Genomic DNA, 56,752 nt, shown 5'->3' on the forward strand with positions numbered 1-56,752 from the left:
CACATGCCTATGCGATTACGATTCATAAAGCCCAAGGGTCAGAATTCCCGATCGTCTTAATGCCGGTCTTTTTCACCGGCGCCTTCAAGCATTCCCGTAATCTCATCTATACGGCGGTGACGCGGGCGAAAGCGAGCTTACTGTTATTCGGCGATCCACGTGCTTTTTATAAAGCCTCTCAAGAAGAAGAACCGCGCCGGCGGACCCGACTCATCGAACGACTGGGCGGTATGACAAACACTTGACGCGATGCGTGAGATAGGTAATAATCACGATAGATGAATGGACGCAAAACGTTGATGGAAGTTAAGTAAGTCGAATGCTTCATGTACCAGAGAGAGATGGATGTGCTGGAACCATCTCCATGAAGAGTCGATTGAAGCTCCTTCCGGAGTCGGGTGCAAACACTTGCGGGTAATCTCCGTTAACGGATTTTTCGAGGTAAAGATGCAGTTTGGTCTTTGCGAACGAGGGTGGTACCACGAAAGCGATGCTTTCGTCCCTTTTCAGGGATGAATGTATCGTTTTTTTTTTGCGTTCCGGACAAATTAATTCATGGGGGTATTTTCGATGAAACCATTAAAACCGTTGACGGGTGCAGAAATCCGTCAGATGTATCTCGACTTTTTCCAATCCAAAGGGCATGCAATCGAACCGAGTGCATCGCTTGTACCGATTGAAGATCCAACATTACTGTGGATCAATTCAGGTGTTGCGACCTTAAAAAAATACTTTGATGGACGTGTCATTCCAGAAAACCCACGAATCGTCAATGCGCAAAAATCAATCCGGACGAACGATATCGAAAACGTCGGAAAAACAGCACGGCACCATACATTTTTTGAAATGCTCGGAAACTTCTCTGTTGGGGATTACTTCCGCGAAGACGCAATCAAATGGGGCTGGGAACTGTTGACGAGTGACGCGTGGTACGGACTCGACCCGGAACGTCTTTCGGTAACGATTCATCCGGAAGATGATGCGGCACGTCAGATTTGGCTCGAACTGGGTGTTCCGGCTGAACGCATCATTCCACTGGAAGACAACTTCTGGGAAATCGGTGAAGGTCCATCTGGTCCGAATACGGAAATCTTCTTTGATCGTGGACCGGCATTCGGTGACGATCCAAACGATTCCGAACTGTACCCGGGCGGTGAAAACGAGCGGTATCTCGAAATTTGGAATATCGTTTTCAGTCAATACAACCATGACGGAAACGGGAATTATACTGAATTGCCACGGAAAAACATCGATACAGGAATGGGTCTCGAACGGATGGCAAGTGTCATGCAAGATGTGCCGACGAACTTCGACACGGACTTGTTCATGCCGATCATCCATAAAACGGAGGAACTCAGCGGCAAAACGTATCGTGAAGATTCAAAGCTCGATGTCGCGTTCAAAGTCATTGCCGACCACATTCGGACGGTTGCCTTTGCAATCGGTGATGGTGCCTTGCCGTCAAACGAAGGACGCGGTTATGTCTTACGTCGCTTGCTTCGTCGCGCTGTTCGCTATGCGAAGATGCTCGGTATCGAACGTCCGTTCATGTACGAACTCGTTGATACAGTCGGAAACGTCATGGTGGACTTCTATCCGCAAGTCCCGGAAAAGGCTGATTTCATCAAACGTGTCATTAAAAATGAAGAGGAACGATTCCACGAAACGTTACATGACGGCTTGGCGATCTTGAACACCGTCGCGCAAACAGCGAAAAACAACGGGGAACAGATCATCAGTGGAGAAGATGCGTTCCGTCTGTATGACACATACGGTTTCCCGCTCGAATTGACAGTCGAATATGCAGAAGATCATCAGATGTCTGTTGACGAAGAAGGATTCAAACGGGCGATGGACGAGCAACGTAAACGTGCCCGTGCTGCCCGTGAAGACGGCGGTTCGATGCAACAACAGTCGGAAGTATTGGCAACGTTGACAGTCCCAAGCCGATTCATCGGGTATACGGACCTTAAGACGGATGCAAAAATCGTTGCTTTGTTGCATGATGGAGAACGAGTAACGGAAGTCGCGGCGGGAGAAGAGGCACAAGTCATTCTCGACGTCACACCGTTTTATGCGGAAAGCGGCGGAGAAGTAGCCGATACGGGAACGATCGTCGGTACGGACTTTGTACTTGACGTCAAAGATGTTCAGAAGGCACCAAACGGTCAAAACCTGCATACGGTGATCGTCCGGACCGGAATCGTCTTGGCAGACGCAACCGTGCAGGCAGCAGTCGAAGAAACATCACGAAAAGCCATTACGAAAAACCATACGGCGACACACTTACTGCATAAGGCACTTAAGGATACGCTCGGCACACACGTTAACCAGGCCGGTTCACTTGTCTCGGCAGACCGTCTCCGCTTTGACTTCTCGCATTTTGGAGCAGTGACGGCAGAAGAATTGGTTCAAATTGAGCAAGATGTCAACCAAGCCATCTGGGCTTCGCTCGCTGTTGAAATCGAAGAGATGAACATTGCTGATGCGAAAGCAAAAGGTGCGATGGCGTTGTTCGGTGAAAAATACGGTGAAACGGTTCGTGTCGTTTCAGCAGGCACCTATTCAATCGAATTGTGCGGCGGAATCCATGTTCAAAACACGGCAGAAATCGGTCTCTTCAAGATTATCTCAGAGTCAGGTATCGGGGCTGGCACACGCCGGATCGAGGCAGTGACAGGTGCAGGTGCGTACCACGTCATGAACGGTCATCTGCAGACGCTCGAGCAGGCGGCACGCATCCTGAAAACAAAAACGACTGAAGTACCGGGACGCATCGAAGCGCTCCAAGTCCAACTCCGCGAGACGGAACGGGCAAACGAGTCGTTGCAAGCGAAGTTGTCCAACATCGAAGCGGCGTCACTCAAAGACGACGTGGAACAAATCAACGGTGTCCAAGTCCTCTCAAAACGCGTGGATGTCTCAGACATGGATGCACTGCGCGGCATGATGGACGAATTGAAGGGAAGCCTCGGTTCAGCAATCATCGTCCTCGGTAGTGCACAAGGCGACAAAGTCAACCTCGTCGCAAGTGTCTCGAAGGATCTGATTGAGCAAGGGTACCATGCCGGTAAACTGATCAAGGAAGTGGCAACACGTTGCGGCGGCGGCGGCGGCGGTCGTCCGGATATGGCGCAGGCCGGCGGAAAAGATGCTACGAAATTGAACGAAGCACTTGCGTTTACTTCACATTACGTGCAATCACTGGCATAATAGAGAAGTAGTGTAAATGAAAGAGGTGACTAACGTGAGTCAGATGGATCAAACGATGAAATTTAATTTTCCAGAAGACGATAGTCAGGCGGCGACACGTGAAGTGTTACTGACGGTCTACCATGCTTTAGAAGAAAAAGGCTATCATCCGATCAACCAGATCGTCGGATATCTTCTTTCCGGGGATCCTGCTTACATTCCTCGTCATAACGATGCACGTAATATGATCCGAAAGATTGAGCGTGACGAACTACTTGAAGAACTCGTGAAATCTTATTTATCGGAGAGTGGAGACAAAAAATGAAGCGTGCGATCGGACTCGATGTCGGCTCAAGGACGATAGGTGTTGCGGTGAGTGATTTGATGGGCTGGACAGCACAAGGAATCGAGACCATCAAATGGACGGAGCCGGAATATCCTGTCGCCTTTAAGCGGCTCGATACAATCATCAAGGAATACGGTGTCGAAATCATCGTCATCGGACATCCGAAAAACATGAACGGTTCGATAGGACCGCGGGCGGAAGCCAGTGAAGCGTTTGCGCGTGAAATCGAGACGCACACCGGTCTTTCGACCGTCCTTGTCGACGAACGGCTGACGACGATGCAGGCAGAACGAATGTTGATTGATGCAGATGTCAGTCGGAAAAAACGTAAACTCGTCATCGATAAGATGGCGGCAGTCATGATCCTGCAATCTTATTTGGATCGGGCAAATCGATAAGGAGGAAATGAGATGTCGGAAGAAAAACGGCAGTATCTCTTTCCTGATGAAGACGGTGGCGAACATCTTTTTGAAGAGTGGTACCGTTATGTCAGTGAACGGACTGGTAAAACCTATCTATTTCTTGAAATGATAGGACACCCCGAAGAGGGAGCAGATGATTTGATCATCTGTGAAATCGATGAATTTGGGGAAGGCGAAGACGATTTCGAGTTGAGCCTGATTGATGAAAACGATGAGCAGACTTGGGATGAACTCGAGGCTGCATTAAAGGAGCGGATGAATGATGCAACAGAATGAACCAACACATTACGTAATTCCCGACGGAGAAGGTAACGAATTTAAATTTGCGGAGCGTTTACGTTACGAAAGCCCACGTTCAAGCAAAACATACATTTTCCTTGAGCCAATCGGCACGGAATACGAAGAAGCAGAAGAAGTCGATATCTTCGTCTACGAATTAGAAGAATATGGCGACGGAGACGACGATTTCAATCTTGTTCCGATTGCAGAAGACGATACGGAAACATGGGATGAAATCGAAGAAGTCTTTAATACATTAGAAGACGAGCTTGACTAAACCGACTCGTGTATAAGGTGATGTCGTGAGAGCAATGCTCTTTCGATGTCACCTTGTTTTAAGAGAAGAAGGAGGAACCGATGGAGAATGAATGGAAGAAAAATGCTGAAATTGAAAAAAAGCGCCGCCGGACATCACGCCGGATTACGCTGATCATCCTTTCAGTATTGTTCACGATTTTCTTAGTAGCAGGAGCAGCCATTTACATCTTTTTAAAGAGTTCACTTGAGCCGGTCGATGAAGAGGCGACGAAGTCCGTCAAAGTCGAAATTCCGCTCGGGGCTGGAACAAGCACGATCTCAAGTATTCTCAAAGACAAAGATTTAATCGCCAATGAAACGATTTTCCGGTATTACGTCCGCTATAAGAATGAATCGTCATTCCAAGCCGGCACGTACACCTTGACGCAAGCGATGACGCCAGATGAGATCATCAACGAGTTAAAAACCGGAACGATCATGAAAGCAGCAGACGTCAAAGTGACGATTCCGGAAGGGATTACGATGGATCGTCAAATTGCAATCATCGCCAAAGCGACAGGATTCAAGGCCGAATCGATCCGGAAATCGTTGACCGATGAAACGTACATCGACAGTTTGATTGAGAAATATCCGATGTTGACGGATGAAGTGACGAAACAAGGTGTCCTTTATTCACTCGAAGGATACTTCTTCCCGGCGACGTATGAATTCGACAAAGGGAAAAGCATCAATCAAATTGCAGAAACGATGTTAGATGAGATGGAAAAGATTTATGATACGAATGCCGATGCTATCAAAAAATCGGGCATGACCTTCCATGAAGTCCTGAGTCTCGGTTCGATGGTCGAGCGGGAAGCCGCAACACCGGACGATCGTCGAGAAATCGCCGGCGTCTTTACGAATCGTCTCAACGATGGGATGAAACTCCAATCGGATCCAACGGTTTGGTATGGAACAGGAGAAAATACAGCACTGACGACATTAAAAGATTTAGAGAACAATTCGAAATACAATACGTATAAATACGAAGGTATTCCGATTGGTCCGATTTCGACAGTCAGCGAAGATTCAATTCTCTCCGTCCTCAACCCGAACAAGACGAAATATGTCTACTTCTTTGCACGACCACCAAGCGATAAAAATCCGCGCGGTCAAATTCTATACGAAGAAACGTATGAAGAACATCAGCGTAACGTCGTCAAGTATAAACCGGAATGGGTCGAATACGAAGCAAGTAAAGAGTAATGAACACCGGGTTGGTCGGAAACGGGATCTTCGTTTCTGGTCAACCTGTTTATGCGGAGAGGAAGTAGTTCCGAATGAATGATTTTACAACGTATGTTGAAGGAATGATTAAACAACGGGATCCGTTGTTGCAAGAGATGGAAGCATACGCCAAAGAACACCATATCCCGATCATCGAATTGACCGGTTCAGAAGTCTTGTTGTCGTTATTGACACTTCAACAGCCGAAACGGATTCTCGAGCTTGGGACCGCCATCGGATACAGTGCGATTCGGATGGCGCGTGCCTTACCGGACGCCCGGATCACGACCGTTGAACGAAATGCCAAACGGTACGCAGAAGCCAAAATGTTCATTGAACGGTCGGATGTCGCGGATCGGATTGACATCGTTTTTGCCGATGCAGTAGAATTAGCCGAAACACTTGACCAGGAGTTTGATGCCGTATTCATTGACGCGGCCAAAGGACAGTATAAAAAATTCTTTAACGGTTATGGGCGATTGGTGCCAATAGGCGGCGTTTTATACACGGATAACCTGTTTTTGCATGGTGACGTCCTCGAGACGGATCCGAAGACCTTTGACCGGAGAAGACGGCGGCTTGTTCGTCTCGTCAAAGAGTTCACAGCGTGGATGATGGAGCAAGATCAATATGATACGACGATTTTCCCACTCGGTGACGGTGTATCCGTCAGTCGGAAAATCAAGTCGGAATGAATGATGGAGGTACGAATTCAATGCAAAAACCGGTTGTAATTGGCGTTGCTGGAGGAACAGGATCAGGTAAAACGACAGTCGCACGTTCACTTGTCGAGGCATTCCCTAGTGAATCCATCGTCATGATTGAACAGGACGCTTACTATAAGGACCAGCGCGAGCTGTCGATGGAAGAACGTTACCAAACGAACTATGATCACCCGTTTGCCTTTGATAATGATCTGCTGATTGAACATATCAAAACGTTACGCGAAAATCAGGCGGTCGAAAAACCGGTCTACGATTATGTCGCACATACACGAGCGGAAGAAACGATTAAACTCGATCCGCGTGACGTCATCATCGTCGAAGGAATTTTAGCGCTTGAAGATGAACGTTTACGGGAATTGATGGATATTAAAGTCTTCGTCGATACGGATGCCGATGTCCGAATCCTTCGCCGCATGCAACGTGATATCAACGAACGTGGACGTTCGATTGACTCCGTCGTCGAGCAGTACACAAAAGTGGTCCGCCCGATGCATTTGCAGTTTTGTGAACCAACGAAACGGTATGCCGACATCATCGTGCCGGAAGGTGGAGAAAATCACGTTGCCATCGATTTACTCGTCACGAAGATTCGTGCGATTCTTGATTACCGGTCGGCACTTGATGAAAGAGGATATTGATTCCAAAAAAGATGTGAATATACTATACTAGTGGAATAAAAAGGAGCGTGACAAAAATGGCAGAAAAACAGTATTATATGACGCTTGAAGGTAAAGCGAATGTTGAAAACGAATTAAACGAACTGAAGTCAGTCCGCCGAAAAGAAGTTGTTGAAAACATTAAGATTGCCCGTTCATTTGGTGACTTGTCGGAAAACGCGGAATATGATTCAGCGAAAGAAGAGCAAGCGATGGTCGAAGGACGGATTGCTCAATTGGAAGAAATGTTACGGAACGTCGCCATCATCTCAGAAGATGAAAAAGACATTTCTGTCGTTGGAATCGGAACGACTGTCACTTTCTTGATTCTTGAAGATGATGAAGAAGAGACGTATACGATTGTCGGTAGTGCGGAAGCCGATCCGTTTACAGGCAAAATTTCGAACGAATCACCAATCGCGAAGAGCCTGTTTGGTCACAGCGTTGGAGAACAAGTTTCAGTGCAAGCGCCGGGTGGCGACTTTGCCGTGAAAATTACATCGATTAAATAATGAATGACAGCAGCCGGAGCAATCCGGTTTTCTGTTTGAATGGGGGAATTCGTGTGCCAATCGCGATTATTGGAGCCATGGAAGAAGAAGTCAACTTACTTCGCAATGAATTATCGGAACGAAAAGATACGGTGATTGCCAACTATCATTTTTATGAAGGATTACTCAACAGCGTGCCTGTCGTCATCCTGAAATCCGGCATCGGAAAAGTCAATGCAGCGATCGGGACGACGCTGTTACTCGATCATTTTAAGCCGAGTGCGGTCATCAATACGGGATCAGCCGGCGGCTTTAAAGCCGGGCTGAAAGTCGGGGATGTCGTCGTCTCAACGGAAGTCCGTCATCATGACGTCGATGTGACGGCTTTTGGTTATGAGTACGGGCAAGTGCCGGGAATGCCTGCTGCCTACACGGCGGATTCGAAACTGGTTGCGACAGCGGAAGCGGTCATCGAACGAATGGACGCGATTCGTGTCGTTCATGGTCTGATTGTGACAGGAGATTCCTTCATCCATGATACGGAACGTTCGAACATCATCAAAACGAACTTCCCGGATGTTGCAGCAGTCGAGATGGAAGCGGCACCGATCGCTCAAGTCTGTCACCAATTTAACGTTCCTTTCGTCGTGACACGTTCGATTTCGGACAGCGCTGACGAAGAAGCTTCTTTATCATTTGATGAATTTTTGGAGATTGCTTCCATCAATTCTGCGAAGATGGTCATGGAAGTTGTCCGGACATTGGCGGATTCAGAAGAATCAGAATGACCCACAAGAAGGTCTCCTGGAAACAGGACCTTCTTTTCTCTTTGACAAAAACCGTTTAACGCTTTATATTAGTACCAGATACTAATTTTAAAGGAGCGTCCATATGAATATCGGAATTATAGGACTGGGGACATCGTTACCCGAACGTCGAATCACAAATGATGATTTAGCAACGACACTCGATACGAATGATGAATGGATTCGAACACGGACAGGCATTGCAGCAAGACGGATTGCGGATGATGCAATCGATGTAACGGACTTAGCAACGGAAGCCGCTCAAAAAGCATTGGCAGATGCCAATCTGACGGCGGACGACATCGGTTTGATTGTCGTCGGAACAGCGACAGGACGTGCTTTTCCATCCACTGCCTGTACCGTTCAGGAACGGCTTGGAGCGTTGGGGGCAACCGCGTTTGATATCAGTGCCGCCTGCAGTGGTTTCATCTTTGCTCTTCAAACTGCCGCCAGCATGATGCCGGCGACTGCATCAAAGTATGCCCTCGTCATCGGAGCAGAAAAGATGTCAAGTATCGTCGACTGGTCAGACCGGTCGACAGCAATCCTGTTTGGTGACGGGGCCGGAGCCGTCGTACTTGGACCAACCGAACAACAAGGGCTGAATGCTTTTGAACTCGGAACAGATGGCCGGGGAGCACATTTATTATTTAAAGAACTGGATGGTCCGATTGAAATGAACGGACGGGAAGTCTTTAAATTTGCGGTCCGAAAACTACCGGATATCGTTGAAAAAGTGATTCGAAAAGCAGACGGGACACTAGCAGAACTTGATTTGCTGATTCCGCATCAAGCGAACTTACGCATCATCGAGGCAGCACGTGAACGGTTAGGGATCGCAGAAGAAAAAGTGATCGTGACGATTGACGAACATGCCAATACATCAGCAGCGTCGATTCCACTCGCACTCGAAGAAGCCCGGAGTCAAGGACGTCTTCAACCGGGGACGACTCTCGTACTGGCTGGATTTGGTGCTGGATTGACATGGGGAGCGGCTTATATTACTTGGACTAAAGGGGAGAACACATAAGATGATGAGAAAACGTGTAGTAGTGACAGGTATGGGCGCATTGACACCAATCGGAAATGACGTCGAGACGTTTTGGAATGCGTTAAAAGCAGGCGAAAACGGAATTCGTCCAATGGAACGGCTTGATATTGATGAATATCCGACCAAAGTGACAGGCGAATTACAGAACTTTGATGTGACGGAATTCATCGAAGCGAAAGAAGCACGGAAGATGGACCGTTTCGTCCATTATTCACTCGTTGCCAGCATGGAAGCAGTCAAGGATGCAGGACTTGATGTCAAAGCCAATGCCAACCGCATAGGCGTCTGGATCGGATCAGGAATCGGTGGAGTCGAGACAATCGAAAAACAGGCAAAAATTTATTTTGAACGTGGTCACCGCCGCGTCAGCCCGTTCTTCATTCCGATGATGATTCCGAATATGGCGAGCGGTCAAGTCTCGATCTACACAGGAGCAAAAGGTCCTAACAACTGTTCCGTCACGGCATGTGCTTCCGGGACAAACGCGATTGGTGAAGCATTACGTGTCATTGAACGAGGTGACGCGGACGTGATGATTGCCGGTGGTGCAGAGGCTCCGATCACAAACCTGGCGTTTGCCGGTTTTTGTGCGAACAAAGCGATGTCGACGAACCATGATCCAAACACGGCAAGCCGTCCCTTCGACGAAGGACGTGACGGGTTCGTCATGGGAGAAGGTGCGGGAATCTTGGTTCTAGAAGAATATGAACACGCGATTGCCCGCGGTGCAACGATTTATGCTGAAGTCAGCGGCTATGGTCTGACGGCAGATGCCTACCATATCACGGCACCGGATCCAGATGGTGACGGAGGAGCGCGCGCAATGGCGATGGCGATTCAAGATGCCGGAATCGATCCGGTTGCGGTCCAGTATATCAATGCCCACGGAACGAGTACGCCGATGAATGATGTTCTTGAAACAAAAGCCATTCATACCGTGTTCGGGGAACATGCTCAAAAATTAGCGATTAACTCGACAAAATCGATGATCGGTCACTTGTTGGGAGCTGCCGGTGGCGTCGAAGCGATCGCAGCCATCAAGTCGCTTCAAGAGCAAACCGTTCATCCGACGATTCATCTGGAGCAGCCGAGCGAAGGGTGCGATCTCGATTACGTGCGTGAAGGCAGCCGGGCATGGGAACTCGAGTATGCTCTCAGCAATTCACTCGGATTTGGTGGTCATAACGCCTCACTGGTCTTTAAACGTTATCAGGCGTAATACCTAAAAAAAGCGATTCAGCGGTTCATTTGACCGTTTGAATCGCTTTTTTTATTTCAAAAAAATATTGAAATCTTAAAATAAAATAGAAAAAAACAATAAATAAATTAAAATCAGTTGTCTTTTTGAAAAAATATTTAGAAAAATCGGATAAAAGGTTTGCAAAATTATCAGAACATTGTAAACTATTTGTAACGAAGGGTTTTGAACGAATAGAAATAACGTTTTTTTTTTCGCTCAAAAACCTCAGATTACTAGCTTTGGAAATTTTAGGGGGGTCATCGTATCATGAAAAAGAAAAGTTTTGCACTCGCTACGTCTGTAGCGCTCGTATCAAGCGCATTCCTCGCGGCTTGTTCGACGACTGATTCAAATGACACATCATCGGGCGATAACAGTTCGGACAAAAAATCAAGTGAGCAAACGCTAAACTTGATCGAAGCATCGGATATTCCGACACTTAACCCAACAACTTCTACGGATGCTGTGTCGTTCAACGTCTTGAACAACACGATGGAAGGTCTTTACCGTTTAGATGAAAAGCAACAGCCAATTCCGGGTATTGCGGAAAGCCACACAGTTTCAGACGACAAGTTGACGTACACGTTCAAATTACGTGATGCGAAATGGTCAGACGGTACAGCGATCACGGCAAAAGACTTCGAGTACGCTTGGAAAGAAGTTCTGAATCCGGACAACGCTTCTCAGTATGCATATGTCTTCTACAACATCGAAGGCGCTGAAGAATATAACACGAAAAAAGGCGAGCGTGATGCGGTTGGCGTCAAGGCTGTCGACGACAAGACATTCGAAGTTAAATTAAAAGCACCTGCTGATTACTTCCTCGGCTTAACTGGATTCGGTCCATTCATGCCGAAATCAGAAGAACTATCGAAGAAAATCGGTAAGGACTTTGGTTCGACTGCTGATAAAGCACTTTACAACGGACCATTCAAATTAACAGAATGGACACGTGAACAAGGCTGGAAAATGGTCAAAAACGATAACTACTGGGATAAAGACAGCGTGAAGCTGAACACGATCAACGTGAAGGTCGTTAAAGAAACGGCTACAGGTGTTAACCTTTACGAAAAAGGAGATATCGATCGTACCGGTCTATCTTCCGAGTTCGTTGCCCAGTTCCAAGATAGCGAAGAGTTCAAAACTAAAGGGGAATCAACAATCTTCTACCTTTACTTGAATACAAAAGTCAAAGCATTGAACAATGAAAAAATCCGTCGTGCAATCGACATGGGTTACAATAAAAAAGGAATCACAGACGTCATCTTGGCGAACGGTTCGATTCCGGCGAACTTCCTAGTACCAAAAGATTTCGCGAAGGATGAAGAAGGAAAAGACTTCCGTGAAAAGTACCCGACATTCAACGAGTACAATGCAGACGAAGCGAAAAAACTTTGGGAAGAGGGCTTAAAAGAAATCGGTCAAGACTCGGTTGAACTTGAGCTTCTGAACTATGACAGTGATGATGCGAAGAAAATCGGTGAGTTCTTGAAAGGTGAGCTTGAGAAGAACCTTCCAGGCATGAAAGTCACGATCAAGCAACAACCGTTCAAAAACAAGCTGGATCTCGAAAACAAAGGCGACTTTGAGTTCTCATTCGCCGGCTGGGGTCCTGACTACCAAGATCCAATGACGTTCCTCGATCTCTTCTTGACTGACGGACCATACAACCGTGGTAAGTGGTCGGATAAAGAGTACGATAAACTCATCAACGATGCGAAGACACAAACGGATGCTACAAAACGTTGGTCAGAGCTTCAAGAAGCAGAGAAAATCCTTCTTGATTCTGCAGCGATTTCACCTGTTTATCAGCGTGGACGTGCATTTATGGTCAAACCATACGTTAAAGGAATTGTCGAACATAACTTCGGCGCAGACTTCTCGTACAAATGGGCTTCAATCGAAGGTAAATAAGTATCAAAAGCGTTCCCGTAACCGGGAGCGCTTTTTTGGTTTGTAATCACTTAAACGTGAACATCAAAAAAACATCACTTCTTAAAAGAACAAGAAGTGATGTAAAAAGAAAAGACAATTATTTTTTTACTTTGGCACGTTTACGTTGAAGTCCCATCGCTTTTTCCACTTTCGCCAGTTTGCGTGAAGCGACGAACTCCGCTTTATCACGACCTTGATCTAAAATCAGATCAAGTTCTTCGGAATCAATCAAGTCATGGTACCGTTTTTGGATCGGCTCCAGCTCAGCGATGATGACTTCAGCGACGTCTGCTTTGAAGACACCATAATTTTGACCGGCATACTTCGCTTCCAATTCTTTAATCGAAAGATTCGCCAGTAAAGAGTAGATTTCGAGTAAGTTGGACACACCCGGTTTGTTTTCACGGTCAAATCTTACAATGCCTTCCGAGTCGGTTACGGCTGATTTGATTTTTTTGCGGATGACATCCGGTGCATCAAGCATCGAGATATATCCTTTTGGATTCGTATCGGTTTTTGACATCTTTTTCTCAGGAGTCGTTAAGCTCATGATCCGCGCACCGGTCTCTGCGATAACGGGTTCCGGCATCTTAAACGTCTCGTAATAACGGCTGTTAAAACGTTGCGCCAAATCCCGCGTCAATTCGATATGTTGTTTTTGGTCGTCACCGACCGGAACAAGTTCTGCGTCATATAAAAGAATATCCGCGGCCATCAATGTCGGATAAACGAATAATCCAGCGCCAATCCGGTCTTTTCCTTGTGACTTGTCCTTGTATTGTGTCATCCGTTCCAGTTCGCCCATACCTGAGAGACAAGTTAACATCCACCCTAGTTGCGCATGTGCTTTTACTTCGGATTGGACAAAAATCGTTGCTTTCTCCGGATCGAGTCCACTTGCGATGTATAGAGCGGCAAGAGCCCGTGTGTTGTTCATTAATTCAACCCGGTCGATTTCAACCGTGATGGAGTGGAGATCGACGATGCAGTAATACGCGTCATGTTCGTCTTGTAAATTAACAAAATGTTTCATGGCTCCAATGTAATTTCCGAGTGTCACCGTCCCGGTCGGCTTAATGCCTGAGAAAATTGTTTTCATGTGAACCCCTCCAAAAAAATAAAATAAAATAAAAAAAGATGACTCGTCCCTTGAATTATTCAAGGGACGAGTCATCGCGTTGCCACCCAAGTTGCTAGAAAACTAGCCGCTCAATTGCTATAACGGGCAAACCCGTCTGATTCTATCTGAGTTCGAATCAGCCACTCCAAAGTCCATTCGATCTGCACCAACTGTCCATTTCCACCAGCCATGGACTCTCTGTAAGTGGTTAGCAGATGTACTACTCTTCTTCACTGTGTTCTCGTATATCGTTATTCCTACTTTACCATAGGTGGATTCAAGACGTCATCTAAATTCGGTCAGATGAAAGAGATCAGTAACGAGACAACGATACAAAGGAAGCCGCTCGAGAGATAGGGGAGTGTCCGGTTGGAAGCACGTTTTTGCTTCGCCTCCAGAATTTCATTTTCCTCGTCTTCATCTTCATAGTAATCTCCATCCACTTCTCGTAATTTTGCTTCCCGTTGTTTTTTGAAGCCGGCCGTGATGCCTTTGAAAAAACCATTGGCTGACATGTTAGAGAAAAAACCAATCGCAAGTAACAGAAAACCGGCAATGAATAAGCCTCCTGACAAGTGATAGAGAAACGAATGCGTAGCATCCGTGACGACTGCCCATGTCGTATAGATCACTGTTAAGACTAAGGCGATCAGTAAAGGACGTACTACTTTATTTGACATGATAAAACCTCCTGAACCAAGATGATACTTTTATTATACGCAAAGGCCCTATTTGTTACGACTCTGAAAGATTCACAGTCTATAAAATAGCAAATAGTGTGACTATTCACTTGACGTTATTGTTATTCTCACATAAAATCAATTTATCACTTCGTTTAAGTTTTTGAAACTAGGTCAATGCGTTTTGGGGAACGTAATTTTAGTTTCGACGAGATGTCTAAAAATCGCTTACACATGGCGGTTTTGAAAATGGAAAAGGAGATGACTCACCGATGAATAAAAAAACAGTCGGTCTCGCGTTATCAGTTATGCTTGCAGGAAGTGTTGTACTTGCAGGTTGTTCAACAACAGGTGACGGAGATAAAGATGCAGGTTCTTCTGAAGGCAAAAAAGTATTACGTTTGACGGATACGTCGGATATTACGACAGTTGATCCGGCACAAGCAACGGATGCTGTCGCATTCAACATGATCGGCAACACGATGGAAGGACTCTACCGATTAGACAAAGACGGTAAAGCGATTCCAGCACTTGCAGAAAAAACAGATATCTCAAGTGACAATCTCACATACACGTTTACACTCCGTGACTCAAAATGGTCAGACGGTACACCGGTTAAAGCACAAGATTTTGAATTTGCTTGGAAACGTGCTGTTGATCCAAAAACAGCTTCAGGATATGCGTATATCTTTGACACAGTGAAAAACGGGTCAGATGTTTCGCAAGGAAAAAAACCTGTTGATGAGTTAGGTGTCAAAGCGATTGACGATAAGACACTTGAAGTAAAACTCGAGCGTCCAGCACCGTACTTCCTTTCACTCACATCGTTTGGAACATATACACCGATCAGTGAAGATTTCTACAACAAAAACAAAAAAGATTTCTCATTGCAACCGGATAAACTGCTTTACAATGGTCCTTTCGTTTGGACATCTTGGAAAACGGATTCAAAACGTGTTCTGACGAAAAACGAAAACTACTGGGATAAAGATGCCGTTAAACTGGATGAAGTCTCAATCCGTGTCGTTAAAGATACATCAACGGTTGCCAATCTTTATGATACAGACGAAATCGATTATGCAGGACTCACTTCTGAGCAAGTGGCGACTTACGAATCAAAACCTGAATTCAAGACAGCTCTTCGTTCTTCAATCGCCTACTTGAAATTCAACAATGAAGATGCGGCGATGAAAAATGCGGATGCGCGTAAAGCCATTGCACGCGCCATCGATCCAAAAGGAATCACAGATACATTACTTGCGAACGGATCGATTCCGACAACAAGTTTCATTCCTAAAGAATTCATCAAGGATGATGCTGGTAAAGACTACACAAGCGACATCAACTGGTTTGACCGTGATGCAAAAGAAGCAGCAGATCTTTGGAAAAAAGCAAACGGTGATAAGAAAACAACGATTGAACTCTTATCATTTGATAGCGAAGATGCGAAAAAAGTCGGTGAATACATGAAGGGACAAATTGAAAAAAACCTTCCAAACGTCACTGTAACAATCAAACAACAACCGTTTAAAAACAAGCTTGATTTAGAAGCAAAAGGTGATTACCAAATGTCTTACGCGCTTTGGGGTCCGGATTACCAAGATCCAATGTCAAACTTGTCGATCTTTGAATCAACAAACAGTCAAAATGACGTTAACTACAAATCGTCTGCATATGATAAATTGTTGAACGCTGCAAACGAAGAATCAGATGTAGCAAAACGTCTTGATCTCTTTAAACAAGCGGAATCACAATTGATTGAGAAAGACCAAGCCATCGCACCGATCTACCAAGCAGGTGCTGCTTACTTGAGCCGTCCATCAGTCAAAGACTTTAACCGCCAAGTATTTGGTGCTGACTTCCAGTACAAGTACGTTGATGTGAAGTAATTGAAAAACGGAGCGTCCTTGAAACTTATTCAAGGAACGCTCCTGTTTTATACGTCTTTTTCTGAACGGTAACTCATTTTCAATGAAATGTGAACTTTTTGTAAAAAAGATGTTCTAATTACTTTGTTAGCAAAGTATAATGGAATCAAACGAAAAATTCTGAAATATTGGTTAACTGTGAAAAAACAGCAGCCAGGGGGGCATCAATCAGTCCGAAATAAAAAGAATTTAAATTTTTATGACAAAATTCTTGAATGTTCCGACAATTTTGGGTCATACTGATTTTATTGATGTTTCGAAAAAAACAGAAAAATCTTTATAGGGGGTGCCATCTATGGGCCGTTATTTAGCTCAACGCCTTGTTTACGGCGTACTGACGTTTTTACTCATCGCTTCGTTCACTTTCTTCTTAATGGATCTGTTACCGGGTTCACCGTTCCAAAACCAGGAGAAACTTTCTCCTGAACAGTTGGAAATCCTTCGGGATAAGTACAACTTGAATGATCCGCTTCCACAACGTTACGCGGCATACATGGTTAACTTAGTTCAAGGAGACCTCGGAGTATCGTTTAAGTACGATAGTCGTCCAGTCACAGACTTAATCATGGAACGAATCGGACCTTCGGCTCAATTAGGAGTTCAAGCACTTGTATTAGGTGTCTTGCTTGGTCTTGTACTAGGTGTTGTTGCAGCACTTCGTCACAACACAGCGGTTGACTACGGTGCGATGTTCATCTCAGTACTCGGGATTTCCGTGCCATCATTCGTATTTGCGTCACTTCTTCAATATTATATCGGAGTGAAATGGGGCGTGTTGCCAGTTGCTTTCTGGGAAAGTCCAGCACATACGATTTTACCGACGATTTCCTTATCGCTTGGTGTAACGGCATCGATTGCCCGATTTGTTCGGACTGAGATGCTTGAGGTTACAGGTCAAGACTACGTGACACTTGCTAAGGCAAAAGGCCTAGACGGTCAATCAATCACGTGGAAACACATGGTTCGTAACGCTTTGATTCCGGCAATCACGATTCTTGGACCAATGACTGCAGCTTTGATCACAGGAACTTTTGTTATCGAAAAAATCTTCGCAGTACCTGGTCTTGGCGAATTGTTCGTTTCGTCAATCACACAAAATGACTATACAGTTATCATGGGGACAACACTCTTCTTCTCAGCAGTGTTCATCTTGATGATTTTGATCGTCGATATTCTATACGGTGTCGTTGATCCACGGATTCGTTTGGGGGGTAGCAAATAATGGCAGAGCAAAATTCAAACGCAAAAGCGGAACAGTTCGACTCGTCGTTGTTCCAACCAGTTGAATTTAATGAACAAGCGGGAGAGCGGATTGCCGGAAAAAGTTTAAACTTCTGGCAAGATGCTTGGACACGCCTTCGTAAAAACAAAGCGGCAATCATGTCACTCGTGATTATCATCATCATTGCACTCTTATCAATCTTTGGTCCAATGATCTCTGGTAGAGATGCATATACCCAAGAAATCACACAAGCTAAACTTCCACCAAAAGTAACAGGTCTTGAATGGGCTGGTTTTGATGGAATGGCAACGCTTGGTGAAAAGCCGATCGATTTTTATGAAACGAAACAAGTAGAAGAAAACTTCTGGTTTGGTACCGATCATCTGGGTCGTGACTTATGGTCACGTGTCTGGGAAGGAACACGCGTATCACTTTTCATTGGTCTTGTTGCGGCAATCATTGACGTCATCGTCGGTGTCACATACGGTGGGATTTCAGCTTATTATGGTGGACGTGTCGATAACATCATGCAACGGATTGCAGAAATTCTGACAGGTATTCCGAACTTGATCTTGATCATTCTCTTTATCTTGATTCTGGAACCGGGGATTACGACCATTATCCTCGCGATGACCATTACCGGCTGGATTGGGATGAGTCGACTTGTTCGCGGACAAATCCTGAAACTTAAGAACCAAGAGTTTGTTCTCGCAGCGCGTACACTTGGTGCTTCTAGCGCACGTTTAGTCTTCAAACACTTGATTCCAAATACACTTGGTACGATCATCATCTCGCTTATGTTCACGATTCCGGGTGCGATTTTCTTCGAAGCCTTCCTAAGCTTCATTGGACTTGGTCTCGCACCACCACAACCGTCACTTGGTACACTGATCAATGAAGGGTATAAAGAATTAAAAACATTCCCTTACTTGCTCGTTATTCCATCGACAGTACTTGTACTTGTCATGATCAGCTTTAACATGCTGGCAGACGGACTACGCGATGCGTTTGATCCACGTCTACGTCGCTAACGGAAATAAGAGAGGAGTTCATCCACAATGGAAACTATTTTATCAGTACGCGACTTGACTGTCGCTTTCCATACGTATGCTGGGACGGTACAAGCCGTCCGTGGCGTATCGTTTGATTTGAAAAAAGGCGAAACACTCGCCATCGTAGGTGAATCCGGTTCTGGTAAATCGGTTACCTCAAAAGCCATCATGCGTTTGATTCCAAATCCTCCAGGTGAGATCACAAAAGGTGAGATCATGTTTGAAGGGCGCGATCTAGTCAAACTGTCGGACAAAGAGATGCAAAAAGTCCGTGGACGTGACATCGCGATGATTTTCCAAGATCCGATGACATCCCTCAACCCGACGATGACAATCTTCAAACAGATTGCTGAAGGATTGAAACGTCACCAAGGATTAACAGGGGACGCAGCTAAAAAACGTACACTTGAATTATTGACACTCGTCGGGATTCCGAACCCGGAAGCGCGTCTGAAACAATACCCGCACCAATTGTCAGGTGGTATGCGTCAACGGATCGTTATCGCAATCGCACTGGCTTGTAATCCAAAAGTCTTGATTGCCGATGAGCCGACAACAGCACTTGACGTAACGATTCAAGCTCAGATTCTTGAATTGTTAAAGGACATTCAGCAAAAAACGGGTACAGCCATCATCTTCATCACGCACGATCTTGGTGTCGTAGCGAACATGGCTGACCGTGTAGCGGTTATGTATGCCGGGAAATTGATTGAAAAAGGAACGGTTGATGAAATTTTCTATGAGCCGCGTCACCCGTACACATGGGGATTGCTCGGTTCGATGCCGCGTCCGTCTGATGATCGTTCGCAAGACTTGCCGGCGATTCCAGGAACGCCACCAAACTTGCTTCATCCACCGGTCGGTGATGCCTTCGCACCACGTAACCAGTACGCGATGAAGATTGATTTCGAGAAAGAACCTCCGTTCTTCCCGATTACGGATACACACGAAGCGGCAACGTGGTTGTTGCATCCACAAGCACCTTATGTAGAACCACCAGTAGCCATCCGCGATCTTGCGCTGAAGTATCGCCCTGATAGCACATTCGCGAAAGCGCTTCTGAAAGGCGGTCTTAAGTAATGGAGAATCGTAATAAACTACTTGAAGTAAAAAACTTAAAACAACACTTTAACATCGGTCGTGGTCGCGTCGTGAAAGCTGTCGACGGACTGTCGTTTGATATCTATGAAGGAGAAGTACTTGGTCTTGTTGGTGAGTCTGGTTGTGGTAAATCGACGACTGGACGTTCAATCATCGGTTTGTACGATGCGACAGACGGAGAAGTACTTTTCAAAGGTGAGAATGTTCACGCTAAAAAATCACGTAAAGAAAAATTAAAATTCAACCGTTCGATGCAAATGATTTTCCAAGATCCATATGCATCGCTGAACCCACGGATGACGGTCGGGGACATCATTGCGGAAGGAATCGATATCCACGGTCTTGCTAACTCGAAAGACGAGCGGAACAACCGGGTATATGATCTTCTGGAAACTGTTGGTCTGACAAAAGAACACGCCAGCCGTTACCCGCACGAATTCTCAGGCGGACAACGTCAACGGATCGGGATTGCCCGTGCACTAGCGGTTGAGCCGGACTTCATCATTGCCGATGAGCCGATCTCTGCTCTTGATGTATCGATCCAAGCACAGGTTGTCAATTTGATGAAACAATTGCAACGTGACCGCAGTCTGACGTATCTTTTCATCGCCCACGACTTGTCGATGGTTAAATACATCTCAGACCGGATCGGTGTCATGTATCAAGGTCACCTCGTTGAATTGTGTGATGCGGATCGTCTGTATGAGAATCCTGTTCACGCCTACACGAAATCGTTGTTATCTGCGATTCCACTTCCGGACCCGGAGCATGAACGGACGCGTAAGCGGATCATTTATGACCGTCCGACAGGTGGAGCGGTCGGGAAGTCGAGTGAAGACTCAAGCATCCCGCCGTTGCGCGAAATCGAGCCTGGTCATTACGTCTCGATGACGGATGCAGAACTCGAAGCATATCAAGCACAACTCGTATAAGCCAAACAAAAAAGGCATTCCTGAATATTCGGGAATGCCTTTTTTTAGTTTTCAGAAGCGATGCGCGGCAAGTTGTTGAAGCGGTGAACAACAGAATCGATTGCGTGCAGTCGTTGAACGGCTTCCTCAAAAGGAATTTTTTCATAATGATGAAGACCACCCGGTTGTTCCTCCAAGGTATCTGCTTCATGGACAAGCTGTTGCAGCGGTGTCCGATTGATCGAGCCCGGCGGAAGGTAAGAATCCGTATGCAACAGGACGGCAAGGGCAATCTCCTTCGCCCGTTCCGGTTCTTCGCCAAGGCGGATTAACAATTTGTGCGCGCGCTCAGCACCTTTGATGGCATGAATGTCATTTTGACGGTAGAGATCGTAGTTCCATGTTCCGTCGGTGTACCATTCATAATGTCCGATATCATGAAGAAGGGCCGCCTTTGTTGCTGTATCCGCATCCAGACCACGTTGTGTGGCAAGCGTTAAAGCGCGTTCGGCGACGGAAATCGCATGATTCAAACCCGAGCGATCCAAATATTTTTGAGCGATTGGGTGTTCGATGATGGTAACAAGAGTGACTGACATAATGAAATGACTCCTTTCACGAGTAGGTATTTCTATACACTTTACGTGATGTTGAAGACAATTGCAACTATTTACTGAAGGGGAATCGACAATCTCACATAATTAATTGCCTGAAGTAGGAATAGAAATTAGGTAAACGTGGTATACTAAGTAATGTAGAAGATGATAATTTAGCTTTCGTTGGTTAACTGTTCTTTTTTCGGACCGAGTGAGGTGTCGGATATGAAAGAACGTGATAAAAAGAAAAAGTTGAAAAAACGCCTTTTGCGGGACATTTTCGAAAAAAAATTAAAAGAGATTAAACTCCCGAAAGCAAAAGAGACGATTTCTCAACCCTTTGATCACACACCAGCTTGCTGAAGCCACCTGGTGGCTCTGGCAAGTTTTTTTACGAAAAGTTCTTTCATCTCAAAACATATTGGGTTTTATTTTATTAAAAATCAATGTAAACTATCAAGTAATAGAATCATCAGCTGCTGCGCAACAGATGTTCGCAGGAGAAATGATGTGAAATCAGGGGGAGGATGTTTTTCAATGGTAACACTCTATACTTCACCAAGCTGTACTTCTTGTCGTAAAGCGCGCGCATGGCTTGAAGAACATGAAATCCCATTCGTGGAACGTAATATTTTCTCGGAACCATTATCGCTTGATGAGATCAAACAGATACTCCGGATGACAGAAGACGGAACGGATGAAATTATCTCGACCCGTTCAAAAGTCTTTTCAAAATTAGATGTATCGGTAGAAAATCTATCGTTACAACACTTGTATGATTTAATTCAAGAATATCCAGGATTGTTACGTCGTCCGATTTTAATTGACGAAAAACGTCTTCAAGTTGGATACAATGAAGATGAAATCCGCCGATTTTTACCACGTAAAGTCCGTACCTTCCAACTATTGGAAGCTCAGCGCCTTGTCAACGAATAATATACACCGAGCACGCTGCTTTCTGAGCAGTGTGCTTTTTGTTACCGCCTAAAAAGGTTAAAATAAAGATAACAAAGGAATATACCCTATATGTTTCATGATTCTTTTGAATCTATGTGAAGTGCTCGTTCGTATACTAGATAAGAGCGAGAGGAAAGGAGTGGACATATTGAAAATCGAACGCGTCAATGACAACACCGTCAAGTTCTTCATTACGTACACGGATATCGAACGCCGCGGCTTTGCCCGTGATGAGATTTGGTACAACCGTGAGCGTGGAGAACAGTTATTCTGGCAGATGATGGATGAAGCGAATGAAAAAGAGTCCATCTCCTTCGAAGGTCCACTATGGATACAAGTACAGGCATTTGAAAAAGGTCTAGAAGTCACTGTCACGATCGCTAAGACATCAGTCGATGGTGAACAAGTAGATGAAGAGGAACTGGATTCCCTACTCCGTTCCGCAATGTCTGATGCGGAAGAGAAAGAAACAGAACTCAGTCAAGACATCTTATTTGAAACAACGGATTTCGAGCATATCATTGCCCTTAGCCAATATGCAGAAGCACCTGTCTTCGAAGAACTCAATACCTCTCTGTATCAGAAAGATGGATTGTACCTGCTTCATCTTCATTTCAAGGATGCAACGGAAGTGGAAGAACAGGAAAATGTCATGAGTCTGATTGCGGAATACTTGAACTTCAGTGAACAAACGATTCATCCGGTAGCTGAGTACGGGAAAACAATTATTGCCGAAGATGTTTTTACCTTTGTCCGCAGTCATTTTCCAAAGTAAATCAGCAAACGCATAACACGCCATCAAAAAGGACTGCTCCTATACGTCAGGAAGCAGTCCTTTCTGGTGTAGAGATTCATCATCAGGTCAGCGTATAACCACCGTCGACGATTAACGTCTGTCCGTTGATGTAACTCGCTTTATCGGATAATAAGAAACAGACGACCTCCGCGATTTCGGATGGTTGGGCGGCTTGACCGCGCAAATGGTGTTTCATCGCCAAGTCGAATTTATCCTTTCCGCCATATAAAGAGTGGCTCAGCTTCGTATCGACCGGACCGGGACAGATGGCGTTAAAGCGGTATTTCCCGTGAAACCGAGCGGCATATGTTTTCGTAAGGGTGAGAAGGGCACTTTTGGAAGACGCGTACGGCAACAGCATGGCCGGGAACTTCACGTGACCGACGATCGCGCTGTTATTGACGATGGAGGCACCTTTTGTGAAACGTTTAACGGCGAGTTGAATGATTTGTTCCGGTGCATGATAATTGACTTGGAACACTTCTTTTTGCTGATCGGTTACGCGTTCCGGGGCCACTGGTTTTCCGAATGTACCGGCATTGTTAAAAATGCCATCAAGCGTCGGGAATTGTTCTTTTGTGTCTTCAAAGAATCGTTCGATCTCTTCAGGCACGGACAAATCGACCGGGAAAAAGCTGATGCGTCCATTTCCGTTCGTCTCCAGTTCCTTCCCGCTCGTTTCATTTCGTCCAAGTGCGAGGACCGTATGTCCTTCGCGCGCCAACTGTAAGGCTGTTGCTTCTCCAATTCCGCTTGTTGCACCAGTTACTAGATAAGTTTTCATACTTACTCTTCCCTTCTACATAAAGTATGTTCCATATCAAATCAAAGGAGGGGATCTCATGTTGCGGCGTGTCCAATTACTTATGACGTTACTACTGACGGTCAGCCTAATCGGTTTCCTTTCATATTACTGGAGTGTGTACATGGTAGGGTGGTTGTCCCTGATCATCATTCTGGTCGTACTGAGTGTTTTTGTCATCATCTTACTGGAGAATCGTAATCCGGAACGAACGCTTGTCTGGGCTCTTGTCATGATGGCACTCCCAGTCGTCGGTGTGTTTGTGTATTTTACCTTTGGTCAAAATTATAGACGAAAAAGAATGTTTCGTCTGAAAGCGATGCTCGATGAAGAGTCTTACATTAAATATCGTACCCAGTTTGATCATGGTGTACACAATCAAGTGTTCAAACATGGACATTACGCAAAGGTTGTTAAACTTATTGATTCGATCAGTCGTCTGCCGATTTCGTATAATAGCCATACGAAGGTGTTGACGAATGGACAAGAAAAATTTCCTTTGTTATTAACAGAAATCCGTCAGGCGGAGCATCATATTCACCTGCAGTATTATATCGTGCGGGATGATGAACTGGCGTTAGAGTTGCAGGCTGCTTTGATTGAACGGGCGCAAGCCGGTGTAGAAGTCCGTTTTTTGTATGATGCAGTCGGTTGCTTCTCGACTGATAAAGCGTATTTTAAAAAGATGGAGGCGGCAGGCATCGAAGTGCACGCGTTTTTCCCTGTCGTCCTGCCGTTCATCTCCAGTAAATCCAACTATCGCAACCACCGGAAAATCGTTGTCATCGATGGCACGGTCGCCTTTACGGGAGGCATCAACGTCGGCGATGAATACTTGGGAAAAGATAAGGCGTTTGGATTTTGGCGGGATACTCATCTGATTGTCCGCGGCGAAGCCGTTTCCGAACTCCAATTGATTTTTCTTCAGGATTGGTATTACATGACTGGAGAGCGGTTGTTTACCCCGTACTATATGAAACCGCTTGAAGTCATGGAGAACGCAACAGGAGGCGTACAGATCATCGCCAGTGGTCCGGATGAGCCGTATGAAACGATGAAGTCTCTGTACTTTGGTTTAATTACGGAAGCAAGACACTCTGTCTATATCGCCTCTCCTTATCTGATTCCAGATGAAGACTTGATGACAGCATTAAAAACGGCTGCGATGTCCGGAATCGATGTCCGAATCCTCCTGCCAAGTTTTCCGGATCATAAAATCGTTTTTTATGCGAGTCGTTCCTATTTTGATGACTTGTTGTTAGCGGGTGTAAAAATTTATGAATACAACAAAGGATTCATGCATTCCAAAGTCATTGTAGTGGATGACGCGATTGCGACAATTGGAACAGCCAACATGGATTTAAGAAGTTTTCACTTAAATTTTGAAGTCAACGCCTTTTTATACGGTACAAATTCCGTTCATGAATTGACCCGTGATTTTTATGAAGATTTTTCGAATTCTTCACAAGTCGAACGAAGTGTTTTTATTCGGAGAAGTTTCAGGCAACGGCTGGTCGAATCGATTTCCCGTTTATTCTCACCGTTGCTTTAACCTGTCATGCCACTGCTTAAAAGGAGGGGTAAGATGTTTGAAGCGATTGATGAACATGGTAATCGGATCAACAGTCAGCTGGAGACCGCACACTCATTGGCTCAAAAAATATTGTATTGCCCGTATTGTCGGACACGACTCCGGGTCAGGCAGGGGAAACGACGGTTGCATTTCGTCCACCTGACCTCGTGCACGGGCGAATCAACCGATCATGTATTTTGGAAAACATATCTGGCTGCTTATTTCCGAAAACTTCATTTCGAGGTCGAACTGGAAGCGGTTCGAGGAAAAAGAAGGTTTGATCTTTTGCTTCAGCCGGGAGCGATTGGAATTGAGATTCAACGCTCAAAAATGAGCGCGGACGAATGGAAACGAAGGGCCTTACTGGATCAGCAATCCGGTTATGAGGTGCGTTGGATTGGATTTCGTGACACGGAAGGACCGATTTTTCAAATGGATGCTTGGATGAAACAAGCCTTTTCCGAAGACGGTTACGTCGATGTCGTTGAAAAGGGGAGGATCGTCCGTTATACGTATCCACTTCCGTTTGCTCGGCGCGTTGCGTTTTGTCAACGCGTTTCGCTCACAGTGGACGGCTTTTTATCACCTTGCCCGATTCCCCGAAAGTTTCCTGAGCGCCAATGGGCGACGCTGGTTAAAAATTATCGGCTTCGCCCATTTTTTTCTTCTTTGCCTTCGCATTACTTGCGACACCCCCTTTATCAGTCCCGTCTTCACGTCTCCACAGTCCCCAGTTGGTGTTATCTTCCCTTGTCGAGCTTGATTTCCATTCCGATCCACCCCTTTGAACTGCAACTCGCTGCTTTTCTCCGGTTAAAGGACGACTATTCAGAACAGCGTTTAACGACTTTTCTTACATCCTGCCTGACTGAATGTCATATTGCTTACGAGTGGTCTTGTTTACATGAACTGATTCGTGAATGGCAGGCGATGATTGATTTTATTAAAAGAACACTCCCGGAACTTTTTAAGCAAGACTCTCTCGATTTAGCAGGACGCTTACAGGAAGATCAAAAATTAGCAGGAGCGCTTCGTTTGTTTGTCGAAAGGGAAACAGGTATAAATGAAGTAAAGGAGTGATTCAAATGGCAGAAGTATTAACCCGGAATGATGTGAATGTTGAAGAAACATGGAATTTAGAGTCCATTTACGAAACAAACGAGGCGTGGGAAGAGGAATTTGAATCGGTCAAAGCGATGCTTCCGTTACTTGTCGAGTACAAAGGGCGTCTGGCGCAGACGGATGCGATTTTATTTGAAGGACTACAGTTACGTGATGAGGTTTCAAGACGTCTGCATAAACTCTATACATACGCCCATATGCGTTACGATGAGAATACGGCAGACAGTTTCTATCAGGCGATGAATGACCGTGCCCGGACACTGGCGTCCCAAATTGGTGCCACGTTAGCATTCATGACGCCGGAGTTGTTGGAAGTACCGGAAGAAACAATCGCTTCCTACTTAGAGAAAAATCCGGATCTTGCATTATACCGTCATGCCTTCGATGAGTTGAACCGTGAGCGTGAACACGTCTTGTCAGAAGCGGAAGAGGCGATTTTAGCGAAAGCCGGTGAAGTTCTTGGTCAATCCGGAACGACGTTTGGCATGCTGAATAATGCGGACATGAAATTCCCGAAGATTAAAGGGGAAGACGGGGAAGAGACGGAGTTGACACACGGACGCTTTATCACGTTCATGGAGTCAAAGGACCGCTCTGTTCGTGAAGCCGCCTTTAAGGCCATGTACGGGACATACAGCCAGTACACAAACACGTTAGCCTCTACCTTAGCAGGATCGATCAAAAAGGATAACTTTTATGCAGAAGTCCGTAAGTTCAAAACGGCACGCGAATCGGCCTTACATGGAAATACGATTCCGGAACAAGTCTATGACGGCTTGATCGAAGCGGTTCACGAACATTTACCATTGTTACATCGTTATGTGGCGTTACGGAAACGAATCTTAGGTGTCGAAGAGCTGCATGTCTACGATATGTATACACCACTTGTGAGTGAAGTGGAAATGAAAGTCACGTACGAGGAAGCCAAACAATTGATGATCGATGGTCTTGCTCCACTCGGTGCGGAATATAAACATATCTTAGAAGACGGTTTGGCAAAACGTTGGGTGGATGTCCGGGAAACACGTGGTAAGCGGAGTGGTGCCTATTCTTCAGGCGCGTACGATACGCAACCGTTCATCTTGATGAACTGGCAAGACAACGTCAATAACCTGTTCACGTTAGCACACGAGTTTGGGCATTCCGTCCACAGTTACTATACACGTCAAAATCAGCCATATGCGTACGGTGACTACTCGATTTTTGTTGCGGAAGTCGCGTCGACAACAAACGAGGCACTGTTAAATGATTATCTGTTAAAACGGGTGACGGATAAAAATGAAAAACTGTATCTGTTGAACAATCAGTTGGAAACATTCCGTGGAACGTTGTTCCGACAAACGATGTTTGCTGAATTTGAACATCAAATTCATGAAGCAGCACGACTCGGTCAAGCGTTGACACCTGAGTTTTTAACAAAAACGTATTATGCACTCAATGAGACATATTTCGGAGACGGGATCGTTCTCGATGAAGAAATCGGATTAGAGTGGGCACGGATTCCACATTTCTATTACAACTATTATGTGTATCAGTATGCGACAGGTATTTCTGCGGCGGCAGCACTGACTTCACAAATTTTAGAAGAAGGACAACCCGCTGTCGACCGTTACATCAACAATTTCCTAAAGGCCGGATCGAGCGACTATCCGATTGAAGTATTAAAAGCAGCGGGAGTCGATATGACGACAAAAGCGCCGGTTGAAGCGGCACTGCGTCAATTCGAACGTGTATTGGATGAATTCGAGGCGTTACTTGGAGAATGACGAAATTGTGAATTTTTGAACAAAGGGATGGAGTTTTGAGAAAAGTTGATTTATACTAATCATGTGAAGAGGATCACATTCCCCTGTTTTTCTCTTTTCCCCCATCCAATGGTCATGAAGATGACAAAAAAGCCGTTCCACGAAAGTGGAAACGGCTTTTTTTTATTAAGCATGTGCTGAATCTTTCAAATGACGCCAAACTTTACCGTCACAGTAAGAAAGGGAAACACATTTTTGTTGAAGCATTAATTTTTTTAATTCATGTTCGACTTGTGCTTCTGTCGCATCATAGATAAAAGCGATCTCAGAAGTTGTTGCCGTATCATACCGTCTCAAGAACTGTTCGAGGGGAGGCTTTTCCTGTTTCTCGAAAGGCTGCTCCAATAATTCGTTTAGAATGGATACATAGATCAAATATTCATAATGACCTTCGGCTTTAATTGCTTCCTCATCACCAACAAAAGCGAGCGTCGGGAGAATTCTGACATCCCAGTCGGTAACCAGTTCCGTCTCTTTTTCAAGCATCAATTGAATCGTATCCGACTCAATATCTCGATGGAACTCTGCTAAATCCAGACCAAATTCTGTTAAGGCTTCCGCTAAATGCATTAAAGAGGTGCGTGAATAGGCACGCTCGCCTTCGACATTATGCAACATCCGCAAACGGCGCATGAAGCGCATGCCAAGCGGTTTTCCTTGTAGTTCAATCGCTTTTAAGATCAGCAGAGGCGACATATCACATGCCGAACGGGATGGGGCACAAGGAATCGTTGCAATCGTCCGTATGCGGAATAAATGACCGTATTCTAATTCTAATTTCTTGAGAACGGGAATCAACCGTAAACCATCCGTTTGTGTGACGTCTAGAAAATGATAAATTTCCAGAGGTTTCGTCGGTTGTTGAATTGATGGTTCGTCCAATGAACAATACGATCCGTTACATTGTTCGTGTTCCATCCGTTCACCCCTTTTCTGTTAATATCGTTACCCTATTTTAGCAACGAAAAAAAAGAAAGAGCAAAGGTTTTGCTTGTACATTTCTACACGATTAGCGTGAAAGCGCTTTAAGGTCCATGAAACGGACGATTTTATTTTTCGTTTGACGTTGTGGAATACCGTTTGATTGGAGTAAATCTTCAAATGCTTGTTTACCGGTTGCATAATCGGTTACCTCAAACTCTAGCTCATAATCGGTCACACCAAGATAACGACTTTTATCTAAAACAAGTAATCCTGCCTCTAGCTGCTGTTCAAACCGTTCTGTTTCAAGACGTCCTAAATGCTCAAGAGAAGCGGATAAGTTAAATTTTTCCAATTGTGATTTCATTTCGTTTGAATGAATCAGTCCGTACTGGAACAAATCTTCCGCCTCGGCTTCAGATAAAGAAACGTGTGTTTCAAGTAAACCATCGTCTTTGGGTTCTTTTAAGGTCAAGACAAGACCTGACTTTTTTTCACGGATTCTTAGAGCGGCACCGTGGTTTCGAAGTTCAAAAGCAGGCGTGTCAAAATAGTCGTTCGCTTGCCAAACAGAAGAGCTTTCTTTGTTGTAGTGTTCCATCAGTTGGTTGTATTCCGACTCTTGCAACAGGTTTTTAAATTCAATTTCCATTTCTTGTCTCATTTCTGACCACACCTTTCTAGTTGAATGCTTGAAAATATGATACCATGAATGATGTAAAGGAACGAATCGAACCAATAATTTAGACTAAAAGTGGTGACAACAACGATGACAAAAGAAAATTGGGATTTATTTCTCGCACCGTACCAAATCGCAGTGGATGAATTGAAGGTAAAGCTAAAAGCCATTCGAAAACAATTTCAACAACGTGGGGAACATTCACCGATTGAATTTGTCACAGGGCGTGTCAAACCTGTAAAGAGTATTTTACAGAAGGCAGAACGGAAATCGATTGAGATCGACTTGCTTGATCAAGATATGCAAGATATTGCAGGTCTTCGAATCATGTGTCAATTCGTGGACGACATCATCCATGTCTTAGAGTTGTTGCGGTCACGGGGAGATTTCAAGATTGTTGAAGAACGCAACTACATCACGCAAAAGAAAGAGAGTGGATACCGTTCGTATCACATCATCATCGCCTATCCGGTTCAAACGATTGAAGGAGAGGTTCCGACGCTTGTTGAGATTCAAATTCGGACACTTGCGATGAATTTTTGGGCGACGATTGAACATTCTCTAAACTATAAATACCAGGGCAATATTCCGGAAGAGACACGAGAACGATTACGGCGTGCGGCTGAAGCCGCTTTTCTGCTCGATGCGGAAATGAGTCAGCTGAAAGTAGAGATACAAGATGCGCAAGTCGTGTTACACGAACGACAAGCGACTGAAACTAAAAATCGATCGAAAGAGTAGGGGGATGACGATGCGTTTTGCGGTTACAGCGCGCGGGGATGAACGGTCTCACATGCTTAAGGAACAATTGGAACAAGCGTTGATGGAACGGGGAAGTCATCGAGACACCGTTACTCCGGAAATCGTGATTTCAATCGGTGGGGACGGGACGATGTTACAGGCTTTCCATTCCTATTTGGATCAAGTGGAGGACATTACGCTTGTCGGGATTCATACGGGGCATCTCGGTTTTTATGCCGATTGGAGACCGGAAGAGATGGGTGAGTTGATCCAGCACATTGCGGACAACAATGTCGCGACGGTCGAGTATCCGTTGCTTGAATTATCGATTGACTATGCGGATGGTTCGACGAATCAGTTGTTAGCACTTAACGAATGTACAATCAAAAGCTTCAACCAGACGTTAGTGTGTGACCTTTCGATCCGGGGGGAGTACTTTGAGACGTTTCGGGGGGATGGGTTATGCATCTCCACGCCATCCGGTTCGACAGCCTACAATAAGGCACTGGGTGGAGCGATCGTGCATCCGGCGTTAGAAGCGATTCAAATCACAGAGATGGCATCAATCAATAACCGGGTGTACCGGACGATTGGCTCCCCGATGTTGCTTCCAAAACATCATGACGTCGAAATCCGACCCGTTAATCCGATTGATTTTCAATTGACGTACGATCATTACGCTTCGATCGTGCATCAAAATGTCAAATCGATTCGTTGTCGTGTATCGGACAAAAAGGTGAAATTCGCCCGATTCCGTTCCTTCCCGTTTTGGCAGAGAGTAAGAGAATCATTTTTAGCAGAAGAAAGAAGTTAAACGAGGTAAATAGCATGGCATTTCAATTAAAAAAAGAAGTAACTAGGGAACAAGAGGGATGGAGTGTCAGTCATTTTTGCACCACATGCCTACATATCTCCCGCAAGATGCTTGTGTCGATCAAACATCATGGTGAGATCTTACGGAATGGTCAACATGTCAATGTCACGGAAACCGTCCACCCCGGAGATCAGATTCATGTCCACTTCCCGGAAGAACATCCTGCCGAAGATATGCACGCGACAAGTGGCGAGCTAGATGTCCTGTTCGAAGACGACTGGTTATTGATCGTCAACAAACCACCCGGGATGGCATCGATTCCCTCGCGCCTTCATCCAGAACGTTCTTTATCGAATTTTGTGCTTGGCTATTATCAACAACACAATATTCCTTATGCGATTCATATCGTCAATCGGCTGGATCGCGACACAAGTGGTCTGGTCGTCTTTGCTAAGCATGCGCTTGCGCACCACCAACTGAGTAAGATGCAACAAAATGGTCTGCTCGATCGGCGCTATGTCGCGTTGATTGAGGGACATCTTTCTCCCCAAACGATCAATCTTCCGATTGGTCAAACTGATCATTCCTTTATGGAACGAATGGTGCGGGAGGACGGACAACAGGCCATTACGCATATCTTGACGAGTGAACCCATCACTGCATTTTCTAAGGCACTTTCACGATTGACGATTAAATTAGAGACCGGTCGAACGCACCAAATTCGTGTCCATCTGGCAGCCTTGGGTCATCCCTTGGTCGGCGACACGATGTACCGGGGAACGCCTCTTATTCCACGACAAGCGTTACACAGTGCGTCCGCTACATTTCCACATCCCGCTACAGGTGAGCTGATGACATTCATTGCACCATTGCCGGACGATTTATCTGTTTAAACCAAAAAGAGTGGATTCCAATTTCGGAATCCACTCTTTTGCTTTAATCTTCATCAAACATCGAAATTCGTGACTGTGAAGCAATCGCCATGATCAAACCAAGACCAACCAGGTTAACGATCATCGTTGAACCACCATAACTGATGAAAGGTAGCGGAAGACCGGTGATCGGTAAGACCCCCATCGTCATACCGATGTTTTGGAAAATCTGGAACGTAAACATCGCGACATAACCGGTTACGATGTAAGTTCCGAACGGATCGGCTGTTTCCAAGGCGATTTGAATCAACCGATAGATGAATAAGAATAAAACTATCAAGACGACGGCAGCCCCAATGAATCCGTAGTGGGCAGAAATTGCCGTAAAGATGAAGTCGGTGTGGAGCTCTGGTACGGAGACTTGAAGTTTCCCGTAACCGACACCAAACATCTGACCAGAGCCGATTGCATTAATGGACTGGACCAGCTGATAAGAAAGATCATCTGCATATTCGAACGGTTGCAACCACGCCATGATCCGGTTCATCGCATGTCCCGGGAAGAAGGTCGCCAGCAAATCGTTTTGGAAATAAAACAAGTAAAAGAAGCCGACAATCGCAACGGCAAATAAACCGAACATACTGAGCAACCATTTCCAGTTTAATCCGGACAGCAACATCGCACAGGCTAAGATGACACAGAGGATCAAGCCGATTCCCAAGTCAGGTTGAATGATGATCAACCCTAAAGGAAGTAACGTAATCGCAACCATTTTGACCAACAATAACAAATCCCGTTCATGTTGGACATAACGGGCATTATGCTCCGAGATGACGGCCGCTAATGTGACAATCAAGAAAAATTTCATGAACTCGGCAGGCTGGACGGTTCCGATGACCGGGAACTGATACCATCCGTACGCTCCTTTGATATTTGCGACTAGCGGTGTATTCCGTAAAACGACAAGACCAATCAAGGAAAGGATTCCGGCACCGTACAAGTACCAGTGAAAACGTTTCAGTTGTTCATAATCGATCAGGATGACAACGGATAGTGCAACGAAGCCGATCACATACCATTGAATTTGTTTCGCGGTGAAATTGATTTCACTGATTGCCCCTTGCAAAAACGGTTGTGCAGTATAAATCGCCAAAATACTGACGACCATCAGACAGCCGAGCAAAAAAAGCAATGTGTTATCATAACGTTGTGTAAATGATTTAAAACGGTTCATTCCATCCCTACTTTCTGTCTCTTTCTATATTACCGTAATTTATCAAAATCGCAATATCAAGAGCGATGGTTGACAGAAGCGTTACGTTTTTGTAACCTAGATATAGGTGTTATTACCAGGTACTAATTCAAGGGGGAACTCATAATGAATATTTATCCTTCGCTCGAAGGGAAGACGTACGTCGTGATGGGTGTCATCAATCAACGTTCAATCGCGTGGGGAATTGCACGTGCTTTAGACGCAGCGGGTGCGAGCTTGGCGTTTACGTACGTAGGAGAACGCTTTAAAGCGCCACTTGAGAAGTTGGGTCAGGAACTTTCACGTCCTGCATCGTATTACACGTGTGATGTGACGAGTGACGAAGAAATCAACCAAGTGTTCCAAACGATCCATGCCGATCATGGAAAAATTTCCGGGATTGCGCACTCGATTGCCTTTGCGGACAAAGAAGCTTTACGCGGTGAATTTTCAGACGTCACACGCGAACAATTTGCGCAAGCACTCGATATTTCAGCATTTAGCTTAACGGCTGTCGTCAAAGCGGCAAAAGACTTCTTTACAGAAGATGCTTCTGTCATCACGTTGACGTATCTCGGTGGAGAAAAAATGGTACCGAACTACAATGTCATGGGTGTCGCAAAAGCGGCTCTTGATGCCAGTGTCCGTTACCTAGCAGCAGAATACGGAAAGCAGGGCGTACGTGTCAATGCCATTTCAGCAGGACCGATTCGGACGGTTTCAGCGAAAGGTGTCGGTGACTTTAATTCGATTCTTGAAAGTATCGAAGAGCGTGCACCACTTCACCGGAATGTCACGACGGAACAGATTGGACACAGCGGATTGTTCCTGTTGTCGCAAATGTCGAGCGGTGTCACGGGAGAAATTCTACACGTCGACAGCGGATTCCATATCCTATAATACGATTTGCCGTCTCGAAAAACTCAAGACATGCAGTGAAAGCCAAGGGAAACCTTGGTTTTTTGTTTTTCTCGAAGCCATTTTGGGAATAAGACAATAACAAACTGAAGATGAGGGAGAGGGATGGCATATGTATCAAGTGGATTTTACGGTTGTGCAATATGTAAATCGTCAAGTCAGAGTCGATTTGGAGCGGAAAACAGAACCGGTCGCTCGCATCAACCCAATTAAATATGTGGAACCGCATCATGAGGAGTTAGAAGAACAAGCAAATGCCTATGGTGTCTTGCCTGAATTAAAACTTCCCGGTCGCACGTTCGACCGGGAAGTTTGATGTTATTGACCTGTAAATCGGAACGTCTCGTACACGCTCCAAGAACCATTTTCGAGTTCATAAAGAAGTGCCATTTTCGTGACGTCTTCTTGGAAGCGGATATCTTCCATTTTTAAGCGTTCGAGCACGTCAAACAGCTCGACATCGGATAAATCCTGTCCGATTGTGATGTGCGGCAAAAAATCATACTTCGGTGTATGCGTGAGGTCACCGGCATGTAAATCCCGGTGAAGTTGTTCGAGTTCATCCGTCGGCATAACCTTTAAGAACAAGACGTTATTCGTTGGGTGAAACGACCGTGCACCTTGAATATGAAGTGAAACAGGTTTTGTTTGCGCCGCCACCTTGTTTAGTGCAGCCACGATCGTATCGAGCTCTGAATCGTCTACACTGATGCGTTCGCGCATCGTAATGTGTGGTGTGATCAACGCGTACTTGGAATCATACCGTTTGCGGTATGAATTCGCAAAATCCTGAATCCGTTTCGATGGAAACAAAACTACCCCGATGTTCATCGAAAATCCCCTACTTTCCCCTGAAATGATAACGCTTTACAGCATAATCATGACGGATTATCGGCGTGATGTCAAAGAAGTTTGAGGGGAGAGGGGGAATCCGTGTATACTTGTGAAGAACTTTGTCAGAGAGGTGGATTTTGTCATGAAAGAAAAAGCACATTCAAAAGAGGTCAAGCAAGCAGCAATTGATAAGTTACACGAACGGGGCGTCACGATTCATGCGATAGCGGAAATCGTGTATCAGATGCAAGCGCCGTATACAATCGAATTAACACTTGAAACGTGTACGAGTTCTGTCGAACGTGTTCTCGAAAAACGTGAATTACAACATGCGATCCTTGTGGGGGCGGAACTGGATATCTTAGCAGAAAAAGGGTTGTTATCAGAACCGCTTCTGTCAATCATCCGCAGCGATGAAGGATTATTTGGCGTGGACGAGACGATTGCGATTGGTGCCGTCAATACGTACGGTTCGATTGCCGTCACGACGTTCGGATATTTAGATAAAGCCAAAATCGGCATCATCAAAGAACTGGATACGAAAGTGGACGATGGACGCGTCAATACATTCATGGATGATATCGTTGCGGCGATTGCAGCCAATGCGTCCGGTCGATTGGCTCACCGCTTGCGTGATAAAGAAGATTATTCAGCAGAGGAACTCGAACAGCGGAAGGGAACGTATTAAATGAAATTAAACCAACGTGCGTTACTTCTTTCTGGGATCGCGTTCATTCTCTTCATTAGTATTGCCATTTCGATTCGCTTGACGGGTTATTTTTTATTTGACGCCCAACTATCAAATCAAATGGCAAAACAAGTTCCAGCAGATTATGTCAGTTGGTTCACTCAGCTAGGATCCGGGGTTGGAGCCGTAACCGTCACGTTAATCTTGACGTTGATCAGTTACTATCTCTGGCGTGACCGGATCGGAAGCCTGTGGTACCTATTGTCATTTGCGGCAGTAGCCGTATTGAACCAAGTCGCAAAAGCCATCTTCGTCCGAGACCGGCCTTCACTGAATGAACTGGTCGGGGGAGTGGGCTATAGTTTCCCAAGTGGTCATTCATCGATGGCCTTTGCTGTGTACGGCGGATTTTTAATTTTGAGCTGGCGGTTTTTGAATCGTACCGGGAGAATCGTATTAGGAACAGTCCTTAGTCTGTTGATTCTTGCAATGGGGTCATCCCGCATCATCCTGAACGTCCATTATTTCTCGGATGTCGTCGGTGGATTCTGTTTTGCTGCTTTCATACTAGGATTATCCTATGCTTTTATCTCGTCTCGACGTAAAAAGGAGCGGACGCATGTTACTACTTGATATCGACCACAGCTTGGTTTTTGATGAGCAGGTGATGAATACCTTATCTGTCCCGACATTATTAGTCGAACGTATGGATGGTCATAAACGTTTTATGACCATGCGGACACATTTACGGTTAAAACGACTCGTCGAACACAATCAAGTGATTCCCTTTACGAAGCGGACGCTTGAAACGTTTCGACAACTGGAGTTGTTCCAGATTGATGCTAAACCGAAATGGGCAATTCTTGAAAGCGGCAGTGTCTTACTAAAAGACGGAAAACCCGACAAACGATATGAGAACTGGTTGCGCCAACATCATAAGACGGCAGACCTCGAAGCAACACTTAGCTATCTGGAAGAGATCGAACAGCTGGAATGGACGGTTTATCCGGCTGAAGTCTGGTCCGGTCGAACGAAACGACCTTATCAGATGATTGAGCGGGTCGCCGACGAAGCGGAACTTCTGGATCAACTGTTAAAACAAAATGTCTCAAACTGAAAAAAGCCCCTTGCCAAACATCGGCAAGGGGCTTTCTGATTAAGTTGGGACGTGGATCTCATCGAACCAAAAGACACCAACCGTTTCTGAACCGGCATGCGTCAAAATCGAGGGTCCAAACTGTGTGATCTCAATTGAAATCTGTGGCAATTTAGCTTGAAGGGCATCGCGTAATTGTTCAGCGGCAGGTCGAGCAAGCGTGTGACCAATATAAAGTGTTTGTTGATAAAGGCCGGACTTGGCGATCTGTGAAGCAATCTCTGAAGTCATTTCATTAAAGGCTTTTTTGATCGAACGCACTTTTTTGAACGGAACCAGTTTTCCGACTTCATCAAACTTAACGATGGGTTTAATGTTCAACATGTTGACCAGTAAAAATTGACTGCTCGACACGCGACCACTTCGGCGCATCGTTTCCATATTACCGATGATAAGGTAAAAGTGTGATTGATGTTTAAACTGCTCCAAGACAGTGACGACTTCCTCCGGTCGTTTTCCTGCCTGTGCGAGTTGCATCGACACCCGTAACATTTCCTGTTGGTTGGCACCACCTGTATAGGAATCAATGGCATAGAGTTTGAAACCGACGGCATCCGCAGCGGCTACAGAGCTCGCGTACGTTCCGCTTAGGCCACTTGTGATGTGGATGGCGTAGCCGTAGTCATATCCTTCAGCCTTGAGACGTTCGTACAGTTCCACTAACTCACCGAAAGAAGGTTGCGAGGTAGTCGGGATCACGGAAGAATCGTGACGCATCTTCGCATCGAGTTCCTCGACCGATAGATCAACGTATTCACGATAGGATTCTCCATTGATGATGATGACAGTTGGTACTACATGGACACCGATTTTTTCTGCTTCCCCAGGTGGGAAAAATGCCATGCTATCGGTAATCCAAGCGATCTTATCCATTAAAGCGACGCCTCCAGTAGAAATTCATTTTTTTAATCATACCATAGGCATGAAAGCGGCATCACTAGCCAATACGCTTTTCAGGAATAGAATCTTTTGAAACGTGTCCAATCGATGAACTGACGATAAACGTGATCAAAACGGGCAACAGCCAAGCTAAATTTTGTTCGACCAGCGGGAAAACCTTGTAGACCGCAGTCAGTGCACCCGGTAAGACTTTTAAGGAATGCAGGGCACTCCACAAGGAAAAGAACGCTGTCACGAACAGTGTCGTCCGGTAGACGAGTGTTGGTTTTTTTAAGAAGGAACGAATAAAGGTCAATCCAATCAACACGATGACGATCGGGTATAAAAACATCAGTACGGGAACCGCGATGGAGAGCAACGTTTTTAAACCGACAATCGAAATGGCGAAACCGAGGATTGTCGTGAAGATGCCCGTAACCGGTAAGGAAAGCCGTTTAGAGAACGTCATCAAGTATTCGGAGAACGCGGTGACGAGACCAACGGATGTCGTCAGACAGGCGAGTAAAATGGCGACGCCTAAAATCATCAAACCAAACGTTCCGAACGTGTCATCCGCGTATTGTTGCAATAACGACGGACCATCGACAGCTCCGACGGCACCAAAACTGTTTCGTCCGATGAAACCAAGCCCTGTATAGACAAGTGTCAGTGAAACGGCAGCGATCAGACCAGCCCGTGTCACAGTCTGCAGTTGAGCCGTTCGGTGTTTTAGACCACGTGCGTGCAGTGTGTGCAAAATAATAACACCAAATACAAGGGCGCCCAGTGCATCAAGTGTCAGATACCCCTGAAGAAAACCTTGGATGAAGGCATCGGTAAACGTGTCGTACCCGGCTGCCGGACGTTGAACCGGCGAAAGGGGATTGATGATACTGCTGATACTGAGTGTCGCGAGTGCTACGAGCAGCAGTGGAGTAATGAACCGACCGATGATATCAAGTAATTTACCAGGGCGAAGCACCAAGTATAAAGTTACTAAAAAGAAAATAGTTGAAGAGATCACCAGGCTAGTTTGGGATGGTCCACTCAGGAAGGGAACCACACCGAGCTCATACGTGACGACGGACGTTCGGGGAATCCCGAAAAACGGACCAATCGCGACATAAAGCGCAAAAGTCAAAAGGGCGCTGACGAATTTCGGAAGCGGGTTGGCAAGCGTACTAATCCCGCCACCGACCCAGGCGACGGCAATCAATCCGGCTAACGGCAATCCAACGCCGGTCACGATAAAGCCGAGCATAGCAGGTAAAAATTGTGTTCCAGCTAAGGCACCGAGTTCAGGAGGGAAAATTAGGTTACCTGCACCAAAAAATAAAGCAAAAATCATGAATCCTAAAGCAAAGATGTCTTTCCGGTTCAACATATAAGTTACCTCCTGTTTTTCAATAATCTTGTCCACTATACCATTAGACCACAAGTGATGAAAGAATTTTTAGAATATTCGTTCGTCTCGTTGTCCATCTTCCTTCTAAAAACACAAATCCTCAAGCCAACATTCATTTTTTAAGGTTAACATGGACAAAATGAATCCTCAACCTGTCTTTTTTCGGCTGTTCCTTGATAACAAAAAAACCTGTAAGGTCAACGTTTTGACCTTACAGGTAGAGGGATGAAATGATTGAATTACCCATGGTAAACTAAAAAAGTAGGAGTTTAGCTAGACGCCATGAAACGACCTTTCTTTTGTCGTCTCAGTTTATGGAGTAGCCAAGCGTGAACGACTTCGCACGATTGACGAGGGAGGGTCAGTTCCACGAGTGGTTCTTGTTGCTGACCGTGGATAATGAATAATCCTGTTTCTTCATCAATTGGTGAAATAGTCATTGAGCTCGCTTCATTCAGGGAGACTTTCAGCTCGCCCGTCGTCGCATCCTTTAATTTCAGAATGTTTCCGTTCGTTGCAAACTTCGTGAATGAACCGATTCCGTTCACTTTTAACTGATCCATGCTAATTTCCTCCTTCAGTTGATGCGTTCTCGAAAATCGTAAGAAAAACAGGTACAACTTCTAACTTCCAAAAGGTTAATCTCATTATAACGAAGTCTGCTGAAGATGCCAGTACTAATTTATGTGAAAATTCAAACGATTTGGCAACAGTATTGTCATATAAGACATTACTTGAAAAGAGGCAGGAAACGAAGAGGAACGGACATATGAAAAAAGCATCTTGTCCGTGGCGGACGAAGATGCTGAAGATCATTGTAACTCCAAACTCCAATTTTTCTTGCGATGAACCAACTCACCACGTTTGACGATGGATTCCTTTTTAGAATCAAGGTCTTCCTTCAAGACGGTCATATCTTCGTACCGTCCGGCGGCGTAGACCGGAATGCTGATATTTCTTGTAAAAACGGATTGTTTGGCATTCGCAAAATCCATCAAAATTCCTTCACTGAGCAGATGACGTAAGTTGATAATGATTTCAGCCGTTAACGGAGAAGAAGGAAGACGCAACTCGCGACGCATTTTCCGTTGAATCAAAAAGGTCAACAGCTGTTCGATTCGTGACCAGTCTTTTAAATAGACAGTGGCTTGTACACCGGGGTTTTCACTAAAGTAAACCATCTCATTTTCGACAGACGATGTAAACGGACTCGGCATACCACGTTTCATATGCATGATGAACAAAAGTTCTGCGATTTCAGCGTCTGTCAATGTATCAAGTGAATGGGAGGAACGGATGTCGATTGCGCTTAACGGAAAACGTTCGACTTCACCAGACTGAACGAACTGTTCGACTTCGTGTCCTTCCACGTAATGAAAAGATGTTCGCAAGGACTGTTTGGCAGACTTGAAGGCGGCACCTGAAATGAGTAAAGGGCGTTTTGAATCAGTCGCAACAATGAAATCGGCAAAGGTCACACCCGACATCGTCAATCGGTGATTCTCCGCATCTTCGTATAGATAAAGTAATGAATTAGACATAAACAAGCCTTCCTTCCTGAACAATCAATCCTATTATTTCAATAGTAGCAAAACTTCTATGACGCGAAAAGGATATTTCCCGCTGAAAACGGGCATAATAAAGAAAAGAGGTGATAGGTGATGTGGGGGTTACGCAAACCATTCCCAGAACTAAAGACGGAACGCTTTATCTTACGTGAACTAGAAAATAGGGATGCACGTGATCTGTTCAAGATTTTATCAGATGATGAGGTCATGTACTATTACGGATCAGATCCGTTGGTCACAGTTTATGAAGCGAAAAATGTCATCAGTTATTTCAAGGAACAGTTCACTCAAGGAAAAGCCATTCGATGGGCGATCGCCGATCAGCAAACCAATCAACTTGTTGGAACGATTGGTTTTCATAATTGGTTAACCCAATATCATCGAGCTGAAATCGGCTTTGAAGTCAGTCAAGAATATTGGCAGCAAGGTGTAGCATCGGAAGCGGCACGAGCTGTCTTGACACACGGCTTTGAAGATTTTGCCCTTCATCGCATCAGTGCTCTGGTGGCACCCGAAAATATCGCCTCGAACGCGCTTGTCCAAAAGCTTGGTTTTCAAGCAGAGGGATTGCTCGAGGATTATGCGTATAGTCACGGACGTTTCATGGATTTAACAATTTACCGGATGCTTGCATCGGAATGGAAAGGATGACCATTGAATGTCGAAACAGTCACTAGTCTTATTGCACGGATTTACCGGAGGGACAGATTATTTTAACCGGGTGGAAGCCCGTCTTCGTTTATCGTTTGATGTTCTGGTGTTAGCACTGCCCGGACATGAAGGAGAAGCAGTGGGTCCGGATACAATGGAAGGATTCGCGACATGGGTGATGGAAGATCTCGAACGAAGAGGGATCGACCAACCGATTGTCATCGGTCACTCTTTTGGCGGCTATATCGTTTCTGCCATCGTTGAGATGTATCCCGAAAAAATTTCTGGATTCGGACTGGTCTATTCAACAGCTAAGGCGGATACAGATGAAGGAAAACAGAAGCGTAATCAAAACATCAGCCGTGTGAAAGAGATCGGTGTCCGGGAATTCGTTGACGGACTTGTACCCGGACTTTTTGCCGACGGAGCGGACCCGATGCTGATCTCAGAGGCAAAAGAATTGGGATACATGATGACGGTTGAAGGGGCGATTCGAGCATTATCTGCGATGCGTGATCGAAGAGATCTGACGAAAACATTAAGCAACACGTCTGTCCGTGGTCTGATTCTCCACGGGACGCTTGATCCCTTGATTACAGAAGAGAGTGCGTTTGCGCCACAAAATGAACGGATTCTATTCCGGTCGACGGACAGCAGCCATATGGGAATGCTCGAGACACCCGATGCGTTCGCTGAATTTGTCGAAGAAGCGTTTGCGAAATAACGGTTTTATTTAGTTACATTCGTTTAAAAGGGATGACTCGTTTCACGTGACTCCGACAGGAAAACGCGTGAAAGAAAGAGTGATCCCTTTTTCGTTCAGTCCTCATTTTTTGAGCTTTTGCATTGCAATTCCCAATGAATTTCTGAATGATGAAGAGGGAGGGATACAGATGAAAATTATAGCTATTGAACCAACACCAAGTCCGAATAATATGAAAGTCATCGTCGATGAGACGTTTTCTGAAAAAGGCCAGACCTTTGAGCATGCGTTTGGTGCACCTGATCATGTCGCCAAATTACTCGACATTCCAGGAATCAAATCCGTGTATCAAGTCAGTGATTTTTTAGCAGTCGAACGTTTTCCAAAGTATGATTGGCGCACGCTTGTCATTGAAATCCGCCGGGCTTTCGGAGAAATCCTGAGTGATGTCGAACAACATGAAACAGATGCGGCCTTTGAACCTGTCCATTTATTTGTTCAGTTCATTTTAGGGGTTCCGATGCAACTGAAAGGGGTTAAAGGTCTCGAAGAGAAGCGATACGGGTTATCGGACCGTTTCCGAGAAGCAGCCTTATTCGTGCAACCGTTCGTCAAGAATGTCATCAGTGATCGCCGCTGGGTTGAACAGGCGCCGCGTTATGGCGACTTGGATGAAAGTCTTGCTGAAGTCGCACAAGAAATCGAGGTTGCTTATCCCGTTGAGCGAATCGATCGCTTAAAAACGATTGCTTCAGGAGAAGAAGTGGCATTTGACGGACAGGCACTCACATCAAACGATTGGAAACAACGATTTGCCGCACTTGATGAGTTGCCAATTGAACTCGAGTGGATTCCGGCGTATGCCAGAATGCTACAAGACGAAAAAATGCAGATTCGCAGACAAGCTGTCGTCAAACTCGGTATGTTCGAAGAAAATCGTTTGGAGTTATTGGAGTACATTACGAATGCCTTGCACGATCCTTCGAGTAGTGTACGTCGAACAGCCGGAGATACGATTTCAGACTGGGCGTTGGCAGAGGCAGAGCCGATGATGATTGAAGCATTGACGGATAAAAATAAGCTTGTTCGTTGGCGGGCTGCCCGGTTCTTATTTGATGTCGGGACAGAGCAGTCGGTCCCCCGCTTAAAAGAAGCGGTTCAAGATCGGGAATATGAAGTGGCTTTGCAGGCAGAACTTGCCTTAGCGCGAATCGAGAGCGGGGAAGAAGCACTAGGGACGGTTTGGCAACAAATGAATCGAATGACCGGAGAAAGTTCATAAGAACTTAAAAATAAGAGGGTGTACAGAACCATTCGACAAAATAACACACCAGTTGTCTAGGTATATTTTACCTGTAGAACAATATAGATGGAAAAAAATGAATATTTTTCTGTAATGGATTTGAAATGGATTTGAAATATGGCGATATATCGAAGTTTTTAAGCTGTATGAGCCAACTAAATCTATGTGTAAAAATATGGTTGTATTTTTTGATATAAAGTTTTGATACAAATTGTCGAATGACAATTTCCCGACCTTTCTTCCCATTTGATAAAGTGAAATCACAATAACTGATTCGATTTCAAACAGCTATTTTGGTTTGACTGACATCTGACTTTAAAGGAGATTCGGGGATATGATACTTTTTGCTGAAACAGACTTAGCGGTGGGGTATAAAGAGCGGACGGCTTCGGGCGTCTTCGTGACAATCGAGACAATGGACAGCCGGACGATCACGCTTGTGGCTCCTGCAACGGCGACGGACGCGATTTGTGACGAGTTGTTCGTAACGGGGATCGAGCAACTGTTTTCAACGACAAAAAACAAGGTAGCGATTCCGGTTGCCTAATATGTGAACCAACGAGGAGGGATGAGGTTACGACCTTATTCCTCCTCTTTTTTGTGCTAAAATCTGTAGTAGAGAAGAGAGGGGGCGTTGTTTTGAAGTGGATAAGCCGGTTATCTTGTCTCGTTTTGTTCACAATCGTTTTCGCAGGTTGTGCGCAACAAGAAAAAAACAGCCAGAATAAACAAACGGCACAGGATGAAGTAACCAGTCAGCCGATGACAATTGCGGTGTCGGCGGAACAACCGGAATCGGGAATCGTAGAAGCGATCGTTTTGCTGAAGAATCCAAATAAGCAGGATATGACAGTGACGTTTCCGACGTCCCAACGATTTGAGTTGATTGTCAAAGACGAGACGGGGAAAATGCTGTATACGTTCTCGCAAGAACAAGTGTTTACACAAGCGATTGAAAAGGAAACGTTTAAAGCTTTTGAGACCAAGCGCTACGAAGTCAGAATCGAGCTGCCGCAGTCCGGTCGAGCAGACCAAATCGAGGCGTCGACGATTCGACAAGTGGAAGGGACGCCGGAATCCGTCATGACGGACCGCCAAAAAATCGACAATGAAAAAGGAGAGTGAATGTTTCATGCAACAAGACATCATTCAAGTGACGGGCGTCAAGCCGGTCATTCAAGCAGGAGAAGAAATCAAGCAACGTGTTCAGTTCTTAAAAGAGTATCTGCTGCACACCGGAGCAAAAGGATTTGTACTCGGGATTTCGGGAGGACAAGACTCGTCGCTTGCGGGGCGTTTGTGCCAGTTGGCGGTCGAAGAGTTGAGAAGTGAGACGGATCGCGACTATCAATTTTATGCTGTCCGTTTGCCGCACGGTCAACAACAAGATGAGTCTGATGCGCAACTCGCATTATCCTTCATTCGTCCGGACCATGCGTTACGCGTCGATATCAAACCGGCTGTCGATGCATCGATGGCGTCATTTGAACAAGCAACGGGACAGGAACTGTCTGACTTCAGTAAAGGGAATACAAAGGCACGGGAACGGATGAAGGCACAGTATGACCTCGCAGCACACTTTGGTTGTTTAGTTGTCGGGACGGATCATGCCGCAGAATTCGTGACCGGATTTTATACAAAACACGGGGACGGCGCGTGTGATGTTACACCGCTGACTGGGCTCAACAAACGTCAAGGAAAACAGTTACTCCGTCATCTTCAGGCGCCAAACGCTCTGATTGAAAAAGTACCAACGGCTGACTTGGAGGATAACCAACCTGGTTTACCCGATGAACAAGCACTTGGTATGACCTACGATGAAATCGATGACTACCTGGAAGGGAAGTCGATTTCCAGTGAAAGTGCCGCAAAACTGGAATCGCAATACAAACGAGTTGGTCATAAACACCATATGCCGGTCTCACCACTTGATGTTTGGTGGAAATGAGCCATCACGTAAAAACGACAGCCGACTGAGCTGTCGTTTTTTTCGTCCATAATCGGGAAAAGAAAAAGGGATAGCATCTTTTTGAAAAGCTGGAGGTGATGGTATGGAGACGGTTGGAATCATTGGTGGCGGATTAGCAGGTTTGTCAGCGGCTGCTCTTCTCGCACAGCAAGGAAAACGAGTTCAGTTGTATGATACCGGTCTGTTGGGTGGAAGAGCGACTTCACAAGTGATCAAAGGCTTTACATTCAATTACGGAGCTCACGCTGTTTATGCACGGGATCAATCGATATTGCGGACAATCATTAAACAGCTGAAATTAGACATCACCTGGTTGGATTTTTCTTCCGCGAAAGCCAAATACGAATTTGCAGGTCATTTGACCGCTGCTCCGGCCAATGCAATCGGTCTGTTGAAAACGGAAGTCATCGGTGGAACCGATAAGCTCCGGTTTACATGGGAAGTCGTCAAAACCGTGCTACATCTCGAACAGGGAGACCCGGCGCTTTCAATTGGTCAGTGGTTGGTACAAGAGAAGGTGGAAGCAGACGTTTCGCGATTGATGTTAGATCTAGCTTCCAGTAACTTTTTTACGGCGGAACCTGAAAACATTCCCTCAGACGTCTATTTCAACTATTATAAAAAACTGTTTCGCACCCGAAAGCCGGTTTCCTACATTGCCGGTGGTTGGCAGGTTCTCATCAATGAACTGGAACGTGTGGTCACGCTACATGGCGGGACGATTCACCGTAAAACAAAAATCACGGCGATTGAAGAAAGTGATACCGGTTACCGGTTACGCGACCGGAAAAAGACCGAATGGACCGTCGATCGTATCGTGTTGGCCATTCCGCCCCGAGAGATGCGGAAACTTGCCTTACCGACACCGATTCAGCTGTTCATCGAACCTTATGCCCAATATGAACCGGTTGAAGTTCTTGTCTATGATGTCGGAGTGCATCCTTATATCAAGACACCTTTTTCCTATGTATATGATCGAACGCACCAATTGTTCGTGACGGATTTATCGCATTACGATCCAAGTATTGCGCCTAAAAATGGTCAAGTCTTGCAAGTCGTCGCGTATTTAGTGCATGACCGTGTTGGTCATCCGGATTATTTGAGTGAAAAAGTGAAGCACATCCATCGTCTGCTCGATCAGCATTACGCCGGATGGCGTGAACAGTTGGTGACGGAACGAACGATGAAGCGGGCGATTGTACAAGAAATCAAGTGGAAGATGGGACAAGCTGCCTTGCCTTGCTTCCTGCGTGAAGAGCGTGAGGAAAAGGTCGCTTTCGTCGGGGATTGGTGTGAAGGGGAAGGGCAGTTATCCGAGTTGTCGTTTTCCAGTGCGTATAGCGTTGCAGAAGCATGGCAATAAAAAAAACGCTCATTGAGCGTTTTTTTGTTGTGGATAAAAGGCAAGGACAACCAAAATCGTAAAAGCAATCAAGCTCATCATCGGAATCGTCAAGAATCCAAAATAATTGACCCACTGGATTAGACATCCATTCGTACAAAGTGCTTCTCCATCCGGTAAACGTTCCAAGATGACATGGTAAGCGGCGACAGCAAAACCAAGCACCGTATAGACGCGGATGAAAAAGGCATCGACCGGTCGGTTGCGGAATAAAGAAATCAATAAGTAAATGGCCGTCGTATACATGAATAAGCGTTGCCACCAGCACAACGGACAAGGAATAAATCCGCGGATTTCACTGAAGTAAAGACTCCCGAGAGTCGCGACTGTTGAGACGATCAACATAAAATGATAGCGTGACATATGTACCTTCCTCTCTAACGTGTTAAACTAGTGCCATCTTATATCATGAGGAGTCGGATCATACATTGCAAGTGTCGGAAATGGAAATGTTGATTACGTTATCGGAAGAATTAAATATGCGAAGAGCAGCCGAACGACTTTTCGTATCCCAACCGGCCCTCAGTCAACGTCTCGTGGCCATTGAGCGACGCTGGGCGACTAAATTGTTCATTCGTTCCTCGCGTGGGTTGAGCATCACCCCTCAAGGTGAAAAAGTCATTGGTCTGGCCAAAGAGATGAACCGGAAAGAGTTGGAACTGAAAAGCGAATTGACGGCGGAAGAGGGGGCGGTTTACGGGACACTTCGGATTGCCGTAGCGTCCATCATGGGTCAGTACTGGCTCCCGCGTGTCTTAAAACGATTCGTCGAACGTTATCCCCACGTCCGGGTCCAACTCGTGACGGGCTGGTCGAGTGAGATGATGCGTCATATGCTCGAGGAACATTTTCACATCGGGATCATTCGGGGGAATCCGGACTGGAAAGGGGTCAAGGAACGGTTGTTTTCTGATCCGCTTTACCTCGTTGACAGTGAATTGACGTCGCTGGAACAACTTCGGAAAACCGAACGTCCTTTCATTCAATTCAAAAGTGATTCGACGTATTACCAAGAAATTTTGGAATGGTGGCAGGATCGTTTTTCAAGTCCTCCGTCGCGAACATTGGTCGTTGATCAAATCGAGACCTGCAAACAAATGGCGTTGCACGGTATCGGTTTTGCGATTTTACCGGAATCGACGATTCATGAAGCCAGTCAAGTCATGCAAATTCCCCTCAAGACCTCATCCGGGAAAATTTTAAAGCGGGATACATGGATCTTATCAACCGAATCCATGCTTGAGTTAAAACAAGTCCAAGCATTTTGGGACATCGTCAAAGAAGAAGGAGGAAGTCAGTCAGATGGAATACGCGATTGAGATGCGTCGGGAACTTCACAAAATACCGGAACCTGGTTTCAAGGAGTTCAAGACGCAGGCCTTTATTTTGGATCAAATCCGGTCTTATCCGGAAAATCGAGTCAGTTATGATACGTTCGAAACCGGAGTGTTCGTCCGGGTCAAGGGGTTGACCGGAAATCGGACGATCGGGTATCGGGCGGATATCGACGGATTGCCGATCGAAGAAGCAACAGGATTACCGTTTTGCTCGGAACACCCCGGTTTCATGCATGCCTGTGGACATGATGTCCACACTTCGATTGCGTTAGGTTTGTTGCGCCGGATTGTCGAGCTTCCGGTCATGGATGACGTCGTCTTCCTTTTCCAACCTGCAGAAGAAGGACCGGGTGGAGCGGAACCGATGATTAAAAGTCCGTTGTTTGAGAAATATCGTCCGAGTGAGATGTACGGTCTACATGTCGCACCTGAATATCCGGTCGGGACCATTGCGAGTCGTCCCGGTGTATTGTTCGCCAGCGCACGAGAAGTCCATATTACGATTTATGGTCAGAGCGGTCATGCTGCATTTCCTCATCTCACGATTGATACCGTCGTCGCACAAGCGGCTTTGATCATGCAATTGCAAACGATCGTCAGCCGATCAATCAATCCGATGAACTGTAGTGTCATCACGATCGGTAAGGTCGAGGCGGGAATTCGGGAAAATGTCATCGCGGGTCGGGCGTTGCTCGACGGAACGATGCGGGCACTCAATGGAAATGATATGGAGAAGCTGGAACAACGGGTTCGGGAAATCGTTCGCGGAATCGAAGCTTCGTTCGGCGTGAAAATCGATCTCCAGTTTGGGAACCGGTATTATGAAGTCGTCAATGACCCGAATGTCGTCAACAAATTTTCATCATTCGTTAAAATGAATGCCAATTATGTTGAGTGCGATGCAGCGATGACAGGAGAAGATTTTGGCTTCATGTTGAAAGAGATACCGGGCATGATGTTCTGGTTGGGAGTCAACAATGCTACCTCTGGTCTACATCAACCGACATTGAATCCAGACGAAGAGGCGATTCCGTTCATCATCCACTTACTCGATCATTATTTTAGAGAATATGTCTAAACAAAATACGTGACAAGAAGCCCTTTATTCCTGATGAAAACGAATAAAGGGCTTTCATTTCACAGAATGGAACAGTTTTCGAACGTTTTGTGAAATAAATCACGAGTATATGTGAACAATTTGTTACATCAAACATTAAGAACAGACACAAATGATTATGTTCTCTATGATACGGATATAAACAATATATAGAAGTACGTTTAGAAAGAGGGGGCTATACACATGTTCAATGATCCAGTAATGCTCAGTCGATTGTTGACAGGGCTCACATTAGCATTCCACATCATCTTTGCGACGATTGGGGTAGGGGTTCCATTGATGGTACTCGCAGCAGAGTACATCGGAATTAAACGAAAAGATTCAGACTATATTCTTCTGGCTCGGCGCTGGACGCGCGGTTATATCGTAACAGTAGCAGTAGGTGTCGTGACCGGAACAGCAATCGGGTTGCAATTATCACTCTTATGGCCGTCCTTAATGCAGGTAGCCGGTCAAACGATTGCGTTGCCATTGTTCATGGAAACATTCGCATTTTTCTTTGAAGCGATTTTCCTCGGAATTTACCTGTACACATGGGATCGATTTAAAAACCCGTGGTTACACTGGTTGATCGGGATTCCTGTCGTCATTGGTGCGACTTTGTCTGCCTTCTTCATTACGACAGTCAACTCGTTCATGAACTCACCGGAAGGTTTCAAAATCGTCAACGGGACGTTAACACAAATCGAACCGTTAAAAGCGATGTTCAATACAGCGACGCCGACAAAAGCAACACACGTCATCGTCTCGGCATATTTGACAGTTGCCTTTATCTTGGCTGCAATTGCTGCCTTCCACCTATTACGGAAAAAAACATTGTCGGCAGCGGAAACGGCTTATCATAAAAAAGCCCTTCGCTTAACAGTCATGGCCGGTTTGATCTTCGCCTTTTCGACAGCACTTGTCGGAGACTTTTCAGGTAAATATTTAGCGAAGTACCAGCCGGAAAAATTAGCAGCTGCAGAGTGGCATTTTGAAACGACAAGCGAAGCAGAATTAATCTTTGGTGGTATTTTAGATGAACAAGAAGACGGCAGCTACGAAATCAAAGGCGCCATCAAGATTCCGTATGCACTATCGATTCTTGCAGGTGGAGCACCTGATACGGAAGTCATCGGATTAAACGAGTTCGCCAAAGAGGATCAGGCACCGCTGTTTGTCCACTACTTCTTCGACATCATGGTATCGATCGGAATGTATCTGGCGGCCATCTCGGCGCTGTTCGTCCTAGCGTTCCGTCTCAAGAAATTAAACCCGTACAATAAGTGGTTACTGCGCGGTATTTTCATCGGTGGACCACTTGCCATCGTCTCGATTGAAGCCGGTTGGATGTATGCGGAAATCGGACGCCAACCATGGACACTTTATGGTATTATGAGAACGGCTGATGCGGCGACGACGTCGACGGCTGTTGGACCAATGTTGATTTTATTCAGCTTACTGTATCTGTTACTTGGAACGATCTGTACGGTCGTCTTGTTACGGATGTTTAAAAATAACCCTGTTGGCAAAGAACTTGCAGATGATCATCATTCACGTGGTGAAGCGATGTTTGCCGACGACAATAAATAAGGAGGGAACGAGTTGGACATTCAAACACTTGGAATAACCGTACTTTGGACGTTCCTTTATGGATATCTCATCGTTGCCTCAATTGACTTCGGTGCCGGTTTTTATGCGTTCTATTCAAAATATACAAAACGTGATCATCTGACGAACCGTCTGATCTTACGTTATCTCTCTCCGGTCTGGGAAGTGACGAATGTCTTTTTCGTCTTCTTCTTTGTCGGACTCGTCGGATTCTTTCCGGATACGGCGTACTATTACGGAACAGCGCTGCTCGTTCCGGCCTCAATCGTCTTAGTATTGATTGCGATTCGTGGTAGCTTTTATGCGTTTGCCAACTACGGATCAAACGACAGCATGTTCTATACGTTTTTATACGGTGCGACAGGATTATTGATTCCGGCAGCAATGTCAACGACCTTGACGATCAGTCAAGGTGGTTTCATTCGCAAGACAAATGAGACGGTGGAGTTCCTTGGGACAAAGTTGTTCACGAACTTTTATTCTTGGACAGTCGTTGCGCTCGCCATCGTTTCTGTCTTGTACATCAGTGCGATGTTCTTATTATTCTACGCGGATAAAGCGAAAGATGAGAACGCGACTCCGCTCATTCGTAAATGGGCATTGTTCTGGAGCATTCCGACCATCGTTGTCTGTGCGTTAGTCTTCTTTGGTTTAAAAAATCAGGCAGCATGGCATTATGAGAACATTTTGAACGGAAACTGGTGGTGGTTCGCAGCAAGTTTCATCTTCTTCTGTGTTGCAGTCACACTTGTCTATTTGAAAAAGAACTACGGCATCGCCTTCATTGCCGTCATGGCACAATATGGCGTCGCTTGGTTCGGCTATGGTTATACGCACCTGCCGTATATCCTCTATCCGTACATCGATATCAATAAAGCCGTCGTAAATGAGACAATGGCGACCGCGCTTGTCGTCGTCTTTATCTTCGGACTGATGTTATTGATTCCGGCCCTCTATTTGATCTTACGTTTATTCTTATTCGACAATGATTATGTCAGTGGGAAAAAATCAAAATGAGCAGGAAATGAGTGAACAGGAGATATACAATCCGTTTCTGGATTGTATATCTTTTTTTGCCGTCTGGATCGCCTATAAAAAAAGTCGGAACGACGTTGTGAAAGCGTTCATAGTATTTTATAAATGAATCGGGTAAACTACTACTGAAGCAGAAACGTGAAGGAGAGTTGAAAAAATGAATGGAGAATTTGCAGTAATCGGATTAGGACGGTTCGGGGGTTCCATCGTCCGGGAGTTATCGAAAAATGGATACGACGTCCTGGCGATTGATTCAGATGAAGAACGCGTCAACGAATATATGGGGATTGCGACACATTCCGTTATCGCAGATACGACAGATGAGAACGTCCTAAAAAGCCTCGGTATCCGAAACTTTGATCATGTCATCGTAGCAATCGGAGAGAACATCCAGGCTTCGATTTTAACGACCTTGATTTTAAAGGAGCTTGGTGTGCAGTCCATCACCGTCAAAGCAACGAACGACTACCATGAAAAGGTGTTACGAAAAATCGGGGCAGACTTCATCGTCCATCCGGAGCGGGATATGGGTGTGCGGATTGCCAACGGATTGATGAGTTCAAACATCCTCGACTATCTCGACTTGTCGCAGGAATTCTCCATCGTTGAGATCAAAGTCAGCGATCGGATGGCAAACCAAACGTTGATTGATCTTGATTTACGCAGCAAGTACGGAGCAAATGTCGTGGCCATCAAGCGGGGAGAAAACGTCATGATTTCCCTGCAGGCCGATGAGCTGATTGAAAAAGGAGATTACCTTGTCGTGATTGGCGAAAACGATGACTTGGATCGTCTCGAACGTGCCATCCATAAAGTGAAAAACTAAAAACAAAGGGAAGATCACGAAACCGTGATCTTCCCTTTACTTGTCGCCAATGGATTAAATTAGTTGGAATTCTTTTAATCCGTGAGCAATACCATCTTCTAAAATGTGTTTAGTGACGAAGTCGGCAGCTGCTTTCGTTTCGTCAAGACCGTTCCCCATCGCGATGCCCGTTCCGACATAACGTAACATCTCCAAGTCATTTAAGGCATCACCAAACGCAAACGTATCTTCACGTCGTATGTTCGTCAGTTTTAAGAATTGTTTGATGCCGTCTGCTTTAGAGGAACCGACGTTGATGACATCCATCGCATTTGGATGCCAGCGGATGAAATCAAACGCTTGATAATTCTTGACATATTCCGCTTCTTCTTCCGCTGTACAATAGACAAGGGTCTGGAAGACGTCGTGCGTCAAAAAAGGCTGTTCTTTAAATGAAGGGAGTGGGATATCAAGCCCTCCAAGAGATGCTTTCACTAGCTCATCGGCAGGCTGCGTCGAGAAGCCCTGTTTTTCGCCTAAGTAGACGAGTGTATGTCCATTCTTCTGCGCTCGAGCCGTTAAGTGTTCAAGATCAGCAATCGGCTGAGGGCGTTTGTAGATGATTTCATTTTGATGGACGACGATTTGTCCGTTGTAACCAATGATGGTGTCGATATTCAGCAGTTCACGTACACCGGACAACATAGCCGGTCCACGTCCTGTTGCGATGGCGACATAAACACCATTCGCTTGTAGTTGTTTGATCGCTTGTTTCGTTGACTCTGGAACGAAATGTCCATCGTGAAGTAAGGTTCCATCGATATCGAAAAAGACGACTTTCTGATTTGCCATGGTTTCACCTTCTCTTTTTAATTGGCTTTTCAGCCGGATACATGTGGAATTATAGCACAGCGTTCCCATTTACGCAGAGCTTGGATGAGGAATAGGATGAAAAAATAGTAGGATATCGTGTATACTAATCTAAGGACAAAAAACAATGGACTGATAAGGAGTTGCTAAACATGATTTTTAAAGTATTTTATCAACCGCTTCGTTCAGAAGCCCCGGTACGGGAACGAACAGAAGTGATGTACGTCGAAGGAGAGAACATTCGTGAAGTGCGAACAGCGATTGATCATCTCATCAAAGACATTAACGTCGAATTCATCCGCGAAGTCAGCGGAGAGTTTTTGGAATATGAAAAATTAAGCCCAGACTACAAGGTTGAAACGTTCGCATGAAGTTCGTTAAAAACCATCAAGCAGCCGTATTCGCACTCGGCGGTTTAGGAGAAATCGGGAAAAACACGTATGTCGTCCAATTTCAGGATGAGATCATCGTCATCGATGCTGGTGTCATGTTCCCGGAAGATGAATTACTTGGGATTGATTATGTCATTCCAGATTATACGTACTTGATCAAAAACAAAGAAAAAGTAAAAGGTGTCTTCATCACCCACGGTCACGAAGACCATATCGGTGGTCTGCCGTTCTTGTTGAAGCAGGTGAACTTACCGATCTACGCGGGGAAAATTGCGCTTGGTCTCATTAAAGTGAAGCTGGAAGAGCACGGTTTGTTGCGGAATGCAGAACTTCACGAAATTGATGAAGATTCAATCATCAAATTCCGGAAGACGAGCATCTCGTTTTTCCGCACGACCCACTCGATTCCAAATTCATTTGGAGTCGTCGTCAAAACACCACAAGGTAACATCGTTCATACCGGAGACTTTAAATTCGACTTTACGCCGGTTGGAGAACCAGCTGATCTGACGAAGATGGCTGAGCTTGGAAAAGAGGGTGTACTTTGTCTCTTGTCCGATTCGACGAATGCGGAGATCGAAGGCTTTACGATGAGCGAACGAGTCGTCGGGGATACGATTTCAAACATCTTCCGTAAAGCAGAGGGACGGATCATCTTTGCGACTTTTGCCTCGAATATCTACCGTCTGCAACAAGTCGTCAATGCATCGGTCGAAGCCGGCCGGAAAATCGTCGTCTTCGGACGCAGCATGGATAAAGTCATGATGATTGGTCAAGAGCTTGATTTTATCAAAGCGCCGAAAGGGACCATCATCGAACCGAATGAAATGAAACGATACAAAGCGAATGAATTGACGATTCTGTGTACAGGATCGCAAGGTGAGCCGATGGCGGCGCTCAGTCGAATCGCCAACGGAACGCACCGTCAAATTTCAATCATTCCCGACGATTTGGTCATCTTCTCTTCGTCACCGATCCCAGGAAACGTCGTTTCGGTCGGGAAAACCATCAACCAGCTGTATAAAGCGGGTGCTGATGTCATGTACGGCAAGTTAAACGATATCCATACGTCAGGTCACGGAAGCCAGCAGGAACAGTTGTTGATGCTCCGCCTGTTAAAACCGAAGTATTTCATGCCGATCCACGGGGAATACCGGATGCTCAAAAAACATATGTCGCTTGCGATGGATGCAGGTGTTCCGGAAGAAAATTGTTTCGTCATGGATAATGGCGAAGTGTTGGCACTTGATGCCAATGCAGCAGCGATTACCGGGAAAATCCAAGCCAATGCTGTTTATGTAGATGGAAAAGGAATTGGAGATATTGGAAACATCGTCCTGCGTGATCGTCGTATTCTTTCAGAAGAAGGACTCGTCGTCGTCGTCGTGACACTCGATTCCAAAACGAATCGTCTCGTCTCCGGACCGGACATCATTTCACGCGGATTCGTCTACATGCGTGAGTCCGGCAACTTGATCAAAGATGCCGAACGTCTCTTGAAACGGTCGCTTGAGCAATCTCTTGCGAATCGCAATACGAAATGGACGGACATCAAACAAGTGATCAACGATACGCTGACACCTTATTTGACAGAAAAAACACAACGTCATCCAATGGTCATGCCGATCATCATGGAAGTGTGACGCCAAAAAAAGACATTCCCACATTGTGGGAATGTCTTTTTGTATGCGTTTCTCAGAGCGGTGAACCGTAATCCTTGAACGGCTCCTTGTCATCGATTCGATCATAAAACATGATACCGTCCAAGTGATCGTATTCATGCTGACAGACGACGGCTTTTAATCCTTTTAATCTTAATTTTACAGGATTTCCGTTATGATCGATCCCAGACAGGGTAATACGCATATAGCGCGGTACGTGCCCTTCGACTTCACGATCGACGGATAAACAGCCTTCGCCTCCGGCCAGATACGTTTGTTCTACGGAGTGACTGATGATTTTAGGATTGTAGATCCCGAACTCAAGTAAATCATCCCCGTCCTGTAAACGAACGGCGAACATCCGTTTATTGACGCCAATCTGGGGAGCGGCTAATCCGATCCCGCTGCGCAAATCATATTTTTCAGCTAGTTCATCGTCTTGACTGTTGGACAAATATTCCATCATAAGACGCATCGTTTCTTTATCTTCCTCACTCAGTGGGAAGGTAACGTCGACAGATCGTTCGTGAAGCGAAGGTACGTCTTCCCGGACAATCTCATTCATGGTAATCATGAACAGCACCCCTTTCATCTAAAAAAATTATAGCATAACAAGGGAGGAATATTAATAACTAACACAGGTGCCGATAGTTGAATAGTACAGAAGTAACAACGTTCTTAAAATGTGATGGATTTCACAAGAGAGTTCGCTAAAAAAAATAAAACATTTCCTTTGATTTTATAGGTGTTACAGTTTTATACTTGTAACGTAATGAACAAGACATGCATTCGTGTCTCGTCATGTTAATACAGTTTACTCAACTGGATAGGTACACAGATATATGTTCAAGAAAAGGT

The 56,752-nt window shown here is 45.4% G+C and carries 62 protein-coding genes and 1 other annotated feature (1 of these 63 running past the window's edge); of the genes, 47 read left to right on the forward strand and 15 right to left on the reverse strand.

Annotated features, from left to right (window positions below):
- The 14 genes from recD2 to P397_RS0106195 all read left to right on the forward strand — a co-directional run.
- On the forward strand, positions 1-245 hold the end of the coding sequence (gene recD2 / locus P397_RS0106130; RefSeq protein ID WP_028105935.1) for an SF1B family DNA helicase RecD2. The gene continues 1,981 nt to the left of window position 1, outside the view; the window shows 245 of its 2,226 coding nt (coding positions 1,982-2,226); the start codon falls outside the window, past its left edge; the stop codon is at positions 243-245.
- Positions 246-570: 325 nt separating this feature from the next.
- Complete coding sequence (gene alaS, locus P397_RS0106135) at positions 571-3,213, forward strand: alanine--tRNA ligase (protein ID WP_028105936.1); 2,643 nt, start codon at positions 571-573, stop codon at positions 3,211-3,213.
- 34 nt (positions 3,214-3,247) lie between these two features.
- A complete protein-coding gene (locus tag P397_RS0106140; RefSeq protein WP_026827846.1) occupies positions 3,248-3,517 on the forward strand; it encodes an IreB family regulatory phosphoprotein in 270 nt (89 codons plus the stop codon).
- A complete protein-coding gene (ruvX, locus tag P397_RS0106145; protein WP_028105937.1) occupies positions 3,514-3,936 on the forward strand; it encodes a Holliday junction resolvase RuvX in 423 nt (140 codons plus the stop codon). The genes P397_RS0106140 and ruvX overlap by 4 nt, the downstream gene beginning before the upstream one ends.
- A gap of 12 nt (positions 3,937-3,948) precedes the next feature.
- Positions 3,949-4,236 carry a DUF1292 domain-containing protein gene (locus tag P397_RS0106150; RefSeq protein WP_012370940.1) on the forward strand — a complete coding sequence of 96 codons (288 nt, stop codon included), beginning with the start codon at positions 3,949-3,951 and terminating at the stop codon, positions 4,234-4,236.
- Positions 4,220-4,516, forward strand: a complete 297-nt coding sequence (locus tag P397_RS0106155) for a DUF1292 domain-containing protein (protein ID WP_233550669.1) — start codon at positions 4,220-4,222, stop codon at positions 4,514-4,516. Before P397_RS0106150 ends, P397_RS0106155 begins: the two co-directional genes overlap by 17 nt.
- Before the next feature lie 80 nt (positions 4,517-4,596).
- Positions 4,597-5,742: an endolytic transglycosylase MltG gene (gene mltG / locus P397_RS0106160; RefSeq protein WP_028105938.1), complete on the forward strand. Its 1,146-nt coding sequence runs from the start codon at positions 4,597-4,599 to the stop codon at positions 5,740-5,742.
- 74 nt (positions 5,743-5,816) lie between these two features.
- Positions 5,817-6,458: an O-methyltransferase gene (locus P397_RS0106165; protein WP_026832461.1), complete on the forward strand. Its 642-nt coding sequence runs from the start codon at positions 5,817-5,819 to the stop codon at positions 6,456-6,458.
- Between the two features lie 20 nt (positions 6,459-6,478).
- Positions 6,479-7,126: a uridine kinase gene (udk, locus tag P397_RS0106170; protein WP_026832462.1), complete on the forward strand. Its 648-nt coding sequence runs from the start codon at positions 6,479-6,481 to the stop codon at positions 7,124-7,126.
- Between the two features lie 56 nt (positions 7,127-7,182).
- On the forward strand, positions 7,183-7,656 hold the full coding sequence (greA, locus tag P397_RS0106175; RefSeq protein ID WP_028105939.1) for a transcription elongation factor GreA: 474 nt from the start codon (positions 7,183-7,185) through the stop codon (positions 7,654-7,656).
- A gap of 53 nt (positions 7,657-7,709) precedes the next feature.
- The gene (gene mtnN, locus P397_RS0106180; RefSeq protein ID WP_026832463.1) at positions 7,710-8,423 is read left to right on the forward strand and encodes a 5'-methylthioadenosine/S-adenosylhomocysteine nucleosidase; all 714 of its coding nucleotides are present in this window, start codon (positions 7,710-7,712) and stop codon (positions 8,421-8,423) included.
- Positions 8,424-8,526: 103 nt separating this feature from the next.
- The gene (locus P397_RS0106185) at positions 8,527-9,471 is read left to right on the forward strand and encodes a beta-ketoacyl-ACP synthase III (RefSeq protein WP_028105940.1); all 945 of its coding nucleotides are present in this window, start codon (positions 8,527-8,529) and stop codon (positions 9,469-9,471) included.
- 1 nt (position 9,472) lies between these two features.
- Positions 9,473-10,711 (forward strand): beta-ketoacyl-ACP synthase II, encoded by a 1,239-nt coding sequence (gene fabF, locus P397_RS0106190; protein WP_026832465.1) that lies wholly within the window; start codon positions 9,473-9,475, stop codon positions 10,709-10,711.
- A 288-nt stretch (positions 10,712-10,999) separates the two neighbouring features.
- A complete protein-coding gene (locus P397_RS0106195; protein ID WP_028105941.1) occupies positions 11,000-12,646 on the forward strand; it encodes a peptide ABC transporter substrate-binding protein in 1,647 nt (548 codons plus the stop codon).
- A gap of 118 nt (positions 12,647-12,764) precedes the next feature.
- Here P397_RS0106195 and trpS read toward each other — a convergent pair whose 3' ends face one another.
- Entirely contained in the window at positions 12,765-13,766 is a 1,002-nt protein-coding gene (gene trpS / locus P397_RS0106200; RefSeq protein WP_028105942.1) for a tryptophan--tRNA ligase, read from the reverse strand.
- Positions 13,767-13,825: 59 nt separating this feature from the next.
- Positions 13,826-14,030: a binding site (T-box leader), on the reverse strand.
- 56 nt (positions 14,031-14,086) lie between these two features.
- Positions 14,087-14,467: a DUF3899 domain-containing protein gene (locus tag P397_RS0106205; protein WP_028105943.1), complete on the reverse strand. Its 381-nt coding sequence runs from the start codon at positions 14,465-14,467 to the stop codon at positions 14,087-14,089.
- Between the two features lie 272 nt (positions 14,468-14,739).
- On the opposite strand from P397_RS0106205, the gene P397_RS0106210 reads away from it, so the two are divergent.
- From P397_RS0106210 to P397_RS0106230, 5 genes are all read left to right on the forward strand, one after another.
- Positions 14,740-16,356, forward strand: coding sequence for a peptide ABC transporter substrate-binding protein (locus P397_RS0106210; protein ID WP_028105944.1), 1,617 nt, complete (start codon positions 14,740-14,742; stop codon positions 16,354-16,356).
- Between the two features lie 334 nt (positions 16,357-16,690).
- On the forward strand, positions 16,691-17,617 hold the full coding sequence (gene opp3b, locus P397_RS0106215) for an oligopeptide ABC transporter permease (RefSeq protein WP_028105945.1): 927 nt from the start codon (positions 16,691-16,693) through the stop codon (positions 17,615-17,617).
- Positions 17,617-18,648 (forward strand): oligopeptide ABC transporter permease, encoded by a 1,032-nt coding sequence (opp3C, locus tag P397_RS0106220; RefSeq protein ID WP_028105946.1) that lies wholly within the window; start codon positions 17,617-17,619, stop codon positions 18,646-18,648. Before opp3b ends, opp3C begins: the two co-directional genes overlap by 1 nt.
- 27 nt (positions 18,649-18,675) lie before the next feature.
- Positions 18,676-19,749 (forward strand): ABC transporter ATP-binding protein, encoded by a 1,074-nt coding sequence (locus P397_RS0106225; protein WP_026832472.1) that lies wholly within the window; start codon positions 18,676-18,678, stop codon positions 19,747-19,749.
- Positions 19,749-20,702 (forward strand): ABC transporter ATP-binding protein, encoded by a 954-nt coding sequence (locus tag P397_RS0106230; RefSeq protein ID WP_026832473.1) that lies wholly within the window; start codon positions 19,749-19,751, stop codon positions 20,700-20,702. The genes P397_RS0106225 and P397_RS0106230 overlap by 1 nt, the downstream gene beginning before the upstream one ends.
- Positions 20,703-20,746: 44 nt before the next feature.
- Here P397_RS0106230 and P397_RS0106235 read toward each other — a convergent pair whose 3' ends face one another.
- Positions 20,747-21,283, reverse strand: a complete 537-nt coding sequence (locus tag P397_RS0106235; protein ID WP_028105947.1) for an HD domain-containing protein — start codon at positions 21,281-21,283, stop codon at positions 20,747-20,749.
- 219 nt (positions 21,284-21,502) lie between these two features.
- Between P397_RS0106235 and P397_RS17970 the strand changes: the two genes are divergently transcribed.
- The 3 genes from P397_RS17970 to mecA all read left to right on the forward strand — a co-directional run bounded on the left by P397_RS17970 (position 21,503) and on the right by mecA (position 23,009).
- Positions 21,503-21,640 (forward strand): hypothetical protein, encoded by a 138-nt coding sequence (locus P397_RS17970; RefSeq protein WP_012370921.1) that lies wholly within the window; start codon positions 21,503-21,505, stop codon positions 21,638-21,640.
- A gap of 174 nt (positions 21,641-21,814) precedes the next feature.
- Complete coding sequence (spxA, locus tag P397_RS0106245) at positions 21,815-22,213, forward strand: transcriptional regulator SpxA (protein WP_012370920.1); 399 nt, start codon at positions 21,815-21,817, stop codon at positions 22,211-22,213.
- Positions 22,214-22,382: 169 nt separating this feature from the next.
- On the forward strand, positions 22,383-23,009 hold the full coding sequence (mecA, locus tag P397_RS0106250; RefSeq protein ID WP_028105948.1) for an adaptor protein MecA: 627 nt from the start codon (positions 22,383-22,385) through the stop codon (positions 23,007-23,009).
- An 82-nt stretch (positions 23,010-23,091) separates the two neighbouring features.
- Here mecA and P397_RS0106255 read toward each other — a convergent pair whose 3' ends face one another.
- Positions 23,092-23,814: an SDR family NAD(P)-dependent oxidoreductase gene (locus P397_RS0106255; RefSeq protein WP_028105949.1), complete on the reverse strand. Its 723-nt coding sequence runs from the start codon at positions 23,812-23,814 to the stop codon at positions 23,092-23,094.
- A 58-nt stretch (positions 23,815-23,872) separates the two neighbouring features.
- On the opposite strand from P397_RS0106255, the gene cls reads away from it, so the two are divergent.
- The 3 genes from cls to pepF are packed head-to-tail and all read left to right on the forward strand — an operon-like array spanning position 23,873 to position 28,293.
- Positions 23,873-25,384: a cardiolipin synthase gene (cls, locus tag P397_RS0106260; RefSeq protein ID WP_028105950.1), complete on the forward strand. Its 1,512-nt coding sequence runs from the start codon at positions 23,873-23,875 to the stop codon at positions 25,382-25,384.
- 33 nt (positions 25,385-25,417) lie between these two features.
- Complete coding sequence (locus P397_RS0106265) at positions 25,418-26,485, forward strand: competence protein CoiA family protein (protein ID WP_028105951.1); 1,068 nt, start codon at positions 25,418-25,420, stop codon at positions 26,483-26,485.
- Between the two features lie 5 nt (positions 26,486-26,490).
- Positions 26,491-28,293, forward strand: coding sequence for an oligoendopeptidase F (gene pepF, locus P397_RS0106270; protein WP_028105952.1), 1,803 nt, complete (start codon positions 26,491-26,493; stop codon positions 28,291-28,293).
- Positions 28,294-28,458: 165 nt separating this feature from the next.
- Here pepF and P397_RS0106275 read toward each other — a convergent pair whose 3' ends face one another.
- Together P397_RS0106275 and P397_RS0106280 are read right to left on the reverse strand one after the other, a co-directional pair.
- Positions 28,459-29,250, reverse strand: coding sequence for a DsbA family protein (locus tag P397_RS0106275; RefSeq protein ID WP_028105953.1), 792 nt, complete (start codon positions 29,248-29,250; stop codon positions 28,459-28,461).
- A 91-nt stretch (positions 29,251-29,341) separates the two neighbouring features.
- Entirely contained in the window at positions 29,342-29,917 is a 576-nt protein-coding gene (locus P397_RS0106280; protein ID WP_026832481.1) for a CYTH domain-containing protein, read from the reverse strand.
- 105 nt (positions 29,918-30,022) lie between these two features.
- On the opposite strand from P397_RS0106280, the gene P397_RS0106285 reads away from it, so the two are divergent.
- Genes P397_RS0106285 through P397_RS0106295 form a run of 3 tightly spaced genes read left to right on the forward strand, consistent with a single transcriptional unit; the run spans position 30,023 to position 32,380 of the window.
- On the forward strand, positions 30,023-30,673 hold the full coding sequence (locus P397_RS0106285; RefSeq protein ID WP_026832482.1) for a GTP pyrophosphokinase: 651 nt from the start codon (positions 30,023-30,025) through the stop codon (positions 30,671-30,673).
- Positions 30,674-30,683: 10 nt separating this feature from the next.
- A complete protein-coding gene (locus P397_RS0106290; protein WP_028105954.1) occupies positions 30,684-31,487 on the forward strand; it encodes an NAD kinase in 804 nt (267 codons plus the stop codon).
- Between the two features lie 14 nt (positions 31,488-31,501).
- Positions 31,502-32,380, forward strand: coding sequence for an RluA family pseudouridine synthase (locus P397_RS0106295; RefSeq protein ID WP_026832484.1), 879 nt, complete (start codon positions 31,502-31,504; stop codon positions 32,378-32,380).
- A gap of 43 nt (positions 32,381-32,423) precedes the next feature.
- On the opposite strand, the gene P397_RS0106300 is transcribed toward P397_RS0106295, so the two are convergent.
- Positions 32,424-33,593, reverse strand: coding sequence for an FtsW/RodA/SpoVE family cell cycle protein (locus tag P397_RS0106300; protein WP_026832485.1), 1,170 nt, complete (start codon positions 33,591-33,593; stop codon positions 32,424-32,426).
- 144 nt (positions 33,594-33,737) lie between these two features.
- On the opposite strand from P397_RS0106300, the gene fabI reads away from it, so the two are divergent.
- Positions 33,738-34,511, forward strand: coding sequence for an enoyl-ACP reductase FabI (gene fabI, locus P397_RS0106305; RefSeq protein WP_028105955.1), 774 nt, complete (start codon positions 33,738-33,740; stop codon positions 34,509-34,511).
- Positions 34,512-34,641: 130 nt separating this feature from the next.
- Positions 34,642-34,845: a hypothetical protein gene (locus tag P397_RS0106310; RefSeq protein ID WP_014970836.1), complete on the forward strand. Its 204-nt coding sequence runs from the start codon at positions 34,642-34,644 to the stop codon at positions 34,843-34,845.
- A gap of 2 nt (positions 34,846-34,847) precedes the next feature.
- Here P397_RS0106310 and P397_RS0106315 read toward each other — a convergent pair whose 3' ends face one another.
- Positions 34,848-35,360, reverse strand: a complete 513-nt coding sequence (locus P397_RS0106315; protein ID WP_026832487.1) for a YjcG family protein — start codon at positions 35,358-35,360, stop codon at positions 34,848-34,850.
- 145 nt (positions 35,361-35,505) lie between these two features.
- Here P397_RS0106315 and P397_RS0106320 point away from each other — a divergent pair, with 145 nt between their 5' ends.
- The 3 genes from P397_RS0106320 to P397_RS0106330 are packed head-to-tail and all read left to right on the forward strand — an operon-like array spanning position 35,506 to position 37,168.
- Positions 35,506-36,051, forward strand: a complete 546-nt coding sequence (locus tag P397_RS0106320; RefSeq protein WP_026832488.1) for a phosphatidylglycerophosphatase A family protein — start codon at positions 35,506-35,508, stop codon at positions 36,049-36,051.
- Positions 36,052-36,684 carry a phosphatase PAP2 family protein gene (locus P397_RS17560; RefSeq protein ID WP_051523900.1) on the forward strand — a complete coding sequence of 211 codons (633 nt, stop codon included), beginning with the start codon at positions 36,052-36,054 and terminating at the stop codon, positions 36,682-36,684.
- A complete protein-coding gene (locus P397_RS0106330) occupies positions 36,671-37,168 on the forward strand; it encodes an HAD family hydrolase (RefSeq protein WP_026832489.1) in 498 nt (165 codons plus the stop codon). The genes P397_RS17560 and P397_RS0106330 overlap by 14 nt, the downstream gene beginning before the upstream one ends.
- A gap of 39 nt (positions 37,169-37,207) precedes the next feature.
- Here P397_RS0106330 and P397_RS0106335 read toward each other — a convergent pair whose 3' ends face one another.
- The 4 genes from P397_RS0106335 to P397_RS0106355 all read right to left on the reverse strand — a co-directional run bounded on the left by P397_RS0106335 (position 37,208) and on the right by P397_RS0106355 (position 41,032).
- Positions 37,208-38,080 (reverse strand): DegV family protein, encoded by an 873-nt coding sequence (locus P397_RS0106335; RefSeq protein WP_028105956.1) that lies wholly within the window; start codon positions 38,078-38,080, stop codon positions 37,208-37,210.
- Positions 38,081-38,144: 64 nt separating this feature from the next.
- Entirely contained in the window at positions 38,145-39,470 is a 1,326-nt protein-coding gene (gene brnQ / locus P397_RS0106340) for a branched-chain amino acid transport system II carrier protein (RefSeq protein ID WP_028105957.1), read from the reverse strand.
- 290 nt (positions 39,471-39,760) lie between these two features.
- Positions 39,761-40,054 carry a hypothetical protein gene (locus P397_RS0106345; protein WP_026832492.1) on the reverse strand — a complete coding sequence of 98 codons (294 nt, stop codon included), beginning with the start codon at positions 40,052-40,054 and terminating at the stop codon, positions 39,761-39,763.
- 249 nt (positions 40,055-40,303) lie between these two features.
- Positions 40,304-41,032, reverse strand: a complete 729-nt coding sequence (locus P397_RS0106355) for a hypothetical protein (RefSeq protein ID WP_026832494.1) — start codon at positions 41,030-41,032, stop codon at positions 40,304-40,306.
- Positions 41,033-41,152: 120 nt separating this feature from the next.
- On the opposite strand from P397_RS0106355, the gene P397_RS0106360 reads away from it, so the two are divergent.
- From P397_RS0106360 to P397_RS0106390, 7 genes are all read left to right on the forward strand, one after another.
- Positions 41,153-41,710 carry a GNAT family N-acetyltransferase gene (locus P397_RS0106360; RefSeq protein WP_026832495.1) on the forward strand — a complete coding sequence of 186 codons (558 nt, stop codon included), beginning with the start codon at positions 41,153-41,155 and terminating at the stop codon, positions 41,708-41,710.
- 7 nt (positions 41,711-41,717) lie between these two features.
- Entirely contained in the window at positions 41,718-42,434 is a 717-nt protein-coding gene (locus tag P397_RS0106365; protein ID WP_028105959.1) for an alpha/beta fold hydrolase, read from the forward strand.
- A 169-nt stretch (positions 42,435-42,603) separates the two neighbouring features.
- Positions 42,604-43,695: a virulence factor gene (locus P397_RS0106370; protein ID WP_028105960.1), complete on the forward strand. Its 1,092-nt coding sequence runs from the start codon at positions 42,604-42,606 to the stop codon at positions 43,693-43,695.
- Between the two features lie 355 nt (positions 43,696-44,050).
- The gene (locus P397_RS0106375; RefSeq protein WP_028105961.1) at positions 44,051-44,263 is read left to right on the forward strand and encodes a hypothetical protein; all 213 of its coding nucleotides are present in this window, start codon (positions 44,051-44,053) and stop codon (positions 44,261-44,263) included.
- Positions 44,264-44,355: 92 nt separating this feature from the next.
- The gene (locus P397_RS17565; RefSeq protein ID WP_051523902.1) at positions 44,356-44,841 is read left to right on the forward strand and encodes a BsuPI-related putative proteinase inhibitor; all 486 of its coding nucleotides are present in this window, start codon (positions 44,356-44,358) and stop codon (positions 44,839-44,841) included.
- Positions 44,842-44,848: 7 nt separating this feature from the next.
- Entirely contained in the window at positions 44,849-45,664 is an 816-nt protein-coding gene (gene nadE, locus P397_RS0106385) for an ammonia-dependent NAD(+) synthetase (RefSeq protein ID WP_028105962.1), read from the forward strand.
- Positions 45,665-45,767: 103 nt separating this feature from the next.
- On the forward strand, positions 45,768-47,048 hold the full coding sequence (locus tag P397_RS0106390) for an FAD-dependent oxidoreductase (RefSeq protein ID WP_028105963.1): 1,281 nt from the start codon (positions 45,768-45,770) through the stop codon (positions 47,046-47,048).
- Between the two features lie 9 nt (positions 47,049-47,057).
- Here P397_RS0106390 and P397_RS0106395 read toward each other — a convergent pair whose 3' ends face one another.
- Complete coding sequence (locus tag P397_RS0106395; protein ID WP_026832501.1) at positions 47,058-47,450, reverse strand: disulfide bond formation protein B; 393 nt, start codon at positions 47,448-47,450, stop codon at positions 47,058-47,060.
- Between the two features lie 65 nt (positions 47,451-47,515).
- On the opposite strand from P397_RS0106395, the gene P397_RS0106400 reads away from it, so the two are divergent.
- From P397_RS0106400 to P397_RS0106420, 5 genes are all read left to right on the forward strand, one after another.
- Complete coding sequence (locus P397_RS0106400) at positions 47,516-48,406, forward strand: LysR family transcriptional regulator (protein ID WP_026832502.1); 891 nt, start codon at positions 47,516-47,518, stop codon at positions 48,404-48,406.
- The gene (locus tag P397_RS0106405) at positions 48,390-49,502 is read left to right on the forward strand and encodes an N-acetyldiaminopimelate deacetylase (RefSeq protein WP_026832503.1); all 1,113 of its coding nucleotides are present in this window, start codon (positions 48,390-48,392) and stop codon (positions 49,500-49,502) included. The genes P397_RS0106400 and P397_RS0106405 overlap by 17 nt, the downstream gene beginning before the upstream one ends.
- A 222-nt stretch (positions 49,503-49,724) precedes the next feature.
- Entirely contained in the window at positions 49,725-51,113 is a 1,389-nt protein-coding gene (locus P397_RS0106410) for a cytochrome ubiquinol oxidase subunit I (RefSeq protein ID WP_026832504.1), read from the forward strand.
- A 12-nt stretch (positions 51,114-51,125) separates the two neighbouring features.
- Positions 51,126-52,148: a cytochrome d ubiquinol oxidase subunit II gene (locus P397_RS0106415; protein ID WP_026832505.1), complete on the forward strand. Its 1,023-nt coding sequence runs from the start codon at positions 51,126-51,128 to the stop codon at positions 52,146-52,148.
- Between the two features lie 175 nt (positions 52,149-52,323).
- Positions 52,324-52,992: a potassium channel family protein gene (locus tag P397_RS0106420; RefSeq protein ID WP_012370886.1), complete on the forward strand. Its 669-nt coding sequence runs from the start codon at positions 52,324-52,326 to the stop codon at positions 52,990-52,992.
- A 54-nt stretch (positions 52,993-53,046) separates the two neighbouring features.
- Here the strand turns inward: P397_RS0106420 and P397_RS0106425 are convergent, their stop codons facing one another.
- On the reverse strand, positions 53,047-53,823 hold the full coding sequence (locus P397_RS0106425; RefSeq protein ID WP_026832507.1) for a Cof-type HAD-IIB family hydrolase: 777 nt from the start codon (positions 53,821-53,823) through the stop codon (positions 53,047-53,049).
- Between the two features lie 170 nt (positions 53,824-53,993).
- Between P397_RS0106425 and P397_RS0106430 the strand changes: the two genes are divergently transcribed.
- On the forward strand, positions 53,994-54,212 hold the full coding sequence (locus P397_RS0106430) for a DNA-dependent RNA polymerase subunit epsilon (protein WP_026832508.1): 219 nt from the start codon (positions 53,994-53,996) through the stop codon (positions 54,210-54,212).
- Positions 54,209-55,876, forward strand: a complete 1,668-nt coding sequence (rnjA, locus tag P397_RS0106435) for a ribonuclease J1 (protein ID WP_026832509.1) — start codon at positions 54,209-54,211, stop codon at positions 55,874-55,876. Before P397_RS0106430 ends, rnjA begins: the two co-directional genes overlap by 4 nt.
- 52 nt (positions 55,877-55,928) lie before the next feature.
- Here rnjA and def read toward each other — a convergent pair whose 3' ends face one another.
- The gene (gene def / locus P397_RS0106440) at positions 55,929-56,468 is read right to left on the reverse strand and encodes a peptide deformylase (protein WP_026832510.1); all 540 of its coding nucleotides are present in this window, start codon (positions 56,466-56,468) and stop codon (positions 55,929-55,931) included.
- Between the last annotated feature and the right edge of the window lie 284 nt (positions 56,469-56,752).

The organism is Exiguobacterium undae DSM 14481 (assembly GCF_000620805.1).
GTDB classification, from domain to species: Bacteria; Bacillota; Bacilli; order Exiguobacteriales; family Exiguobacteriaceae; genus Exiguobacterium_A; species Exiguobacterium_A undae.

Excerpts from the sequence above, each read along its gene's own strand:
- P397_RS0106430 (WP_026832508.1), top strand. The coding sequence starts at position 53,994 with ATGATTTTTAAAGTATTTTATCAACCGCTTCGTTCAGAAGCCCCGGTA.
- P397_RS0106165 (WP_026832461.1), top strand. The coding sequence starts at position 5,817 with ATGAATGATTTTACAACGTATGTTGAAGGAATGATTAAACAACGGGAT.
- P397_RS0106295 (WP_026832484.1), top strand. The coding sequence starts at position 31,502 with ATGGCATTTCAATTAAAAAAAGAAGTAACTAGGGAACAAGAGGGATGG.
- P397_RS0106210 (WP_028105944.1), top strand. The coding sequence starts at position 14,740 with ATGAATAAAAAAACAGTCGGTCTCGCGTTATCAGTTATGCTTGCAGGA.
- P397_RS0106335 (WP_028105956.1), bottom strand. The coding sequence starts at position 38,080 with ATGGATAAGATCGCTTGGATTACCGATAGCATGGCATTTTTCCCACCT.
- P397_RS0106360 (WP_026832495.1), top strand. The coding sequence starts at position 41,153 with ATGTGGGGGTTACGCAAACCATTCCCAGAACTAAAGACGGAACGCTTT.
- def (WP_026832510.1), bottom strand. The coding sequence starts at position 56,468 with ATGATTACCATGAATGAGATTGTCCGGGAAGACGTACCTTCGCTTCAC.
- alaS (WP_028105936.1), top strand. The coding sequence starts at position 571 with ATGAAACCATTAAAACCGTTGACGGGTGCAGAAATCCGTCAGATGTAT.
- P397_RS0106275 (WP_028105953.1), bottom strand. The coding sequence starts at position 29,250 with ATGGAACACGAACAATGTAACGGATCGTATTGTTCATTGGACGAACCA.
- P397_RS0106230 (WP_026832473.1), top strand. The coding sequence starts at position 19,749 with ATGGAGAATCGTAATAAACTACTTGAAGTAAAAAACTTAAAACAACAC.
- P397_RS0106300 (WP_026832485.1), bottom strand. The coding sequence starts at position 33,593 with ATGAACCGTTTTAAATCATTTACACAACGTTATGATAACACATTGCTT.
- trpS (WP_028105942.1), bottom strand. The coding sequence starts at position 13,766 with ATGAAAACAATTTTCTCAGGCATTAAGCCGACCGGGACGGTGACACTC.
- P397_RS0106195 (WP_028105941.1), top strand. The coding sequence starts at position 11,000 with ATGAAAAAGAAAAGTTTTGCACTCGCTACGTCTGTAGCGCTCGTATCA.
- P397_RS0106330 (WP_026832489.1), top strand. The coding sequence starts at position 36,671 with ATGTTACTACTTGATATCGACCACAGCTTGGTTTTTGATGAGCAGGTG.
- P397_RS0106425 (WP_026832507.1), bottom strand. The coding sequence starts at position 53,823 with ATGGCAAATCAGAAAGTCGTCTTTTTCGATATCGATGGAACCTTACTT.
- P397_RS0106375 (WP_028105961.1), top strand. The coding sequence starts at position 44,051 with ATGATACTTTTTGCTGAAACAGACTTAGCGGTGGGGTATAAAGAGCGG.
- P397_RS0106315 (WP_026832487.1), bottom strand. The coding sequence starts at position 35,360 with ATGAACATCGGGGTAGTTTTGTTTCCATCGAAACGGATTCAGGATTTT.
- P397_RS0106410 (WP_026832504.1), top strand. The coding sequence starts at position 49,725 with ATGTTCAATGATCCAGTAATGCTCAGTCGATTGTTGACAGGGCTCACA.
- fabI (WP_028105955.1), top strand. The coding sequence starts at position 33,738 with ATGAATATTTATCCTTCGCTCGAAGGGAAGACGTACGTCGTGATGGGT.
- P397_RS0106255 (WP_028105949.1), bottom strand. The coding sequence starts at position 23,814 with ATGAAAACTTATCTAGTAACTGGTGCAACAAGCGGAATTGGAGAAGCA.
- P397_RS0106320 (WP_026832488.1), top strand. The coding sequence starts at position 35,506 with ATGAAAGAAAAAGCACATTCAAAAGAGGTCAAGCAAGCAGCAATTGAT.
- opp3C (WP_028105946.1), top strand. The coding sequence starts at position 17,617 with ATGGCAGAGCAAAATTCAAACGCAAAAGCGGAACAGTTCGACTCGTCG.
- cls (WP_028105950.1), top strand. The coding sequence starts at position 23,873 with ATGTTGCGGCGTGTCCAATTACTTATGACGTTACTACTGACGGTCAGC.
- P397_RS0106155 (WP_233550669.1), top strand. The coding sequence starts at position 4,220 with ATGATGCAACAGAATGAACCAACACATTACGTAATTCCCGACGGAGAA.
- P397_RS0106310 (WP_014970836.1), top strand. The coding sequence starts at position 34,642 with ATGTATCAAGTGGATTTTACGGTTGTGCAATATGTAAATCGTCAAGTC.
- P397_RS0106185 (WP_028105940.1), top strand. The coding sequence starts at position 8,527 with ATGAATATCGGAATTATAGGACTGGGGACATCGTTACCCGAACGTCGA.
- udk (WP_026832462.1), top strand. The coding sequence starts at position 6,479 with ATGCAAAAACCGGTTGTAATTGGCGTTGCTGGAGGAACAGGATCAGGT.
- P397_RS0106370 (WP_028105960.1), top strand. The coding sequence starts at position 42,604 with ATGAAAATTATAGCTATTGAACCAACACCAAGTCCGAATAATATGAAA.
- spxA (WP_012370920.1), top strand. The coding sequence starts at position 21,815 with ATGGTAACACTCTATACTTCACCAAGCTGTACTTCTTGTCGTAAAGCG.
- fabF (WP_026832465.1), top strand. The coding sequence starts at position 9,473 with ATGATGAGAAAACGTGTAGTAGTGACAGGTATGGGCGCATTGACACCA.
- P397_RS0106225 (WP_026832472.1), top strand. The coding sequence starts at position 18,676 with ATGGAAACTATTTTATCAGTACGCGACTTGACTGTCGCTTTCCATACG.
- P397_RS0106285 (WP_026832482.1), top strand. The coding sequence starts at position 30,023 with ATGACAAAAGAAAATTGGGATTTATTTCTCGCACCGTACCAAATCGCA.
- brnQ (WP_028105957.1), bottom strand. The coding sequence starts at position 39,470 with ATGTTGAACCGGAAAGACATCTTTGCTTTAGGATTCATGATTTTTGCT.
- opp3b (WP_028105945.1), top strand. The coding sequence starts at position 16,691 with ATGGGCCGTTATTTAGCTCAACGCCTTGTTTACGGCGTACTGACGTTT.
- P397_RS0106395 (WP_026832501.1), bottom strand. The coding sequence starts at position 47,450 with ATGTCACGCTATCATTTTATGTTGATCGTCTCAACAGTCGCGACTCTC.
- greA (WP_028105939.1), top strand. The coding sequence starts at position 7,183 with ATGGCAGAAAAACAGTATTATATGACGCTTGAAGGTAAAGCGAATGTT.
- P397_RS0106150 (WP_012370940.1), top strand. The coding sequence starts at position 3,949 with ATGTCGGAAGAAAAACGGCAGTATCTCTTTCCTGATGAAGACGGTGGC.
- pepF (WP_028105952.1), top strand. The coding sequence starts at position 26,491 with ATGGCAGAAGTATTAACCCGGAATGATGTGAATGTTGAAGAAACATGG.
- P397_RS0106345 (WP_026832492.1), bottom strand. The coding sequence starts at position 40,054 with ATGGATCAGTTAAAAGTGAACGGAATCGGTTCATTCACGAAGTTTGCA.
- P397_RS0106265 (WP_028105951.1), top strand. The coding sequence starts at position 25,418 with ATGTTTGAAGCGATTGATGAACATGGTAATCGGATCAACAGTCAGCTG.
- rnjA (WP_026832509.1), top strand. The coding sequence starts at position 54,209 with ATGAAGTTCGTTAAAAACCATCAAGCAGCCGTATTCGCACTCGGCGGT.
- P397_RS0106290 (WP_028105954.1), top strand. The coding sequence starts at position 30,684 with ATGCGTTTTGCGGTTACAGCGCGCGGGGATGAACGGTCTCACATGCTT.
- P397_RS17560 (WP_051523900.1), top strand. The coding sequence starts at position 36,052 with ATGAAATTAAACCAACGTGCGTTACTTCTTTCTGGGATCGCGTTCATT.
- ruvX (WP_028105937.1), top strand. The coding sequence starts at position 3,514 with ATGAAGCGTGCGATCGGACTCGATGTCGGCTCAAGGACGATAGGTGTT.
- nadE (WP_028105962.1), top strand. The coding sequence starts at position 44,849 with ATGCAACAAGACATCATTCAAGTGACGGGCGTCAAGCCGGTCATTCAA.
- P397_RS0106355 (WP_026832494.1), bottom strand. The coding sequence starts at position 41,032 with ATGTCTAATTCATTACTTTATCTATACGAAGATGCGGAGAATCACCGA.
- P397_RS0106365 (WP_028105959.1), top strand. The coding sequence starts at position 41,718 with ATGTCGAAACAGTCACTAGTCTTATTGCACGGATTTACCGGAGGGACA.
- P397_RS0106420 (WP_012370886.1), top strand. The coding sequence starts at position 52,324 with ATGAATGGAGAATTTGCAGTAATCGGATTAGGACGGTTCGGGGGTTCC.
- P397_RS0106405 (WP_026832503.1), top strand. The coding sequence starts at position 48,390 with ATGGAATACGCGATTGAGATGCGTCGGGAACTTCACAAAATACCGGAA.
- P397_RS0106205 (WP_028105943.1), bottom strand. The coding sequence starts at position 14,467 with ATGTCAAATAAAGTAGTACGTCCTTTACTGATCGCCTTAGTCTTAACA.
- mltG (WP_028105938.1), top strand. The coding sequence starts at position 4,597 with ATGGAGAATGAATGGAAGAAAAATGCTGAAATTGAAAAAAAGCGCCGC.
- P397_RS17970 (WP_012370921.1), top strand. The coding sequence starts at position 21,503 with ATGAAAGAACGTGATAAAAAGAAAAAGTTGAAAAAACGCCTTTTGCGG.
- P397_RS0106390 (WP_028105963.1), top strand. The coding sequence starts at position 45,768 with ATGGAGACGGTTGGAATCATTGGTGGCGGATTAGCAGGTTTGTCAGCG.
- P397_RS0106280 (WP_026832481.1), bottom strand. The coding sequence starts at position 29,917 with ATGAGACAAGAAATGGAAATTGAATTTAAAAACCTGTTGCAAGAGTCG.